60 protein-coding genes, 1 tRNA gene and 2 pseudogenes (1 of these 63 only partly in view) are annotated in these 54,356 nt (G+C 58.2%); 26 read left to right on the top strand and 37 right to left on the bottom strand.

All coding sequences use genetic code 11. The features are described from left to right. Positions 1 to 36: 36 nt before the first annotated feature. Both DM374_RS05715 and DM374_RS05710 read right to left on the bottom strand, forming a co-directional pair. Positions 37 to 1,275 carry a TIGR03862 family flavoprotein gene (locus tag DM374_RS05715; protein ID WP_110968999.1) on the bottom strand — a complete coding sequence of 413 codons (1,239 nt, stop codon included), beginning with the start codon at positions 1,273 to 1,275 and terminating at the stop codon, positions 37 to 39. 151 nt (positions 1,276 to 1,426) lie between these two features. After that, on the bottom strand, positions 1,427 to 2,341 hold the full coding sequence (locus tag DM374_RS05710) for a histone deacetylase family protein (protein ID WP_110969116.1): 915 nt from the start codon (positions 2,339 to 2,341) through the stop codon (positions 1,427 to 1,429). Positions 2,342 to 2,480: 139 nt separating this feature from the next. Between DM374_RS05710 and DM374_RS05705 the strand changes: the two genes are divergently transcribed. From DM374_RS05705 to DM374_RS05695, 3 genes are all read left to right on the top strand, one after another. After that, a complete protein-coding gene (locus tag DM374_RS05705) occupies positions 2,481 to 3,050 on the top strand; it encodes a GNAT family N-acetyltransferase (protein WP_110968998.1) in 570 nt (189 codons plus the stop codon). Positions 3,051 to 3,126: 76 nt separating this feature from the next. Beyond that, a complete protein-coding gene (tesB, locus tag DM374_RS05700; RefSeq protein ID WP_110968997.1) occupies positions 3,127 to 3,996 on the top strand; it encodes an acyl-CoA thioesterase II in 870 nt (289 codons plus the stop codon). Beyond that, entirely contained in the window at positions 3,993 to 4,586 is a 594-nt protein-coding gene (locus DM374_RS05695) for an HAD family hydrolase (RefSeq protein ID WP_110968996.1), read from the top strand. Before tesB ends, DM374_RS05695 begins: the two co-directional genes overlap by 4 nt. A 141-nt stretch (positions 4,587 to 4,727) precedes the next feature. Here DM374_RS05695 and DM374_RS05690 read toward each other — a convergent pair whose 3' ends face one another. The 3 genes from DM374_RS05690 to DM374_RS05680 all read right to left on the bottom strand — a co-directional run bounded on the left by DM374_RS05690 (position 4,728) and on the right by DM374_RS05680 (position 8,834). Next, entirely contained in the window at positions 4,728 to 7,202 is a 2,475-nt protein-coding gene (locus DM374_RS05690; protein ID WP_110968995.1) for a TonB-dependent siderophore receptor, read from the bottom strand. A 182-nt stretch (positions 7,203 to 7,384) separates the two neighbouring features. Further along, on the bottom strand, positions 7,385 to 8,332 hold the full coding sequence (locus DM374_RS05685) for a FecR domain-containing protein (protein ID WP_110968994.1): 948 nt from the start codon (positions 8,330 to 8,332) through the stop codon (positions 7,385 to 7,387). 1 nt (position 8,333) lies between these two features. Then, the gene (locus DM374_RS05680; RefSeq protein ID WP_110968993.1) at positions 8,334 to 8,834 is read right to left on the bottom strand and encodes a sigma-70 family RNA polymerase sigma factor; all 501 of its coding nucleotides are present in this window, start codon (positions 8,832 to 8,834) and stop codon (positions 8,334 to 8,336) included. A 143-nt stretch (positions 8,835 to 8,977) separates the two neighbouring features. Between DM374_RS05680 and DM374_RS05675 the strand changes: the two genes are divergently transcribed. After that, complete coding sequence (locus DM374_RS05675; RefSeq protein WP_110968992.1) at positions 8,978 to 9,985, top strand: zinc-dependent alcohol dehydrogenase family protein; 1,008 nt, start codon at positions 8,978 to 8,980, stop codon at positions 9,983 to 9,985. A gap of 34 nt (positions 9,986 to 10,019) precedes the next feature. Here DM374_RS05675 and DM374_RS05670 read toward each other — a convergent pair whose 3' ends face one another. Next, positions 10,020 to 10,649 carry an HAD family hydrolase gene (locus DM374_RS05670; RefSeq protein ID WP_110968991.1) on the bottom strand — a complete coding sequence of 210 codons (630 nt, stop codon included), beginning with the start codon at positions 10,647 to 10,649 and terminating at the stop codon, positions 10,020 to 10,022. Positions 10,650 to 10,785: 136 nt separating this feature from the next. On the opposite strand from DM374_RS05670, the gene DM374_RS05665 reads away from it, so the two are divergent. Beyond that, on the top strand, positions 10,786 to 10,998 hold the full coding sequence (locus tag DM374_RS05665) for a PLD nuclease N-terminal domain-containing protein (protein WP_110968990.1): 213 nt from the start codon (positions 10,786 to 10,788) through the stop codon (positions 10,996 to 10,998). Positions 10,999 to 11,018: 20 nt separating this feature from the next. Here the strand turns inward: DM374_RS05665 and DM374_RS05660 are convergent, their stop codons facing one another. Continuing rightward, positions 11,019 to 11,633 (bottom strand): LysE family translocator, encoded by a 615-nt coding sequence (locus DM374_RS05660; RefSeq protein ID WP_110968989.1) that lies wholly within the window; start codon positions 11,631 to 11,633, stop codon positions 11,019 to 11,021. A 139-nt stretch (positions 11,634 to 11,772) separates the two neighbouring features. Between DM374_RS05660 and DM374_RS05655 the strand changes: the two genes are divergently transcribed. Next, the gene (locus tag DM374_RS05655) at positions 11,773 to 12,225 is read left to right on the top strand and encodes an Lrp/AsnC family transcriptional regulator (RefSeq protein ID WP_095159969.1); all 453 of its coding nucleotides are present in this window, start codon (positions 11,773 to 11,775) and stop codon (positions 12,223 to 12,225) included. A 423-nt stretch (positions 12,226 to 12,648) separates the two neighbouring features. Here DM374_RS05655 and rtcR read toward each other — a convergent pair whose 3' ends face one another. Both rtcR and DM374_RS34050 read right to left on the bottom strand, forming a co-directional pair. Next, positions 12,649 to 14,262, bottom strand: a complete 1,614-nt coding sequence (gene rtcR / locus DM374_RS05650) for an RNA repair transcriptional activator RtcR (RefSeq protein WP_110968988.1) — start codon at positions 14,260 to 14,262, stop codon at positions 12,649 to 12,651. 128 nt (positions 14,263 to 14,390) lie between these two features. Next, positions 14,391 to 14,519: a hypothetical protein gene (locus DM374_RS34050; protein WP_263854256.1), complete on the bottom strand. Its 129-nt coding sequence runs from the start codon at positions 14,517 to 14,519 to the stop codon at positions 14,391 to 14,393. Between the two features lie 22 nt (positions 14,520 to 14,541). Here DM374_RS34050 and DM374_RS05645 point away from each other — a divergent pair. The 4 genes from DM374_RS05645 (at position 14,542) to DM374_RS05625 (ending at position 18,174) form a co-directional block, all read left to right on the top strand. Next, positions 14,542 to 14,610, top strand: a tRNA-OTHER gene (locus DM374_RS05645). A gap of 351 nt (positions 14,611 to 14,961) precedes the next feature. Continuing rightward, on the top strand, positions 14,962 to 16,107 hold the full coding sequence (locus tag DM374_RS05635; protein WP_110968987.1) for a slipin family protein: 1,146 nt from the start codon (positions 14,962 to 14,964) through the stop codon (positions 16,105 to 16,107). Between the two features lie 32 nt (positions 16,108 to 16,139). After that, a complete protein-coding gene (locus tag DM374_RS05630) occupies positions 16,140 to 17,360 on the top strand; it encodes an RtcB family protein (protein ID WP_095159966.1) in 1,221 nt (406 codons plus the stop codon). A 13-nt stretch (positions 17,361 to 17,373) separates the two neighbouring features. Continuing rightward, positions 17,374 to 18,174: a nucleotidyltransferase domain-containing protein gene (locus tag DM374_RS05625; protein ID WP_110968986.1), complete on the top strand. Its 801-nt coding sequence runs from the start codon at positions 17,374 to 17,376 to the stop codon at positions 18,172 to 18,174. Between the two features lie 54 nt (positions 18,175 to 18,228). On the opposite strand, the gene DM374_RS05620 is transcribed toward DM374_RS05625, so the two are convergent. Together DM374_RS05620 and DM374_RS05615 are read right to left on the bottom strand one after the other, a co-directional pair. Beyond that, the gene (locus DM374_RS05620; protein ID WP_110968985.1) at positions 18,229 to 18,555 is read right to left on the bottom strand and encodes an AzlD domain-containing protein; all 327 of its coding nucleotides are present in this window, start codon (positions 18,553 to 18,555) and stop codon (positions 18,229 to 18,231) included. Beyond that, positions 18,552 to 19,286, bottom strand: a complete 735-nt coding sequence (locus DM374_RS05615) for an AzlC family ABC transporter permease (protein WP_110968984.1) — start codon at positions 19,284 to 19,286, stop codon at positions 18,552 to 18,554. The genes DM374_RS05620 and DM374_RS05615 overlap by 4 nt, the downstream gene beginning before the upstream one ends. 100 nt (positions 19,287 to 19,386) lie before the next feature. On the opposite strand from DM374_RS05615, the gene DM374_RS05610 reads away from it, so the two are divergent. Then, entirely contained in the window at positions 19,387 to 20,340 is a 954-nt protein-coding gene (locus DM374_RS05610; RefSeq protein ID WP_177431513.1) for a LysR family transcriptional regulator, read from the top strand. A 53-nt stretch (positions 20,341 to 20,393) separates the two neighbouring features. Here DM374_RS05610 and DM374_RS05605 read toward each other — a convergent pair whose 3' ends face one another. From DM374_RS05605 to DM374_RS05580, 6 genes are all read right to left on the bottom strand, one after another. Beyond that, entirely contained in the window at positions 20,394 to 21,185 is a 792-nt protein-coding gene (locus DM374_RS05605) for an outer membrane protein OmpK (protein ID WP_110968983.1), read from the bottom strand. A gap of 249 nt (positions 21,186 to 21,434) precedes the next feature. Continuing rightward, on the bottom strand, positions 21,435 to 22,400 hold the full coding sequence (locus DM374_RS05600) for a 2-oxoglutarate and iron-dependent oxygenase domain-containing protein (protein ID WP_110968982.1): 966 nt from the start codon (positions 22,398 to 22,400) through the stop codon (positions 21,435 to 21,437). Positions 22,401 to 22,623: 223 nt separating this feature from the next. Further along, a complete protein-coding gene (locus tag DM374_RS05595; protein WP_110968981.1) occupies positions 22,624 to 23,706 on the bottom strand; it encodes a BMP family ABC transporter substrate-binding protein in 1,083 nt (360 codons plus the stop codon). Positions 23,707 to 23,879: 173 nt separating this feature from the next. Continuing rightward, the gene (locus DM374_RS05590) at positions 23,880 to 24,806 is read right to left on the bottom strand and encodes an ABC transporter permease (RefSeq protein ID WP_110968980.1); all 927 of its coding nucleotides are present in this window, start codon (positions 24,804 to 24,806) and stop codon (positions 23,880 to 23,882) included. Between the two features lie 60 nt (positions 24,807 to 24,866). Next, positions 24,867 to 25,967: an ABC transporter permease gene (locus DM374_RS05585; RefSeq protein ID WP_110968979.1), complete on the bottom strand. Its 1,101-nt coding sequence runs from the start codon at positions 25,965 to 25,967 to the stop codon at positions 24,867 to 24,869. Between the two features lie 12 nt (positions 25,968 to 25,979). Then, positions 25,980 to 27,515 (bottom strand): ABC transporter ATP-binding protein, encoded by a 1,536-nt coding sequence (locus tag DM374_RS05580; RefSeq protein ID WP_110968978.1) that lies wholly within the window; start codon positions 27,513 to 27,515, stop codon positions 25,980 to 25,982. Positions 27,516 to 27,759: 244 nt separating this feature from the next. On the opposite strand from DM374_RS05580, the gene DM374_RS05575 reads away from it, so the two are divergent. Beyond that, entirely contained in the window at positions 27,760 to 28,284 is a 525-nt protein-coding gene (locus DM374_RS05575) for a phospholipase D family nuclease (RefSeq protein ID WP_110968977.1), read from the top strand. Between the two features lie 828 nt (positions 28,285 to 29,112). Here the strand turns inward: DM374_RS05575 and DM374_RS05565 are convergent. The 12 genes and pseudogenes from DM374_RS05565 to DM374_RS05515 all read right to left on the bottom strand — a co-directional run bounded on the left by DM374_RS05565 (position 29,113) and on the right by DM374_RS05515 (position 36,936). After that, the gene (locus tag DM374_RS05565; protein WP_110968976.1) at positions 29,113 to 29,505 is read right to left on the bottom strand and encodes a DUF6957 family protein; all 393 of its coding nucleotides are present in this window, start codon (positions 29,503 to 29,505) and stop codon (positions 29,113 to 29,115) included. 164 nt (positions 29,506 to 29,669) lie between these two features. Continuing rightward, positions 29,670 to 29,834, bottom strand: a pseudogene (locus tag DM374_RS34150) (N-acetyltransferase family protein); the annotation flags it as partial. Between the two features lie 83 nt (positions 29,835 to 29,917). Then, a complete protein-coding gene (locus DM374_RS05555; RefSeq protein ID WP_404821297.1) occupies positions 29,918 to 30,406 on the bottom strand; it encodes a Tll0287-like domain-containing protein in 489 nt (162 codons plus the stop codon). Between the two features lie 230 nt (positions 30,407 to 30,636). Further along, positions 30,637 to 31,500: an MBL fold metallo-hydrolase gene (locus DM374_RS05550; RefSeq protein ID WP_110968974.1), complete on the bottom strand. Its 864-nt coding sequence runs from the start codon at positions 31,498 to 31,500 to the stop codon at positions 30,637 to 30,639. Between the two features lie 136 nt (positions 31,501 to 31,636). Next, on the bottom strand, positions 31,637 to 31,825 hold the full coding sequence (locus DM374_RS05545; protein ID WP_047229595.1) for a YgaP family membrane protein: 189 nt from the start codon (positions 31,823 to 31,825) through the stop codon (positions 31,637 to 31,639). Between the two features lie 13 nt (positions 31,826 to 31,838). Beyond that, a complete protein-coding gene (locus DM374_RS05540) occupies positions 31,839 to 32,258 on the bottom strand; it encodes a DUF6691 family protein (protein WP_110968973.1) in 420 nt (139 codons plus the stop codon). Next, on the bottom strand, positions 32,255 to 32,695 hold the full coding sequence (locus DM374_RS05535; RefSeq protein ID WP_110968972.1) for a YeeE/YedE family protein: 441 nt from the start codon (positions 32,693 to 32,695) through the stop codon (positions 32,255 to 32,257). Before DM374_RS05535 ends, DM374_RS05540 begins: the two co-directional genes overlap by 4 nt. After that, a complete protein-coding gene (locus DM374_RS05530; RefSeq protein WP_095036843.1) occupies positions 32,692 to 33,006 on the bottom strand; it encodes an ArsR/SmtB family transcription factor in 315 nt (104 codons plus the stop codon). Before DM374_RS05530 ends, DM374_RS05535 begins: the two co-directional genes overlap by 4 nt. An 81-nt stretch (positions 33,007 to 33,087) precedes the next feature. Further along, positions 33,088 to 33,255 (bottom strand): hypothetical protein, encoded by a 168-nt coding sequence (locus tag DM374_RS33100; protein ID WP_157969667.1) that lies wholly within the window; start codon positions 33,253 to 33,255, stop codon positions 33,088 to 33,090. Between the two features lie 251 nt (positions 33,256 to 33,506). Further along, a complete protein-coding gene (locus DM374_RS05525) occupies positions 33,507 to 34,307 on the bottom strand; it encodes a sulfite exporter TauE/SafE family protein (RefSeq protein ID WP_095036844.1) in 801 nt (266 codons plus the stop codon). A gap of 28 nt (positions 34,308 to 34,335) precedes the next feature. Then, positions 34,336 to 36,006 carry a bifunctional protein tyrosine phosphatase family protein/NAD(P)/FAD-dependent oxidoreductase gene (locus tag DM374_RS05520; protein ID WP_110968971.1) on the bottom strand — a complete coding sequence of 557 codons (1,671 nt, stop codon included), beginning with the start codon at positions 36,004 to 36,006 and terminating at the stop codon, positions 34,336 to 34,338. Positions 36,007 to 36,057: 51 nt separating this feature from the next. Further along, positions 36,058 to 36,936 carry an MBL fold metallo-hydrolase gene (locus DM374_RS05515; protein ID WP_110968970.1) on the bottom strand — a complete coding sequence of 293 codons (879 nt, stop codon included), beginning with the start codon at positions 36,934 to 36,936 and terminating at the stop codon, positions 36,058 to 36,060. Between the two features lie 236 nt (positions 36,937 to 37,172). Between DM374_RS05515 and DM374_RS05510 the strand changes: the two genes are divergently transcribed. From DM374_RS05510 to DM374_RS05465, 10 genes are all read left to right on the top strand, one after another. Beyond that, positions 37,173 to 38,498 carry a sigma-54 interaction domain-containing protein gene (locus DM374_RS05510; RefSeq protein WP_110968969.1) on the top strand — a complete coding sequence of 442 codons (1,326 nt, stop codon included), beginning with the start codon at positions 37,173 to 37,175 and terminating at the stop codon, positions 38,496 to 38,498. A gap of 173 nt (positions 38,499 to 38,671) precedes the next feature. Then, a complete protein-coding gene (cydP, locus tag DM374_RS33430) occupies positions 38,672 to 38,848 on the top strand; it encodes a cytochrome oxidase putative small subunit CydP (protein ID WP_164747899.1) in 177 nt (58 codons plus the stop codon). After that, a complete protein-coding gene (locus DM374_RS05500; RefSeq protein ID WP_110968967.1) occupies positions 38,845 to 40,416 on the top strand; it encodes a cytochrome ubiquinol oxidase subunit I in 1,572 nt (523 codons plus the stop codon). Before cydP ends, DM374_RS05500 begins: the two co-directional genes overlap by 4 nt. After that, positions 40,409 to 41,545: a cytochrome d ubiquinol oxidase subunit II gene (gene cydB / locus DM374_RS05495; RefSeq protein ID WP_110968966.1), complete on the top strand. Its 1,137-nt coding sequence runs from the start codon at positions 40,409 to 40,411 to the stop codon at positions 41,543 to 41,545. The genes DM374_RS05500 and cydB overlap by 8 nt, the downstream gene beginning before the upstream one ends. 22 nt (positions 41,546 to 41,567) lie before the next feature. Beyond that, positions 41,568 to 41,690 (top strand): cytochrome bd-I oxidase subunit CydX, encoded by a 123-nt coding sequence (gene cydX, locus DM374_RS05490; protein ID WP_047574401.1) that lies wholly within the window; start codon positions 41,568 to 41,570, stop codon positions 41,688 to 41,690. Then, on the top strand, positions 41,687 to 41,974 hold the full coding sequence (locus tag DM374_RS05485) for a cyd operon YbgE family protein (RefSeq protein ID WP_110968965.1): 288 nt from the start codon (positions 41,687 to 41,689) through the stop codon (positions 41,972 to 41,974). Before cydX ends, DM374_RS05485 begins: the two co-directional genes overlap by 4 nt. Before the next feature lie 11 nt (positions 41,975 to 41,985). Further along, positions 41,986 to 42,426: a group II truncated hemoglobin gene (locus DM374_RS05480; RefSeq protein WP_110968964.1), complete on the top strand. Its 441-nt coding sequence runs from the start codon at positions 41,986 to 41,988 to the stop codon at positions 42,424 to 42,426. A gap of 149 nt (positions 42,427 to 42,575) precedes the next feature. Further along, positions 42,576 to 43,220 (top strand): peroxiredoxin, encoded by a 645-nt coding sequence (locus DM374_RS05475; RefSeq protein WP_110968963.1) that lies wholly within the window; start codon positions 42,576 to 42,578, stop codon positions 43,218 to 43,220. Between the two features lie 127 nt (positions 43,221 to 43,347). Continuing rightward, a complete protein-coding gene (locus DM374_RS05470; RefSeq protein ID WP_110969114.1) occupies positions 43,348 to 43,728 on the top strand; it encodes a rhodanese-like domain-containing protein in 381 nt (126 codons plus the stop codon). Positions 43,729 to 44,249: 521 nt separating this feature from the next. Then, the gene (locus DM374_RS05465) at positions 44,250 to 45,674 is read left to right on the top strand and encodes a di-heme oxidoreductase family protein (RefSeq protein WP_110968962.1); all 1,425 of its coding nucleotides are present in this window, start codon (positions 44,250 to 44,252) and stop codon (positions 45,672 to 45,674) included. A 403-nt stretch (positions 45,675 to 46,077) separates the two neighbouring features. Here the strand turns inward: DM374_RS05465 and DM374_RS05460 are convergent, their stop codons facing one another. The 4 genes and pseudogenes from DM374_RS05460 to DM374_RS05445 form a co-directional block, all read right to left on the bottom strand. After that, positions 46,078 to 46,566, bottom strand: coding sequence for a Dps family protein (locus DM374_RS05460; RefSeq protein WP_110968961.1), 489 nt, complete (start codon positions 46,564 to 46,566; stop codon positions 46,078 to 46,080). A 29-nt stretch (positions 46,567 to 46,595) separates the two neighbouring features. After that, a pseudogene (locus DM374_RS05455) lies at positions 46,596 to 46,995 on the bottom strand (ZIP family metal transporter); the annotation flags it as partial. Positions 46,996 to 47,048: 53 nt separating this feature from the next. After that, the gene (locus DM374_RS05450) at positions 47,049 to 47,876 is read right to left on the bottom strand and encodes a c-type cytochrome (RefSeq protein ID WP_404821296.1); all 828 of its coding nucleotides are present in this window, start codon (positions 47,874 to 47,876) and stop codon (positions 47,049 to 47,051) included. Positions 47,877 to 47,976: 100 nt separating this feature from the next. After that, positions 47,977 to 48,612 carry a c-type cytochrome gene (locus tag DM374_RS05445; RefSeq protein WP_110968959.1) on the bottom strand — a complete coding sequence of 212 codons (636 nt, stop codon included), beginning with the start codon at positions 48,610 to 48,612 and terminating at the stop codon, positions 47,977 to 47,979. 684 nt (positions 48,613 to 49,296) lie between these two features. On the opposite strand from DM374_RS05445, the gene DM374_RS33650 reads away from it, so the two are divergent. Then, a complete protein-coding gene (locus tag DM374_RS33650; protein ID WP_110968958.1) occupies positions 49,297 to 49,479 on the top strand; it encodes a carbohydrate porin in 183 nt (60 codons plus the stop codon). Positions 49,480 to 49,778: 299 nt separating this feature from the next. On the opposite strand, the gene DM374_RS05430 is transcribed toward DM374_RS33650, so the two are convergent. Then, complete coding sequence (locus tag DM374_RS05430) at positions 49,779 to 50,627, bottom strand: hypothetical protein (protein ID WP_110968957.1); 849 nt, start codon at positions 50,625 to 50,627, stop codon at positions 49,779 to 49,781. A 148-nt stretch (positions 50,628 to 50,775) separates the two neighbouring features. Here DM374_RS05430 and DM374_RS33095 point away from each other — a divergent pair, with 148 nt between their 5' ends. The 3 genes from DM374_RS33095 to DM374_RS05420 all read left to right on the top strand — a co-directional run bounded on the left by DM374_RS33095 (position 50,776) and on the right by DM374_RS05420 (position 52,268). Next, positions 50,776 to 50,940 carry a hypothetical protein gene (locus tag DM374_RS33095; RefSeq protein ID WP_157969666.1) on the top strand — a complete coding sequence of 55 codons (165 nt, stop codon included), beginning with the start codon at positions 50,776 to 50,778 and terminating at the stop codon, positions 50,938 to 50,940. Between the two features lie 104 nt (positions 50,941 to 51,044). Further along, on the top strand, positions 51,045 to 51,245 hold the full coding sequence (locus DM374_RS05425; RefSeq protein ID WP_008436723.1) for a helix-turn-helix transcriptional regulator: 201 nt from the start codon (positions 51,045 to 51,047) through the stop codon (positions 51,243 to 51,245). Between the two features lie 366 nt (positions 51,246 to 51,611). After that, positions 51,612 to 52,268, top strand: coding sequence for a YagK/YfjJ domain-containing protein (locus DM374_RS05420; RefSeq protein ID WP_047335636.1), 657 nt, complete (start codon positions 51,612 to 51,614; stop codon positions 52,266 to 52,268). A 99-nt stretch (positions 52,269 to 52,367) separates the two neighbouring features. On the opposite strand, the gene radC is transcribed toward DM374_RS05420, so the two are convergent. The 3 genes from radC to DM374_RS05405 all read right to left on the bottom strand — a co-directional run. Beyond that, positions 52,368 to 52,865 (bottom strand): RadC family protein, encoded by a 498-nt coding sequence (gene radC, locus DM374_RS05415; RefSeq protein ID WP_110968956.1) that lies wholly within the window; start codon positions 52,863 to 52,865, stop codon positions 52,368 to 52,370. 46 nt (positions 52,866 to 52,911) lie between these two features. Further along, entirely contained in the window at positions 52,912 to 53,835 is a 924-nt protein-coding gene (locus DM374_RS05410; protein ID WP_110968955.1) for a recombination directionality factor, read from the bottom strand. Positions 53,836 to 53,941: 106 nt separating this feature from the next. After that, positions 53,942 to 54,356, bottom strand: partial view of a YqaJ viral recombinase family nuclease gene (locus tag DM374_RS05405; RefSeq protein ID WP_047335638.1) — the 3' end only. 590 nt of this gene lie beyond the right edge of the window; 415 of the gene's 1,005 nt are visible here — the last part of the coding sequence; its start codon lies off the right edge, out of view — the gene reads right to left on this strand; the stop codon is at positions 53,942 to 53,944.

Here is a 54,356-nt window from a genome sequence, read left to right as displayed (position 1 = left end):
CTTGCCCGTGATGAGGCCGGAACAATCAATCGAAAATCACCGGTTTTCCAGCCACCCCAGCACACCCAACCCCGCCACCCGCCCACTGGCAAAACACGCCGTCAGCAAATACCCCCCCGTCGGCGCCTCCCAGTCCAGCATCTCGCCGGCACAGAACACCCCCGGCACCTGCTTCAGCATCAAGCCCTGATCCAGTGCTTCGAACTTCACCCCGCCAGCACTGCTGATCGCCTCATCCAGCGGTCGCGGCCGCACGACCACTATGGGCAACGCCTTGATCGCCGCCGCCAGTCGTTGCGGGTCAGCGAACACCTCCGGCCCGGTCAACTCCCGCAGCAGCGCCGCTTTCACGCCGTCCAGGCCTAACTGGCCGTGCAGATGTTTGGCCATGGAGCGCGACCCACGTGGCTTGCTCAGCGCGGCGGCAATTTTATCCACAGGCTTGTTTGGCAGCAGGTCCAGTAGCAGGGTGGCGCTGCCGTCGCGGTTGATGGTCTCGCGGACCTGCGCCGACCAGGCATACACCAGGCTGCCTTCGACGCCGCCTTCGGTCAGCACGAATTCACCCAGGCGTGGCGCCTGGCCGGGCAAGCTGAGGGCGATGTTCTTCAACGGTGCGCCGGCGAATTTCTGTTTCAGCAGGTCGCTCCACGCTGCCACTTCGAAACCGCTGTTGGCCGGCTGCAAAGGCGAGATATCCACACCCCGTTCAGCCAGCAGCGGCAGCCAGGCGCCATCCGAGCCCAGCCGGGCCCAACTGCCGCCGCCGAGGGCGAGGATCACCGCGTCGGGTTTTACCGCCAGTTCGCCCTGTGGATAACCGATCCGCAGCGCGCCATCGTCATTCCAGCCCAGCCAGCGATGGCGGGTGTGGATAACTACGCCGGCGTCGCGCAGGCGCTTGAGCCAGGCGCGTAGCAGGGGCGCGGCTTTCATGTCGCTGGGGAAAACCCGGCCTGAGGTGCCGACGAAGGTGTCGATGCCCAAGCCGTGAATCCAGGCGCGCAGCGCGTCGGCGTCGAAGCCTTGCAGCAGCGCCGCGATATCTTCGCGGCGCTCGGCGTAGCGGGAGATAAAGGCGGGGTAGGGCTCGGAATGGGTGATGTTCATGCCGCCGACGCCGGCCAGGAGAAACTTGCGCCCCACCGAGGGCATGGCGTCGTACAGATCGACCCGAACCCCGGCCAGACTGAGGACTTCCGCCGCCATCAGGCCGGCGGGGCCGCCGCCGATAATGGCAACGTGGGCGGAGGGCGTGGCGGGGGTATCGGTCATGGTGGCGGCAGGCTGGGGATAAAAGAGCCGGCCATTCTACCCGAGGTGAGTCACAGGCGGCACTGTACAAAAAACGATCAAGTGCCGCGCGTGCCCGGTTTCAAAGGGCCAAACGGGCTTTCGCTCAGGTTATCCACAAGCGGTTCCACAGTCATTGTGGGTAATCCAGCACCCGTTGCGCGCTGTGGTGGAGGATGCCGTGGCGACGGGCGAGGGCTTCGCGGTCCTTGCTGTAGCCGCCGCCGATCACGCCCACCACCGGGATATCGCGGCCCAGGCAGTGGCGCAGCACGCAGGTATCCCGCGCGGCCAGGCCTTCGTCGGTGAGTTGCAGGTAGCCGAGAGCGTCGTCCTTGTGCACGTCGACGCCGGCGTCGTAGAGCACCAGGTCTGGCTGGTAGAGCGGCAGCAGGTAGTTCAGCGCATCGTCCACCACCTTCAGGTAGTCGGCGTCGCCCATGCCACGGGGCAGCGGAATGTCCCAGTCGCTGCGGGCCTTGCGCGCGGGGAAGTTCTGCTCGCAGTGCAGCGAGACGGTGATGGCGTCTGGCGTGTGTTCGAGAATCCGCGCGGTGCCGTCGCCCTGATGCACGTCGCAGTCGAAGATCAACACCCGGTGAACCCGGCCGGCCTCCAGCAGGTAATGGCTGATCACCGCCAGGTCGTTGAAGATACAGAAGCCGGCCGGATGATCGTAATGGGCATGGTGGGTGCCGCCGGCCAGGTGGCAGGCGATGCCGTGTTGCAGCGCCTGTTCCGCCGCCAGCAGGGAGCCGCCCACTGCGCGCACGGTGCGCCGGGCCAAGGCTTCGCTCCAGGGCAGGCCGAGGCGGCGCTGGTCCTCGCGGGACAGGTCGCCGTTCAGGTAGCGTTCGATGTAGCTGCGGTCATGGGCCAGGGCGAGGATGTCGCTGGGGCAGATTTCCGGCCGCAGCAGCGCCGCGTCGGTGGTCAGCCCGCTGTCGATCAGGTGGTCGTGCAGCAGGCGGAACTTGTCCATGGGAAAGCGGTGTTCGGCAGGGAATTCCGGGCTGTAGTCGTCGTGATAGACAAGAGGCAGGCGCATGGTGGGTCCGCTTGTGGAGATCGGCCGATCTTGCCAGTTGCCCGGCGAGGTGCGCCAGCGCCGGGCGATGATGGCCATGCAGGGCCAGCATTGCCTGCCTACGCTGTAGAATGCGAGGCCGTGGATTCTGGAGGCGCTGATGACCCCCATACTTGAACTGGAAAGTGCGCGCTTGCTGCTGCGTCAGTGGCAGGACGATGACCTGAAGGAGTTCGCTGCCCTGTGCGCCGACCCGCAGGTGATGCGCTATTTCCCCGCGCCCCTGACCCGGCTGGAGAGCGCCGCGCTGATCGGGCGGATCCGCGGGCATTTCGCCGAGTACGGCTTTGGCCTCTGGGCGCTGGAGCGCAAGGATACGGGCGCCTTCATCGGCATGACCGGGCTGACCAACGTCAGTTTCGACGCCGATTTCACCCCGGCGGTGGAAATCGGCTGGCGCCTGGCCCGGCGTCACTGGGGCCTGGGCTTCGCCAGCGAGGCGGCCTGGACCTCTCTGCGTTGCGCCTTTGCCCAGATGGGCCTGGAAGAAGTGGTGTCGTTCACCAGCCGCGACAACCTCGCGTCGCAGAAGGTGATGCAGGCCATCGGCATGCAGGCCGACCCTGCCGGCGACTTCGAACACCCGAAAGTCGAAACCGGCCATCCGCTGCGTCCCCACGTGCTGTACCGCATCGACCGCGACCAGTGGCGGTCCACCTTGCGCGGCTGAATCAGCGAACATACAGGCCAGTAATGACAGATCCTGTATCATTTGCCGCCTTGCGCCCTGCTTTGGAGAATCTCGAATGAGCCACGTGTTGGACGATCTGGTCGATCTGTTGAGTCTGGAAGCGATAGAGGAAAACCTCTTCCGCGGCCGTAGCCAGGACTTGGGCTTTCGTCAGCTCTACGGTGGCCAGGTGCTCGGCCAGTCGCTGTCGGCCGCCAGCCAGACGGTCGAAGAGGCGCGCCACGTGCACTCTCTGCATGGCTATTTCCTGCGTCCGGGCGACGCGACCATGCCGGTGGTCTACTCGGTGGACCGCGTGCGTGACGGCGGCAGCTTCAGCACCCGGCGAGTGACGGCGATCCAGAAGGGCAACCCGATCTTCACCTGCAGCGCCTCGTTCCAGTACGACGAAGAAGGCTTCTCGCACCAGGGCCAGATGCCCGACGTGGTCGGCCCGGAAAATCTGCCATCGGAAGTGGAACTGGCCCGGGCCATGGCCGACCAGCTCCCCGAGCACATTCACGACAAGCTGCTGTGCGCCAAGCCCATCGAAGTGCGCCCGATCACCGAGAAAGACCCCTTCAATCCCAAGCCCGGCGATCCGGTGAAGTACGTCTGGTTCCGCGCCGACGGCACGCTTCCCGACTCCCAGGCCCTGCACAAGTACATGCTGGCCTACGCCTCCGACTTTGGCCTGCTGACCACCTCGCTGATGCCCCACGGCAAATCGGTGTGGCACAAGGACATGCAGATCGCCAGCCTCGACCACGCGCTGTGGTTCCACGGCAACCTGCGTGCGGACGAGTGGTTGCTGTACGCGATGGACAGCCCGTGGGCCGGCAATGCCCGTGGTTTCTCCCGCGGCAGCATCTTCAACCGCGCGGGGCAGTTGGTGGCGTCGTCGTGTCAGGAAGGGCTGATTCGCCACCGCAAGGACTGGACATGAGCCTCGCCGAGATTCGTCACTGGGTGTTCGACATGGACGGCACCCTGACGGTGGCCGTGCATGATTTCGCGGCAATCCGCGAAGCGCTGGGCATTCCCCCCGAAGACGACATCCTCACCCACCTCGCCGCGTTGCCGGCGCAGGAAGCCCAGGTCAAGCATGCGTGGTTGCTGGAGCATGAGCGGGACCTGGCGATTGCGTCGAAACCGGCGGCGGGCGCGGTGGAGCTGGTGCGGGACCTGGCGGCGCGCGGTTATCAACTCGGCATCCTGACCCGCAATGCGCGGGAGCTGGCGCATGTGACGCTGGAAGCGATTGGCCTGGCCGACTGCTTTGCGGCGGACAGCGTGCTGGGCCGCGACGAAGCGCCGCCGAAACCGCATCCGGGCGGTTTGTTGAAACTGGCCGAGGCCTGGGATGTGGCGCCGGCGCGGATGGTGATGGTCGGTGATTACCGCTTCGACCTCGACTGCGGCCGCGCCGCTGGAACCCGCACGGTGCTGGTGAACCTGCCGGATAATCCCTGGCCGGAACTGACGGACTGGCATGCGGCGGATTGCCGGGCGTTGCAGCGTTTGTTGGCGGGCTGACGGCGGGATCTGTCCACTTCATTCTGTAGTTATTGATGGCCTCATCGCTGGCAAGCCAGCTCCCACAAGGATCTGAGGTGCGCCCCGGACCCTGTGGGAGCTGGCTTGCCAGCGATGGGCCGCAAAGCGGCCCCCGGGGCCTCAGAACTCCCAGCGCGTCGTCACCATCACATTGCGCGGCTCACCGTAATAGGTGGTATCGAAGTTCCCCAGCCCGCTCAGGTAGCGCTTGTCCAGCACGTTGTTGGCATTGAGCGTGAAGCTCAGGTGCTCGTCGTACTGGTAGCGGCTCATCAGGTCCACCAAGGTGTAGCCACCCTGTTTGATGCGGCTGTAGTCGTTGAGCACCGGATTCCAGATATTGCCGTAGAACGCGCTCTGCCAGCTCGCCCCGCCACCCACGGTGACCTTCTCCAATGCGCCCGGCAGGCGGTAGGTGGTGAACAGGCGGACCAGGTGCTCAGGCATGGTGGTGGTCATCGGGAAGCCGAAGATGCGTTGCTCATCAGCGTCGCGGGTGCGGGCATAGGTGTAGCCCGCGCTGATGTTCCAGCCCTCCAGCGGCTCGCCGGCCACTTCCAGCTCCAGCCCTTTGGTGGTGGCGCCGTCGGTGGATTTGTAGATGCCTTCGTTGGTCACAGGGTTAGTGCCGATCGACTCGGCGACGTTGTCTTGCTCGATGCGGAACAGCGCCAGGCTGGCGTTCAGTTTGCCGCCAAGGAACGCGGCCTTGAGCCCGGTCTCGTAGCTGTCGCCTTCCACCGGATCGAGGGTCGCGCCGTTGATGTCCTTGTTGGTCTGCGGCTGGTAGATCGAGGTGTAGCTGGCGTACACCGACCAGGTGTCATCGAGGTCGTAGACCACACCGGCATAAGGCGTGACCACGCCATGCTGTTCATAACTGGCCTGGCTGTCCTGGAACACCGGGTTGAGGCCGTCGTAGTTGTAGTCATCGTCGTACTTGAAGTTGCTGACCCGCGTGCCGAGGATCACCGACAGGTCGTCCGCCGGCTTCAGGCGGGTGGCGATGTAGGCGCCGTTCTGCCGTTTGTTCTGCTCGTACTTGCCGTTCTTCGGGAATACCGGACGGTCGATATCGCCCTGCCAGTCGTAGATGCTCCCGGGGACCATGGCGAACAGGCTGGTGTCGTAGGTGGCGCCGGTCTGGCGTGAGGTCGAGTTGTTGAAGCCGACCACCAGATCATGCTCGCGGCCGAACAGGCTGAACGGTCCGGACAGGCTCAGGTCAGCGCTGTTCTGCACGCGATGGCCTTCCCAGCGACCCCAGTAGAAGAACATGCCGTCGCCCGTGGCGCGGTCCGGGTTGCCGCCGCTGGCCGAGGCCAGGCGGGTGTCGTGGTCGGACTGCATCTGGTTGAGGCTGAGCTTGAGCGTCCAGTCGTTGGCCAGTGCCTGTTCCACGCTGGCGAAGTAGGTGCGGCTCTGGAAGTCGCGGCGGCTCCAATCGGCGCCGGGGTTGAACGAGCGTGAGAAATCGGTACGCCCGCCGTCGGCGAAGAACACCGGGTTGCCGGTCCAGGAGGTACCGCGAGGTGTGGTGGTCTGCTGGTCGATGCCGACGGTCAGCAAGGTGTCGGGGCTGAGGTCGGCTTCGAGAATGCCGTACCAGACTTCTTTTTCCTGCTGGTAGTGATCCTGGTAGCCCTTGCGGTCCTGTTTGGCGCCGACGAAGCGGCCGCGCAGGCTGCCCGAGTCGTTGAGCGGGCCGGAGATGTCGCCTTCGCCGCGATAGTTGTCCCACGAGCCGGCGCTACCGGTCAGCGAGGCCTGGAATTGCGCGGTGGGCTTCTTGCGGATCAGGTTGACGGTCGCCGACGGATCACCCGAGCCGGTCATCAGGCCGGTGGCGCCCTTGAGCACTTCGACGCGGTCGTAGGTGGCCATGTCGACCTGGGTCACGCCCTCGTTGTAGACACCGTCGTAAACGGTGTTCACCCCGTCGTACTGGTAGTTGGTGATGACCATGCCACGGCTGGAGAACTCGGTGCGGTCGCTGTCCCAGACCTGGCCGGCGACGCCGGGGGTGTTGCGCAGTACATCGGCGATGCTCTTGGCGCCCTGGTCGTCCATCTGCTGGCGGGTGACCACGGTCACCGATTGCGGTGTTTCGCGGATCGACAGCGGCAGTTTGGTGGCGGTGCGGGTCACGCCGGTGGTGTAGCTGCCGGAGCGCTCGGTGGTTTCGCCAAGCCACTGGCCATCGATGCTGGTGGCGCCCAACTCCACGGCGCTGCCGTTACCGGCGGGGACCAGCACATAGCCGCCGTTGCTCTGGCGCTGGGCGCGCAGGCCGCTGCCGGCCAGCAAGCGGGCCAGGCCGTCTTCGACGCTGAAGTTGCCTTGCAGCGCGGCGGACTGGCGGCCTTGGGTCTGGCGGGCATCGAACGTCAGGGTGATCCCGGCGCGGGTGGCGAACAAACTCAGGCTGGTGCCCAGCGGACCCGCGGCGACCTGGAACTGCTGGCTGGCGCTTTGTGCCATGGCCTGGCCGGGCAGGGCGCTGAGCAGCGGCAGGGAAACCATGGGCAGGCCAAACAGCGCCAGGCGGACAGCACGAACCAGGGGGATGGACGCTCGCGGGAAGAACGGGGGCATGCGGTATACCTTTTGGGGTGGCGGGGCGGAGGGCGGTTGTTTGGGCAATAAGCCCATCGCGAGCACAAAGTCCTGTAGGAGCGAGCTTGCTCGCGATGGGGCCGGCATCGCCTCTGAAGGCCGCGTTATTCCGTAGCCGTGCTACCGACGAAAAATGGCCACCCCCGCAGCCAATTTATTTTTCAGGCGGCTTCGATGCTGACCCAGTAGCGGGTCAGGTAACGCACCTTGACCGGCAGCGCCGCACCGAGGTTTTCCAGCAGGGTGTCGGTGTCATCGACGGGGAAGGCGCCGGACAGGCGCAGGTCCGCCACCGCCTCGGCGCAGCGCACCACGCCGGGCCGGTAGCGGCGTAGTTCGGCGACGAAGTCGGCCAGGCGCCATTCGATCACCGTGAGCATGCCCAGGGTCCAGGCGTCGGCCCCCGGCGCGGCGGCGTTGACCAGGGCCATGTACTGATGGTCGAAGCGCACGCTCTGCCCGGCGTCCAGGCGCAAGGCTTGTTGCGGTTGACCATGGGTGCGGATTTCCACCGCGTGTTGCTGCACGCTGACCCGGCTGACGCCATCATCGCTGCGCACGCAGAATCGGGTACCAAGGGCGCGGACGCGGCCTTCGGCGGTCTGCACGATGAACGGTCGGCCGCGTGGATCGCTGGCGGTCTGCACGCTGATTTCGCCGCGGTGCAGGCGCAGCAGGCGCTGTTGGTCGTCGTAGTCGATGTCCAGCGCGCTGTCGGTGTTGACCTGCAACTGGCTGCCGTCGGCCAGTTCGATCCGCCGCCGTTCACCCTTGCCGGTGCGCACGCCGGCAAACAGGGCCTGGGCGGGAGCGCTGTCCTGCACGATCCAGCCGCTGGCACCGGCGGCCAATAGCAACGCCAGGGTCTTGAGCACCGCACGGCGGCGGGCGCGCACGCCGGCGAGGGTTGGCAAGGCGACTTCTACCGGCAATCGACCCATCTGCGCCTGGACCTTTTCCACCCGCGCCCAGGCGCGTGCGTTGGCCGGGTTCTGTCCCAGCCAGTCCTGCCAGGAACTGAGCAAGGCATCGTTGGGCGTCCCTGCGTTGAGCCGCACGTACCAGTTGGCGGCGGCTTCGAGGGTGTGCAGTTCCAGTGGCGGGGCCATGTCAGTCTTCCGTGAGCAGCAGGCAGTGGGTCATGGCGCGGGCCAGGTGTTTCTTCACGGTGTTCAGCGACACCCCGACGCGCTCGGCGGCGGCGCTGTAGCTCAGACCTTCGAGCTGCACCGCGAGGAAAATCCGTCGGGTGCGCTCGCCGAGGCCGTCCAGCAGGGTGTCCACCGCCACCAGGGTTTCCAGGATCAGAACGCGGGTTTCCGGCGATTCGACCACCCGTTCCGGGCGCGCCGCCAGCTCGGCGAGGTACGCCTGTTCAACGGCGCGTCGGCGAAATTTGTCGATCATCAGGGCGTGGGCGATGGAGCCGAGGTAACTGCGCGGCTCGCGGATAGTCTGGGCGTTGCGTGCGTTGAGCACGCGGATGAAGGTGTCCTGCGCCAGGTCGGCGGCATCGCTGGCATTGCCCAGGCGGGCGCGGAGCCAGTTTTTCAACCAGCCATTGTGTTCGCTGTAGAGGGCATGCAGGGCGGCGTGTTCGGAAGTGGACATGGCGAAGGCGAGAGGTAATTGATAATTAGTCGCAATATTGTGGTCTGTTGGTCGATTCTGCAAGCGGGCGCGCTTGACCCCGGTCGGACTCGGGCCAAGACTGCTTGACTGTCCCTTCGCATCGGCTGGATTCAGGAGAACTCATGAGCAAGGCCATTTACGTTCAACCCGGCGGCGGTTACGACAAGGTCGGCGTCGGCAACAGCGACGCCGCCGCCCCGGCAGCGGGCGAGATCACCGTGCGCCTGCACGCCAACTCCCTCAACTACCACGACTTCGCAGTGGTCAGCGGCCTGTGGGGCCCGACCGCGCCGCGCATTCCCATGGCCGACGGCGCCGGCGAGGTGATCGCGGTGGGCGCGGGTGTCAGCGAGTTTGCCGTGGGCGATTCGGTGGTCAGTACCTTCTTCCCCGACTGGCTGGATGGCGAACCGCTGGTGGAAGGTTTCGCCACGGTGCCGGGCGATGGCATCGACGGCTATGCGCGGGAAGTGGTGACGGCACGGGCGACCTCGTTCACCCGCGCGCCCAAAGGCTTCAGCCACGCCGAGGCCTCGACCCTGACCACTGCCGGCCTGACCGCCTGGCGCGCGCTGATGGCCGATGATTCCCTCAAACCGGGCGACACGGTGCTGGTGCAAGGCACGGGCGGGGTGTCGATCTTCGCCCTGCAGTTCGCCAAGCTGGCCGGAGCCACGGTGATCGCCACCTCGTCCAGCGACGAAAAGCTGGAGCGGCTCAAGGCCCTTGGTGCCGACGAGGTCATCAACTACCGCAGCACCCCGAACTGGGGTGAGACGGTGCGGGCGCTGACTGACAACCGCGGCGTCGACCACGTGATCGAAGTGGGCGGCCCGGCGACTCTGGAACAATCGATGACCGCCGTACGCATCGGCGGGCATATCTCGCTGATCGGCATCCTCACCGGGGTGGCGGGACAGTTGCCGCTGGTCCAGGCGCTGGTGCGGCAGATCCGCCTGCAGGGTGTGCTGGTGGGCAGTCGTGCGCAGCAGCAGGCGATGATCCGCGCCATCGACGCCAACGGATTGCGCCCGGTGATCGACAAGGCGTTCGAGCTGGAGCAGATTGTCGAGGCGTTCCGCTATCAGGAGAGCAACCAGCACTTCGGCAAGATTTGCCTGAACTTCTGAAGGCAGCCGGCCCGGGCGCAGGCCGACGTGCCTGTTACCGGGCGTCCTGCTCGAGGGCGTGCAATACGTCTCGGGCGAAATGGGTCAGCTCGCGGTAGTCACTCTTGCCGTGGTGGCGGTCCAGGAAGAACCCGCGTAGCCCGAAGGCCCGCGGGCCGTCCCGGTCGCAACGCTGAGAGTCGCCCACCATCCAGGTGATTTCACTGGACGATGCCAGCCGCTCGCAGGTGGCCTGGTAGATCGCCTCGTCCGGTTTCATCACGCCCAATTCGCAACTGAATGCGTAGGCATCCAGCGTCGGATACAGGCGCTGGACCGCATCGCAGTAAGGGCTGGCGAGGTTCGAGCAGACCGCCACGCGAATGCCTTGATCCTGCAGCAGCGCGACAGCCTGCAATCCATCGGTGTAGGCCTCGATGCTGGCCAGCTCATCGCTGAGCAACTGCTGCAGTGCGCTCAGTTGTTCACGGCTGACGTCGATCCCGAGGACGTTGGCGGCTTCTTCCAGGGATAACGGAGTCTGCATCAGCCAGCGCGTGTCATCCGCCTGGGGCTTGCGACCTTGCGCCTGGCCCAGCTTCAACAGACGGCGATACGGATGCCGGGGGCGGCGGATATGCAGCAGGGTGCCAAAGGCATCGAAGATCACGGCAGGGTGTGGCATCGGCAGGTTCCGTGCGACAGGGAAGAAGGCATTTGAACACCTTGTCGCGCCGCTGTGCAGTCGCGCCGGCAACAATCCGAATGAACCCCGACGCGTCTGGTACGCCTAACGTGAACAGCCAAACGGGAGATGTCTTATGGAACACGGCTACTTGTGGATCACCCTGGCGGTGCTACTGGCGCTGCTGGAAATCTGGGCCATCAAGCGCATCATCGGCAGCACCGTGCGGGCCGAAAGCAAGATGATGTGGATCCTCTTCGTGGTATTCGTACCGTTCATCGGGCTGTTGGTCTGGGGCGTCAGCGGCCCCAAATCCCGACCTGACGTGCCGCTGTCCAAGGAAGGCTGAGTGCCCTCCACATAACCGCGTCAGCCCATCAGCCGCTCCGACAACAGCACCACGGCGATGGCGATCATCGCCGCGCCGGACAGCCGGCTGACGTTTCGCGCTGCTGAAGGGCGGGTTTGCAGAACACTGCGCGCGCCGAAACCCACCATCAAGTAAATGATTGCGCAACTCACAGCGTGCAGCAGGCCGAGGGCGATGATCTGCACGGGCAGCGGCCAGTTGGACAGGGGATCGGTGAACTGCGGCAGCAACGCCAGGAACAGCAGGAACACCTTGGGATTCAGCCCGCTGACGCAAAAGCCCTTGATCGCCCAGCTCGACCAGGAGTCCGCCTTCTGCTCGCCGGCTTGCGGTGTCGATGGTTTCCACAGCATGTTGATGCCCATCCACAGCAGATACAGCGCGCCGGCGATGGTCATCACCGACAGCGCCAGCGGATTGCTCGCCAGCAAGGCGCCGGCCCCCGCCGCGACGATCACTGTCGCCAGCAAATGCCCGGAGAGCAGGCCCGCCACCGCCGGCACCACCCAGCGCCCGCGAATTCCCGCGGAGATGGCGTAAGCCCAGTCCACGCCGGGGGTGATCACGAACAACAACGACACCGCCCAGAACGTGGCCAGCACACTGACAGTCATTTGAGGCTCCAGCTTTTTTCCTGTGATATGAAGGGCGAGCCGTGAACTTCGCCGGGTTACCAGAAGAATAAGGAAGCACGGCCAGGATTATCTTTCGTATATCCTGACAGTTCGCCTGTTGAGTGGAAGAACCTTCCAGATGGACCGCATTGACCGAAATATTCTTGCCGAGCTGCAACGTGATGGTCGGCAATCGCTTACCGAGCTGGCCGATCGCGTCGGCTTGAGCTTGTCGCCATGCCACCGCCGGGTGCGGGCACTGGAAGAGTCCGGGGTTATCCAGGGCTACCGCGCCTACCTGTCGCCCACCGAGCTGGGCTTGAGTTTTGCCGCAATCGTCTTCGTCACCTTGCGCGAAGGCCACCAGCAGGCGGTCCAGGATTTCGAAGCCGCCCTGCCGGAGATTCCGCAAATCCTCGAAGCACAGCGCCTGTTCGGCGACCCGGATTACCTGCTGCGCATCGTCACCCGCGACCTGCCGGCCTTCCAGCAGCTCTACGACGAGCACCTGGCGCGGCTGCCCAATGTGCAGCGGCTGAGTTCGACGCTGGTGATGAAGCAGGTGATTCGGGATCGGCCGTTGCCGGTGTGAAAGGGAGGCGTACAGGTTAATGCCAGTCAGTTAGCGTTTTGGCGCCTATGTTGGGGCTGCTTTGCAGCCCTTCGCGAGCAAGCTCGCTCCCACAGGATCCTGGCCAAGGTGCAGGTTATGTGGGAGCGAGCTTGCTCGCGAAGGGCCGCAAAGCGGCCCCAATTGGTTTAACTGACTGGCATTAGGCGTACAGGTGGTGTTGCGTTCAAGGCCGGCCTTTTCGAACGCAGCGTGTTGTCACCGGCAAAAGTGACACCACTGGTGACACTAACCCATCCCGGCGTAATGGACGTTTTCCGCGATGCCTATGTGGTCGAGTTCCTCGGCCTTCGCGGTGGGCATGTCGAGAGTGACCTGCATCGGGGATTGCTGCTGCGGCGCATTGAGCATCGCGCCAATCGATAGCCTTTAGCGGCAACCCCCTTATGGCTGCTCCAGCCTCACCCCCTGATCCCACACCAACCCGAACCGCCCCAGATACTTGCGCAACCGGTCCGCATCATTGGGCGTCTGTTTTGCCTGTCGTGAGACGGCGAACAACTGCCGTCCGGCCTCGGAAAGGCTGCGGGCGTGCTGGCACACTTCGATCACCGCCTGCAGCTGCACGCGATCGAACAGGTCGAGGTTGTCCAGGTCATCCCCCAGCAAGTCCCGCAACGGCTCGCGGGCGGGAGCGGAGCCCCAGGCGTGGCGCAAACGGTCGATTTCTTCTTCGACCAACGCTTGGTCGATCCGGCCGCTGTCAGCCAGGGTCGCCATGCGCGTGATGGACGCGGACAGTTCGCGGAAGTTGCCGGCCCAGCGGGCTTCCGGCGAATGGGCGAACGCCAGGTAGTGACGCCGCGCTTCAAGGTTGAAGCGCACCAGTCGGCCCTGTTCCTGGGCATGCCGTTGCAGCTCGAAGTCGATGTTCGGTTCGATGTCTTCGCGCCGGCCCGCGAGCCCCGGCAGTTCGAACGTCCACAGGTTGATGCGGGCATACAGGTCTTCGCGGAACAGGCCTTCGGCAACCCGCTCGCGCAGGTCGCGGTGGGTGCCGGCGATCAACTGGAAGTCGCTGCTGACTTCGCGGTCGGAACCCAGCGGGAAGAAGCGTTTTTCCTCGATGGCCTTGAGCAGCATGGCTTGTTCGTCCGCGCCCAGTTCACCGATCTCGTCGAGGAACAGCATGCCGCCGTCCGCCGCGCGCAGCAGCCCTTCGCGGGCGTTTTGCGCGCCGGTGAAGGCGCCTTTGATATGGCCGAACAGCGCCGACATCGCGCCATCGCCGCGCAGGGTGGCGCAGTTGATCTCGACAAAGCGGCCCTGGAACTGATGCCGCGCCCGTTTGAGTTCGTAGATGCGCCGGGCCAGGAATGATTTGCCCGCGCCGGTCGGGCCGATCAGCAGCATGGGCGCGCGGGAGCGTCCGGCGACCCGCTCGATCTGCTCGATGGAGCGGTTGAACGCGGCGTTGCGCGTGGCGATGCCGGACTTGAGAAACAGCAGGCTTTCTTCGTGCTCGCGCCGAAAGCGCGAGGCGATGCGGTCGTAGCGCGACAGGTCTAGGTCGATGATCGCCACCCGGCCTTCAGGCTTCTGTTCTTCTTCCCGGCGCCGCGCGGGTGAGGTCTGCACCAGGCGGCCCGGCAGGTAACGCGCTTCGGTCAGCAGGAACCAGCAGATCTGCGCCACGTGGGTGCCGGTGGTGATGTGCACGACGTAGTCTTCGTGCTCGGTGTCCACGGGGTAGGCACTGACGAAATCATGCAGCGCGCCATACACCTCTTCGAAATCCCACGGGTCGCGCAGCCGCATCGGTTGCAGGCGGACTTCGGTCTGCGGCGACACTTCCCGCACATCGGCGGCAATGCGTTCGGCCAGGCCGGTGTCGCGGGCGTCCATGCCGTGGATCAGCTCCAGGCGGTCGACCTGCAGTTCCGCTTGCTGGCACAGCCCCACGGTCGGCCGCCATTTCCACCAGCGCGCGGCGCCCTTGCCGACACGGTCGAGGGTGGAGCCGAGGAATCCGATGGCGACTGTTTTCTTCGCTTTCATGAGTTATCCATAAAGATAAATAGCGATAGCAAAATATAAGAAAACATTACTGCTTACTACGCTGGTTTCGGCCTTTCTGTGTGACGTATTTATTTAAATGATATTTAAATCAATAACTTAATAATTTTTTAGGGCGCGAAAAATAAAGCTGGCACGCCGCTCGCAATATCCTTCTCGACCATCGCTGATGCAGCCCACGGGTCGAGGTTCACAACCTCGCCGGTGCCCGAGCCCACCCTGGTGTCGGTGTCGGGCATGCCGCTGTATCGAAGTGGGGTCAATGCGATAGCTCAGTTGGTAGAGCAGTCACCTTCGGGTGATCGGCCGCAGGTTCGACTCCTGCTCGCAGTTCGATAGCTCAGTCGGTTAGAGCGGCCATCCCGGATGGCTTGTCGCGGGTTCGATTCCCGCTCGAACACTGCCCTGTTAAGGCAGCTACTCATCACTGCAATACCCGCCGGTGTGGCGGTGGGAAAAGCGTCGTCAGCCCACGTGGCCAGCAACGTCAGACCCAATGCCAGCGCCGACCCGCCCGGTCCGCTGATCGGGCCCGCGACAAGACAGGCTTCGGCTGGAGGATCCGGCCACAGGGACAGGATGTCCGTATGCCGCGTCTCTTGCGGGCTTCATCGGCGATACCCGGCGGGCCGGCGAACACCGGCACCCTGGATGATCGAAATTAGAGAAGGAAAACAGATTATGAAAATGCTCAAGCGCTTTACCGTGAAGAAGAACGAACGTGGCCTGCTGTACTCGGAAGGCGACTTTCTCGCCATCCTGGAGCCGGGCACCCACCGCCATTTCGACTTTCACAACCGCCTGAGCGTGGAGACGTTCAGCCTCAATGCGCCGCTGTTCGAGCACCGTCTGGCCGGTTACCTGCGCCAGTCCGAGCCGGCGCTGGTGGAGCAGTACTTCACCCGCATGGATGTCGGCAGCGACGAGGTCGGCCTGCGTTACGAAGAGGACTGGCTGGTGGAAATCCTCCCGCCCGGCAGTCGCCAGTTGTATTGGAAAGGCCAGGCCGGACAGCGTCTGGAACGGCAGGATTTCAGCCAGGATTACCGGCTGGATGCCGCGCTGGTGGCGCGGCTGAGTCAGTCGAACCTGCGGGGCCGGACCCTGGCGGGGCTGGACGCGGTGTTGATGGTACAGGTGCCGGCGTATCAGGTCGGCGTGCTGAAAATCGACGGCGTGGTGCTGGAACTGCTGCCTGCGGGGCAGTACGGTTTCTGGCGTTACAACCGTCAGGTTAGTGTGGAACTGATCGACACCCGGATTCAGGCGCTGGAAGTCAGTGGCCAGGAAATCCTCACCCGCGACAAGGTGAGCCTGCGCCTCAACCTGATTGCCAACTGGCGTTACGGCGATGTACTGACGGCTTTCTCGCAACTGAGCAAGCCGCAGGAACACCTGTATCGCGAGTTGCAATTCGGCCTGCGGGCGGCGGTGGGAACCCGTAGCCTCGACGAGTTGCTGGAGAACAAGCAACTGATCGACGAGGCGGTGAGCGCCCACCTCGCGGCGCGGTTGGCGGACAGCGGGATCGAGGTCACCGGGTTGGGCGTGCGTGACATCATCTTGCCTGGCGAGATGAAGACCCTGCTGGCCCAGGTGGTGGAAGCGGAAAAGTCGGCCCAGGCCAACGTGATCCGCCGCCGCGAAGAAACCTCGGCAACCCGCTCGCTGTTGAACACGGCGAAGGTGATGGAAGACAACCCTGTCGCGCTGCGCCTCAAGGAGCTGGAAACCCTGGAGCGGGTGGCCGAGCGGATCGACCGGATTTCGGTGTTCGGCGGCCTGGATCAGGTATTGAATGGATTGGTAACGCTGAAGCAGGCCTGAGCCAGGCCTGCCGGCAATGACGGAACACGATGATGAAAGACGCAACCTATCAACTGCTGGAAGTCGCCAACGGCAAGCCGGTGAAAGCCTGGATCGAAGGCGTGCCGCTGGAGCCCGATGCGCGCCAGCAACTGCTGAACACGGCGCGCATGCCGTTTATCTTCAAACACATGGCGGTGATGCCGGATGTGCACCTGGGCAAGGGCTCGACCATTGGCAGCGTGATCCCCACCCAGGGCGCGATCATTCCCGCGGCGGTGGGCGTGGATATCGGCTGCGGCATGATCGCCGCGCGCACCTCGCTGGTGGCAGCGGACCTGCCGGATAACCTGTTCGGCCTGCGCAGCGCCATCGAGAAGGCCGTGCCCCACGGCAAGACCTTCGGGCGCCGCGACCAGGGCGCCTGGGAGCATGTGCCGAACGCGGCCGACCAGGCCTGGTCGGCGATGGCCGGGCGCTTCAAGGCGATCACCGACAAGTACCCGAAGCTGGAGAAGACCAACAACCGTGCGCACCTGGGCACACTCGGCGGAGGCAACCACTTCATCGAGGTCTGCCTGGATGAAGTGAATCGGGTCTGGTTCATGCTGCACAGCGGTTCGCGCGGGGTCGGCAATGCCATCGGCAACCTGTTCATCGAGCTGGCGCAGGCGGATATGCGTCAGCACATCGCCAACTTGCCGGATCGCAGCCTGGCCTATTTCGAGGAAGGCAGCCGGCATTACGACGACTATGTCGAGGCGGTGGGCTGGGCCCAGGACTTCGCCCGACAGAACCGCGAACTGATGATGCAGGCGGTGATTGCTACGGCGCGACAGGTGATCCGCAAGCCGTTCGAGGCCAACCTCGAAGCGGTGAACTGTCACCACAACTATGTGCAGAAAGAGCAGCACTTTGGTGAAGAAATACTGGTGACCCGCAAGGGCGCGGTGTCGGCGCAGAAGGGCCAGCTCGGGATCATTCCGGGCTCGATGGGTGCGAAGAGTTTCATCGTCCGCGGGTTGGGCAACGAAGAGGCGTTCTGCTCCTGCAGCCACGGCGCCGGCCGCACCATGAGCCGGACCCAGGCGAAGAAGCAGTTCACTGTCGAGGACCAGAAACGCGCCACCGCCCACGTCGAATGCCGCAAGGACAAGGACGTGATCGACGAGATCCCGATGGCCTACAAGGACATCGACGCGGTGATGCATGCCCAGCGTGAGCTGGTGGAAGTGGTGCACACGCTGCGGCAGGTGGTGTGTGTGAAGGGGTAGGGAGAACACCGAAATGAACAGAGAAGAGCGACATCCATTGTCCGCCGCGATGCGCGAGCGGGTGCTGGAAGAACTGCAGCGTGTCGAGCGCGAGCAGCAGGTGCGTGTGTTGTATGCCTGCGAGTCCGGCAGCCGCGCCTGGGGCTTCGCGTCGCCGGACAGCGATTACGATGTGCGCTTCGTCTATGTGCATCAGCCGGACTGGTATTTGCGCGTGGAAGAGCCGCGCGATGTGCTGGAGCGTCCGCTGACCGACGAACTCGACCTCAGTGGCTGGGAACTGCGCAAGGCCCTGCGCTTGTTGCGCAAGTCCAACCCGACCTTGCTGGAGTGGCTGGACTCGCCACTGGTCTATCGCCAGGACGATGTGGCGAGCAGGCGACTGCGCGAGCTGGCGCTGGAGTTCCATTCGCCGGCGGCGGTACGGGCGCACTACCTGGCAATGGCGCGGAACAACTACCGCGCGTTTCTGCGCGGCGATGAAGTGCGCTACAAGAAGTACTTCTACGTCCTGCGACCGCTGTTGGCGGTGCGCTGGATAGACCAGGGACTCGGCGTGCCGCCGATGGTGTTTGAGGAACTGCTGGCGGCAACCCTCGATGACCCGGTCCAGTGCGCGGAGATCAATGAACTGCTGCGCCTCAAGCGGCAGGTCGGTGAGGCCGCGTGTGGCCCGGTTCGCCCGGTGTTGCAGCATCTGGTGGAAACCGAGCTGCACCGAGCCGAGAGCATGAGCGCTCCACGCACGCACACCGGTGACGTGTCGAAGCTGGATGCGTTTCTGCGGGAGTGCGTGAGCGCTACGGCTGTTTGATCGGAAAGGCACTGGTTCGCACCGGTGCCTTTTTTGCCTGTCACGGGCTGCGGCTTATCCGAGCATCCACTTGAAACTCCATAAGGCCCCCATGCCCACCGCCAGCGTCAGCAGGGTATTGCGCGTTTTCCAGGCCACGGCGGCGGCGATGATGGCGGCGGGAATTTGCGCGTTGGCGAGTACGAAATCGCCGTGTCCATCGGGGTACATCACTGCGGGCAGGACCAGGGCAGCCAGGACGCTCGCCGGCACATAGGCCAGCGCCCGGCTCACCAGCGGCGGTATGCGCAGTTGTCCATACAGCTCGATGAACGACAGGCGCATGGCGAACGTGCCAACGCCCACCGCCACGAACAATCCCCACAACGCCAGGTCGCTCATGGATGTTCCCCTTTCGCCTGGAGCGTCATGTCGGGTGATTTGCGGCGCAGCCGTTCGATCAGCAGGCCGGCACTGATACCGCCGAGGGAGGCGGTGACCAGTCCGAGGTTGTAGGGCAGGTCCACCGCCAGCACCGCGAGCACGCCGCCGGTGATCGCCGCGCCAAGGCTCGGCAGGCTGCGTATGCCGGGCACCAGCAGCGCAAGGAACGACAGCGGAATGGCAAAGCCCAGCGACCAGCTTTCCGGAATGCTCGCGCCCAGGTAGACCCCCGCGATGACCGACAGATTCCACGCCAGCCACATGGCCACGGCGGTGCCGGCGTAGTAGTGGTGAGCGAACCTGCCGAGTTCGCCGCTGCTCAGCTTGAGGGTGCAGAGTGCGTAGGACTGGTCGGAGAGCATGTAGGACAGCGGCCACTTCCAGCGGCGTGGCAGCGTGTGTTGATGCGGAGCGAGCGAGGCGCTGTACATGATGAAGCGCAGGTTGATGATCAATGCCGTCACGACAATGGCCAGCGGCAGCACGCCATTGTGGATAAGTTGCAGGGCGACCATCTGGGCGGAGCCGGAATAGAACAGCAGGGTCATGCCGATGGCCATGCCGGGCGACATGCCCATCTTGATCGCCATGACGCCGGTGACCAGGCCAAAGGGAATGACGCCGGGGATCAGCGGGATCAGTGCGCGGGTACCTTGCAGGAAGGCTTCCCGACCTGTGCGCAGCGGCATGTCAGGTCCTCGTTGTTATTGTCATATGGCGATACAGTGTAGGGCCCCGGCCCGCCGCGCTGAACCGACTTATTGTTCGAGAAACCAGGCACTTTTTGTTATGACCAAGCGCTCGCAGCCTGACCAGTCCCTGATTGCCATGCCGTCGTTCAAGGCCATGCGTTCCTTCGTGGCCGCGGCCAAGTACCGCAATTTCACCCGTGCCGCCGAAGCGCTGTGTGTCACCCAGGCTGCGATCAGTCGGCAGATTCGCGAACTGGAAACCCATCTCGGGACGGAGTTGTTCGTCCGTTCGGGCCGCGAAGTGATGCTCACCCCATCGGGTGCGGCGTTGTTCGATGCGGCGCAACTGTCGTTGCTCAATATCTTTCAGGCCACCGAGCGTATTCGGCGGCAGAAGAGTGACAAGCGCACCTTGACGCTGTGCTGCTCGCCGGCGATGTCGACGCTCTGGTTGTCACGCCGGATGCACAGCTTCTTCAGTGCGAATCCCGATCTGGATGTGAACATCATCACCACTCAGCATTTCCTGGCGCTAGAGCCGGGAATCGATCCGGATATTTTCGTCACCAAGATTTTCGATCTGCGCCCTGGCTACCTGCGTACGCCGCTGTTTCACGAGGTGGTCTATCCGGTGTGTTCGCCCGGTTACCTGAATGCCCATCCCGAGCTGAAAACGCTGGAGGGTATTCGTAACAGCGTGCTGCTGGACCTCAACCCCTATGGCCGCGCCCAATTGACCGAGCATGTCGACTGGGATGCCTGGTTCGCCTTGCAGGCGCGGGACTGGCCGCTCGCCGCCTCAGACCATTCGCATTACTTCACTAGCAATGACTACGGCCTGGTGGTGCAGATGGCGCTCGATGGGCAAGGCGTGGCGCTGGGCTGGGATCACCTTGTGCGGGATATGGTGCGCGAAGGGCGTCTGGTACGGCCGGTAGCCGAGGAACTGACCCTCAGTGAGGCGTTGCAGTATTTGATCGTCAAGGAAGAAAAGGCTGACGACCCGGCGTGCTTGCGGTTGAAGGCCTGGCTGATCGCGCAGTTCGCCTGACGGGCGAATCGGCGAGAAAACCGCCCGGCCAGGCACGGGCGGTTTTCCGGGGCTCAGAAGTGCGCCTTGACCAACAAGCTGATAGCGCTCTGGTTGGTGCCGCCGAGGATTTCCTCGCCCAGGTAGCTGTTGTCGCTGATCCCGTACTTGTCGCTCCAGTAGTCGTACTCCACGCCCACGTAGAACTTCTCGCCCCAGCCCATGGCCTTGGCCAGGTCGTATTTGATCTGCGGGTTGAAGTGGAAGTTGGCGTGATAGCTCTTGTCGTTGTCGACGACCCAGTCGATGAAGCCGTCGATCACCACATTGGAGTTGCCGACCGGAACGGTGTAGCTCCACACCGGGGTGATCTGCCAGACGTTCTTGCCGTCGCGCTTGCCATCTGGGGTGCGCAGGTAGGTGTTGAGCTGGAAGTAATCGAAGCCGGGAATGTTCAGGTCGACGGCCGGGCCGATCAGGTAGGCGTCGACATCGTCTTCGCCGAACTCGTAGGTCGCGGCGATCAGCACGTCCTTGATCGGGCCGAACGACAGGTTGGCGCCGCTGATCTTGCCGAGGGAAAGGCGCGGGCTGATCTCGCCGTAGAAGCTGTGGCCGTCGCCGGCACCGTTGGTGGCGTCGGTGTTATATTTGATGCCGTCGACGAAGACGAACAGGTCACCGAAGCTCCAGCCGCTGGCGTGTTCGAAGGTCACGGTCTGCTGCTTGGGCGGGTCGATCTTGAAGTCGACGCCATTGAGGTAGGTGAGGCTGTTGTCCTGCCACAGCAGAAGGTCGCCGGCCATGGCCTGACCGGTTGCCAGCAGACCGCTCGCCAGCAGCAGGGAAGTGGTGGTGCGAGTCATCGAAAGCTCCTGATTTTTGTGTTGTTCAAGCGTTGAACCTGTCGTGTTGGTCAGGCTTTGAGTGAGAGAGCAAGAACGGCGCCAATTCCTGTCTTGCCGGACAGAATTACGGTTTTTCCCGGTGTTTTTTCGTTATTGGCGGTAAGCGGGGCGTTGGCGCTGCCGCAACAGCGCGCAACGGCCTGGTTGCGCGCTATTGCTCGGGACGGGGTTGCTTCAGGATGGCGCGTTGCTGCGCCATCGCGGGGCTCAGGCCTTGGCTTCCTCGCGGCGGTAGGCGTAGGTGTCGGCGAAGCGCGAGAGCATGTAGGCGCTGCAGGATACCGGCGGGTACTTGGGCGAGTTATCGCTGCCCGAACAGTTGGGCAGGCAACTGATTTCGGTGTCCGGGTGCGGCTCGGCGAAGAACGGCATCGAGTAGCGATCGACGCCCAGCGGGCTGATCACCCGGTGCGGAGTGGAGGTGTAACGGTCGTTGCTCCAGCGCGCCATCATGTCGCCAATGTTGACCACGTAGGTGCCCTCGATCGGCGGGGCGTCGATCCATTCGCCAGCCAGGTTCTGCACCTGTAAACCACCGGCATTGTCCTGATAGAGCAGGGTCACGCAGCCATAGTCCGTATGCGCGCCGGCGCCTTGCTGATCGGCGCTGCTGGCGGTCTGGCGCGGCGGGTAGTGGATCATGCGGAACACGCTGATCGGGTCGGCGAAGCGTTGGTCGAAGAAGTCCTGGTCGATGCCCAGCGCCTCGGCCATGGCGCGCAGCAGGGTCAGCGACAGTTCGTGCATGTCCTGGTAGTGCTGTTGCAACAGCGTTTCCCAGCCAGGAATGTCCGGGTGACGGTTGGGGCCGCGCAGCGGTTTTTCCGCGAGCACGTCGGGATGCTCGGCGCTCATGTGGAAACCCATGTCGAAGGTTTCCTTGAGATCACTCGGCCGGCTCGGGTCGAGTTGTTCGGTGGCGATGGCGCCGTAGCCGCGGTGGTGGGCGCTGCGGGTGATGTCGATACGCAGTTTTTCTTCCGCCGGGCGGGCGAAGAAATCTACCGCGGCGGCGTTCAGTTCGGCGATGCGCGTGGCCGGGATCGGGTGCCCCTTGATGTAGTAGAAACCCCATTGGCGGCAGGCGGCGTCGATCTGCCGGGCCACGGCCTGGCGGGCGGCGGGGTCGTCCTGGTACAGCGGGGCGATATCGATGATCGGCAGGGTGTTCATGGTTGGCTCCAAGAAGTGCGGACCCCGGTGTCGGTGGGCGGGTCCGTGGTGCTGCGAGTCTTCTCGTACCCATGCAGCGAAGAGATCGGCGGGGCCGATCTTGTGCGCGGTTCTCCGGTGGGAGGGACGGCGGCACAGCCTTGAGGCGACGCGCGATAGGCGCGGCGCGGTTGTGAAACGGACGGGAGCGCCTGGCGCTCCCGTCCGGCGTTTGCAGCGGCGCTTACTTCGGCAGTTGCGCGGCGATGCCTTTGACGTAGTAGTTCATGCCCGCCAGTTCGGCGTTGCTGGCCACGGCGCCCTCGGCGATCTTGACCGCGCCGCTCTGGTCCAGGATCGGGCCGGTGAACGGGTGGAACGAGCCGTCCTTGATGCTGGCGATGATCTGCTCGGCTTCGCTTTTCACGTCGGCCGGGACCAGGTCGCTGATCGGCAGTTCGACCGTGCCTTCAGCCAGGCCGCCCCAGTAATCCTGGGATTTCCAGGTACCGTCGATGACCGCCTGAGTGCTCTTGATGTAGTGCGGGCCCCAGTTGTTGACGATGGAGGTCAGCACGGCTTTCGGCCCGAAGTGCGCCATGTCCGAGGCGTAGCCCACGGCATAGACACCGCGGCGTTCGGCGGTCTGGATCGGTGCCGGGCTGTCGGTGTGCTGGAAGACCACATCGACGCCCTGGTCGATCAGCGCGTTGGCGGCGTCGGCTTCCTTGCCCGGATCGAACCAGGAGTTGACCCACACCACCTTGATTTCGGTGCCGGGGTTGTACTTGTCCAGGGCCAGCTGGATGGCGTTGATATCGCGCAGCACTTCCGGGATCGGGAAGGAGGCGACGTAGCCGATCTTCTTGCTCTTGGTCATCTTCGCGGCGAGGAAACCGCCGACGTAGCGACCCTCGTAGGACGTCGCCAGGTAGGTGCCGAGGTTCTTGTCCTGCTTGTAGCCGGTGGCGTGTTCGAAGGTCACTTTCGGGAACTGCTTGGCGACCTTGGCGGTGGGGTTCATGTAGCCGAACGAGGTGGCGAACACCAGGTCGTAGCCGCCCTTGGCCATGTTGCGGATCACCCGCTCGGCGTCGGCGCCTTCCGGCACATTCTCGACGAAGCTGGTGTCGATCTTGTCGCCGAACTGCTTGATCAGCGCCTGGCGGCCCTGCTCGTGCTGATAGGTCCAGCCGTGGTCGCCGATCGGGCCGATGTAGACGAAGCCGACCTTCAGTGGATCAGCGGCGTAGGCGGACAGCGCGGTGCTCAGGCCGATGGCGGCAGCGAGGGTGCGTAGCAGGTTTTTGCTTTTCTTCTGATGCATCTGGGGTTGGCTCCTGTAGGTCTTTTATAGTGGCCGTGTCGGGCTTTTCCCTTACTGCAAAAAGCTGACCAAGCGGGCAAAAACCGGGTTTTTGCGGGGTGTAGCGATTGGGGTGTAGCGGATCGGTTCTGGGGTGGTGCGTGATGCTTTTAAGGTCGCCCTTTGCTGGTGCATCAGTGCCCCGCCTTCCACGGCTGCCCCAGGGAAACCGGCGCATACAGCCGGGTCTTGATCGCATCCCGCGACAGCACCACCAGCACCAGGATGGTCGCCACATACGGCAGCATCGCCAGCAGGTTGGCCGGGAAGCTGACACCGATACCCTGGGCCACCAGATGAAGGATGCTGGCCAGGCCGAACAGGTACGCGCCGAGCAGGACGCGGAACACGCGCCAACTGGCGAACACCACCAGTGCCAGGGCAATCCAGCCGCGTCCGGCGGTCATGTTTTCTGCCCACATCGGCGTGTAGGCCAGCGACAGGTAACCACCGGCCAGACCGGCCATGGCCCCACCGAACAGCACCGCCAGGGTCCGCACCCGCAGCACCGGCAAGCCCATGGCGCTGGCGGCGTCGGGGTTTTCGCCGACAGCCTGGAGGATCAGGCCGATGCGGCTTTTCAGCAGGACCCAGGCGATCACTCCGAACAGCACGAAGGACAGGTAAACCAGCACATCCTGGTTGAACAGCATGTGGCCGATGATCGGCAGGTCGGCCAGCAGCGGGATGGCTACCGGCTCGAAGCCGGTCAGCGGCTTGCCGACCCACGCCGCGCCGACGAAGGACGACAGGCCGACACCGAAGATGGTCAGCGCCAGGCCCGTGGCGACCTGATTGGCCTGACAGCCGAGCGCCACCAGGGCGAACAGCGACGACAACAGCATGCCGGCCACGCAGGCCATGAGCACGCCAAGCCACAGGTTGCCGGTGGCGAAGGCGGCGATGAAACCGATCACCGCGCCGAACAGCATCATGCCTTCCTGGCCGAGGTTGAGTACGCCGCTCTTCTCGCACACCAGTTCGCCGAGGGCGACCAGCAGCAGCGGGGTGCCGCAGCGCACCATGGCGTAGAGGATGTTGCCAAACAGATCGAGATCCATAGTCGAAGCCTCAGGCTGCGCGCAGGCGGCGGCAGCCAAGCGAAAGAGTGAGAGGGGGCGTCAGGCGCTGGCCGTTTCAGCGAGCGCGGCGCGGCGACGTCGGTTCAGCTTCAGCCGGGGCGTGTAGAGGATCAGCACATCGCAGGCGAGCAGGTAGAACAGCATCATTCCCTGGAACAGCCCGGTCAGTGATTGCGGCAGGTTGAGGGTCATCTGCGCGTTCTCGCCGCCGAGGTAGAGCAGCGCCATGAGCAGGCCCGCAGCGAGGATGCCGAACGGATTCAAGCGACCGAGAAACGCCACGGTGATCGCCGCGTAGCCGTAGCCGGGCGACACCTGCGGCACCAGTTGGCCAATCGGCCCGGTGACTTCGCTGACCCCGGCCAAACCCGCCAGGCCGCCGCTGATCAGCAGGGCCAGCCACACCAGGCGCTTCTCGCGGAAACCGACGAAACCGGCAGCGCGCTGGTCCAGGCCGAGCACCTTGATCTGGAACCCGAGAAAGCTCTTGTGCAGCAGCACCCACACCGCGACCAGCGCCAACAGCACGAAGTACAGGCCGATGTGCACGCGGCCGTCCTCGAACAGTGCCGGCAGGCGGCTGGCGTCACCGAACATCGCCGACTGCGGGAAGCTGAAACCGTCGGGGTCCTTGAGTGGGCCGTGGACGAAGAACAGCAGCAGGTTCAGGGCGATGTAGTTGAGCATGATGGTGGTGAGGATTTCGTTGGCGTTGAACCGCGTGCGCAGCCAGGCTGCCAGCGCGCCCCACAAGGCGCCGGCGAGGCTGCCGGCGGCGAGCACCCAGAGCAGCGCCCAGCGGCTTTGCCAATCGATGAGGTGGATGGCCAGCGCACTGCCGGCCAGCGCGCCCATCAGCAACTGGCCTTCGGCGCCGATGTTCCAGATACGCGCCTGATATGCCACGGACAAGCCGAAGGCGCAGAGCAGAATCGGCAGTGCCTTGAGCAGCAACTCGGAGATGCCGTAGAAGTCGCTGATTGGCTCGATCAGCAGGGTGTGGAACGTCTGCAGCGGATCATGACCCAGCGCGGCGAACAGGATCGCTCCGCTGATCAGGGTCAGCAGCCCGGCGAGCAACGGCGAAAGCAGAAGCATGGCGCGCGACTGCTGGGTACGGGGTTCGAGGGATAACAGCATGGTGGGCTCTCGTCAGGCGGCGTCTTGCGGGGCATCGAACTGGCCGGCCATCCAGCCGCCGACCTCCACGGGATGGGTGTCGGCGGTGGCCTTGAGCGGCGACAGACGCCCGCTGCACAGGGCGCCGATCCGGTCGCTGATCTGGAATAGCTCGTCGAGGTCTTCCGAGATCACCAGGATCGCCGCCCCGGCATCGCGCAGGGCGATCAGCGCGCGGTGAATCGCAGCGGCGGCCCCCACGTCGACGCCCCAGGTCGGGTGCGCGGCGACCAGCAACTTGGGGTTCTGCAGGATCTCGCGACCGAGGATGAACTTCTGCAGGTTGCCACCGGACAGACTGCGTGCCGCGGTGTGGGCGTCCGGGGTTTTCACCGCGAAGCGCTGGATGATCTCTTCGGCCAGTGCCAGCACCTTGCCCGAGCGGATCAGGCCGCGGCTGACCAGCCCTTGTTGAAAGGCGGTGAGCAGAGCGTTGTCGGCCAGGCTCATGTCCGGCACGGCGCCGTGACCGAGACGTTCCGCGGGGACGAACGCCAGGCCCAGGGCGCGGCGGGCGTCCGGGTACAGGTTGGCCATCGGCTGGTTGTCGAGGGTGACGCGCTCGCGTTCGTTGGCGGGCAGGCGCGTCTCGCCGCTGAGCAGTGCGAGCAGTTCGTCCTGGCCATTGCCGGCGACCCCGGCGATACCGACGATCTCGCCGCTGCGCACTTCCAGGCGCAGGTGCTCGAAGGACGTGCCGAATGGATCCTTGTTGCGCCAGCTCAGATCGTCCACCCGTAGACGCGGCAGGCCGCCGGCGGTCTTCGGGTAACTGGCCTCCAGCCCCTCCGCGTCGCCGACCATCAGCCGTGCCAGTTCCAGGTCGCTGCAGCGGGCGGGCACGCAGTCGCCCGACACTCGGCCGCCGCGCAGCACCGTGGCGCTGTGGCACAAGGCGCGGACTTCGCCGAGCTTATGGCTGATGAACAGAATGCTGCAGCCCTCGGCGGCGAGGGCGCGCAGGGTGATGAACAGCTCATCGACCTCTTGCGGGGTGAGCACCGAGGTGGGCTCGTCGAGGATCAGCAGCTTGATGTCCTGCATCAGGCAGCGAACGATCTCCACCCGCTGGCGCTCGCCAATCGACAGGCTGTGCACCAGTCGTTCAGGCTCCAGGCCCATGCCGTAGCGTTGCGACACCTCACGGATGCGCGGCGCCAGTTGCTTCGGCGTACCGGCTTCGCGACCCAGCGCCAGGGCGATGTTCTCCGCCACGGTCAGCGTCTCGAACAGCGAAAAATGCTGGAACACCATGCCGATGCCGAGACCACGGGCTTGTGCCGGATCACGGACCTGAACCGGCCGGCCCTCCCAGAACACCTCGCCGGAGTCTGGCGCGGTGACGCCGTAGATGATCTTCATCAGCGTGCTCTTGCCGGCGCCGTTCTCGCCGAGCAAGGCATGGATTTCACCGGCGTCGATACGCAGATCAATGCGGTCGTTGGCCAGCGTGCCAGGGTAGCGCTTGGTGATGGCACGCAACTCCAGGCGCAGGGGGGATTCGGACATGGGACTGCTCGGTGGTGATTGTTTTGAACAGCTTCAAAGCAAAAACATGGCCAAGTGGTCAGATTATTTGCGCAGGCCCGTGTCAGAGGGCTTCGCGGAGGGGTGTCAGAAGATTCTTGTGCGAGGAGGCGGGACGGGTGTCTGGTTTTGGGGCGGGAGTGCGCTTCATGCTGGTGCGAAGCTGATACCGTCTGGACATAGCCAATGCCTTGCACAGCAGCAGACAACTCGGGGGGCTTTAACCATGACCACCATTCGCAACATCGCACTGGCGATACTGCTCGGCATGCCGGTTTTTTCCCATGCCGAGCCGAGCGTCGAGGTCGGGTTTTCTCCGGAAGGCTCGGCGCGAAAACTGGTACTGGAAACCATCGGCAGCGCGAAGCACAGCATCCAGATGCTGGCCTACGCCTTTCAAGCCACCGACATAACGCAGGCGCTGGTGGATGCAAAGAACCGCGGCGTGGTGGTGCGCATCGTGGTCGACAAGAAACGAAATCTCGGCAAAACCAGCAAGGCCGCCATGGACTTCGTGACTTCAAATGGGATCGAACTGCGCACCAACGACCAGTTTCACCTCCATCACGACAAGACAATCATCGTTGATGGTCATACCGTCGAGACGGGGTCGTTCAACTATGCGGCGTCTGCCGAGGTTTCCAATTCGGAGAATGTGGTGGTGATTCGGGGGATGCCGGAGGTAGCGCGTAAATACGGTGCTCACTGGCGGTCGCGGTGGGATCTGGGGGAGCGGTATTTGGAGCGTTGAGTGGTCAGTACCCAGCAAAATCAGGGTTTTCAGGCACAAAAAAGGCACTTGCGAGATTCGCGAAGTGCCTGATCTGTTTTGCGTTTGGTGGGCCGGGGTAATCTGAATTGATTCTATAACATGTTGATTATTATAGATTATTTTTGGTTAAATTTTTTATTGGAATACCTTTTGGAATACCATTCGCGAATCTTCTTAAATTCCTACCTTTACGTCGATCAATGCTCAATTCCACAGCTGTTCGTCGGATCTCACTTTTGAGCGGAGCCAACGGCTTCTGATGGCCATTGCTGGCGATTGTGCATTCCTTCACTCGCTCTGGCGAGTCAGCACATGCCTTATTGCCTTCGAGTACAGCAAATGGGCGGTCTCTACTACTTCCTGCTCCAACGCCCGGCGAATACCGCGTCGGCGGCTACTACAGTACCACCAAGGCTGACGATTTCTATCTTGCTGCGGACGTGGCACAGGAGCCGCTGAGCGATACAGGCTCAAATCCCACAACAACAAACACGGCGCCTAGTGGGTGGTGCAGCATCAGGTCTACAAGGATGCGACCAACCCGGCCCGGGCGCTGACCTTGTTCAGCGACGCCACTGTGCATAACAAGGCCACCAACAAGATCGATCGCTGGGTATCAACAACATAGTTTGACACAGCCCGTCGTGTAAATCGGGGTTTATATGATGATTAGGGGTAAAGGCAACAGAAACATAGATTGACCCAAATGGGTTGCGATTGAAATACAGGCCCCGATTGCTCACAACATAGTTTGACACGAACAGCCAGATAAGTAGTCATGAAAGGGGAGCGCATAAACTGCGGTCTTCAGCACAAGCTCAGTGCGATGTCTAAATCTGTGCGCAACCTACGGCCGGCTCCCATAAGCACATAAACCGTATTTTTCGTCTCAAATAAGCAGTTGTGGGTGAAGGAAACCTCCAACGTTGATCTGACCCAATCACCAGGTGCAAAACGGCCTTTACTATCTTGGATAACGGTCAATGCGTAAATCAGGACAGGGACAAGCCCTCTATCGGTGATGGCTGTTCGTTGACGTGTTGTAACTTGAAGGTCCAAGATTACCCAATCAGCAACAAGGCAATATACACGGGAAGGAAAATGCAGATTTGCGAGTGCAACTGCATCTAAGTCAGCGAGTGAGCACCCGTTTATTTTCTCGCCTGCGGAAAGCAGCGAGGTAAACGCCGCCAAATTCATTCATCCCTCCAGGCGGTTGGTAAATCGACTCGATCGTGAATTATCCCTAAGCATAGCTCCCAGGAAACAGCTTGGTGTTGATGGCGACGAATAGCAGCTAGGTCATCTCACACCTTGTTTCTCAACTTTCCCTTTATCTTACTGAACGGGATGATTTCTATTGGCTACGTGACATCAAAAAGCGGTTTACGCCAATAGCCCTTTATGCCATTGGTCGTGCTTAACCCAACCTCGGGGTAGGTGCCGATGTGGGAGAAACCGAGCGCTTCATGGCTACCTATGCTTCCCGCGTTGGGTAAGGCGATGCCGCTATAGGCTGCATGCCCCCCCTATTTCTCCAGGATTGGATATTGGTTTAACAGAAATACCGCTCACACAGAATCGGTGTATTTGCGTTTTTTATGATCCTGCGTTAATCATTTTCTGGCACTATGACTCGGCGCAGCGTAAACGCACCACGTAGCTCTCCTAGAGCAAAGCCGCGGGCTTTATCCTGCGGGTAGCGTCTATCTATTACAGCAGCCAGTTCCGGTTTTATCTCCTTGCCATGGCATCCTAAGCACGCTTCACCTGTAGGGATAGCCTTCATCATACGGAATTCACCCTTTACGATTTCCGAATGCGCTAAACCAGATAATGCTTCACCCGCCGCAGCGCGCTTAACAAATTGCTCAAGAACCTGCTTTTCCCAAGCATCTGGTACGTTACCCGGATTTCGAACCTTTAATGCTGTGCGGCCCACAACCCACGGTGTTTGACTGTGCTGATCAGCAATTTGCGGTGCGAGCAACTGGCAAGCCTCAACGGCTTTGACTGGTCCACCTGTCTGCATAGCTGATTTCACGGTGTCCATAAGATGCTGCTGGAAGGGGGGAATAAGAATTGCCCCTTCAGCAGTCATCTTTTCGAGATCGTCAGCATAGGCTCCAACACTCAATGCTCCGCTCAGAAAAAACGTTACCATCCGCATATCAATCTCCTCGTACTTTAATCGATCGAACTGTTGGCGTTAACAAAAATGGCCTTGGCGGCGGTGTTAGAGCACGATCTGAAACGTGCATCTGCTCTTGTCAGGTGGCGACGGCATTGGTGCATGCCAATTATTTAAGTGAATCAATGAACGACAGCAACTCAGAGAACGTTAAGTGGAATTTTCAGGTAGCAAGTGCCATTGCCTTCAGCTGGAGGCAAATTACCTGCTCGCATGTTCACTTGCACGGATGGCAGGATAAGTGTCGGCATGCCCAACGTAGCGTCCCGTGCTTGGCGCATAGCAACGAAATCTGCTTCGCCAGTGCCCTCATGCGCATGAACGTTATGGGCTCTTTGCTCGGCAATGGTGGTTTCATTGCGGTAGTCATCTCGACCCGGTGCCTTGTAGTCGTGGCACATAAACAAACGGGTATCGTCGGGCAACTCGAACAACTTTTGAATGGACTGGAAGAGTTTTCGCGCATCGCCGCCGGGAAAATCGCATCGGGCAGTGCCGTAATCAGGCATGAACAGCGTATCGCCGACAAAACCAGCATCACCGATTAGATAGGTCATGCAGGCCGGTGTATGTCCTGGTGTGTGGATGGCGTGCGCTTCGATCCCTCCGACCAAAAAGCGCTCACCGTCTTTCAGCAGCCGGTCGAATTGACGACCATCAGTGGCAAACTCGCTGCCAACGTTGAACAACTTACCAAAAGTATTCTGAACCACGGTGATCTGCTCGCCGATGGCCAGTTGGCCGCCCAACTCGCGCTTTAGATACTGCGCTGCGGAAAGATGATCGGCATGTACATGGGTTTCCAGTAACCACTCCACCGTAAGGGCTTGCTCCCGCACGTAGGCAATTAGACGTTCCGCGCTTTTGCAAGACGTGCGACCCGATGCGAGATCGTAATCCAGCACTGAGTCGATAACGGCGCAGTGACCTGTATTCGGATCACTGACAACATAGCTGTAGGTATAGGTAGCGGGGTCAAAAAAAGCTTCTACATGGGGTTTCATGATGGAATTCTCTTTTCGATATACGAAGTAGAGTGCTGATCTACCAACGGGATTTGGCAAGGAACTGTGATCAGCAATGCTTATCTAAACCACCACGGGCACCTTCAGGCGCCCGCCAGTGTGCAACGGTGGTCGCTCAGCAACGGTTACAGGTTTTGATGCCAAGCAATGTATAGACAGGGCAGAATCGGAAAATGCCGGTGGCCAGCGGCACTAAACCTATCCAGCCCCAAACGCCGATCACACCGGACAAACTGAGGCCAATAAGAAGCAGACCGGCGACAATGCGCAGGCTACGATCGATGGTTCCAATGTTCGCTTTCATGGTGATCTCCCGATCAATGGTTGCGCCGGGTCTCCAGCGCAGTAAACAACAACATGCCGGCCAGCATGGCCAACATGAATACGATGATCTGCCAGCGCCCTGTCAGCAGAATGGCCACTGCGGGGCCAGGACAGATGCCCGCTATTCCCCAGCCGATGCCAAACAACAGGCTCCCGCCGATCAGGCGCGGGTCCAACTCACGTTTGATCGGTAGTTGCATTGCCTTTCCCAGCAGCGAACTGGATTGTTGGCGTGCCCAGGTCAGCGGGCCAATGGCTATGCCGATTGCGCCGACCATGACCAACGCCAAGGAAGGGTCCCAGGTACCGGTCAGATCCAGGAAAGCGAGTACTTTGCTCGGGTTGGCCATGCCTGCCAGAAGCAGACCCAAGCCGAACAGCACACCTGCAACGAATGCGCTCAGTTTGGTCATGTCCCCCCCCTCAGAAGATGACGCAATACAAACACTGTGGCAAAACCACTGGACATAAAGCACACAGTGGCAGCCATTGATCGCGGCGAAAGGCGCGATATGCCGCACACCCCGTGGCCACTGGTGCAACCAGAACCGTATCGTGTGCCGATGCCCACCAATAAACCGGCGACGATCAATCCGAACCAGCCACTTTGGAACTCAATCTGCGGCAGCGTGGCGAACAAGCTCCATAGAAGCGGCGCGATTAGTAGGCCCAGGAGAAAAAGTGCTTTCTCACTCCCCCCCTCGCTATCACGTTGTAAAAGACTGCCGATAAGGCCGCTGATGCCTGCGATACGCCCGTTGGCGACGACGAATAGACTAACCGCCAAGCCAATCAATGCGCCGCCTGCAAGGGATGACCAGGGAGAGAAGTTGAGCCAGTCGACATTCATTCAGCCTCTCCCGCGCAAAACTGTTGATACAGCGTTTGTATGACTGCCAATGCTACGGGGCTACCGATGCGATAGAATACTTGCTTGCCGTCACGTCTGGTTTCCACTAACCCCTCGCGGCGAAGGACTGCTAGTTGTTGAGAAAGCGTTGGCTGCCTTATCCCCAACAATAACTCCAGATCGCTAACATTACGCTCGCCTTGGGACAACTGACATAGCAGCAGCAAACGATCCGAATTGGCCAAGGCTTTCAGAAATTGGCTTGCAGCATCAGCATTTTCTCGTAGGTGGGCAATATTTATCTCAAGCATAAAATGTTGATGCACCTCTTCTATTACATTTGTTTTTTCGACGCATTCTCTATCAGATATTTTTATATCGGAACTTAGTAATTAAGAGCCTTGATAATTAATTGATTGATCCTTTGAAAAATAATGTTTATTAGGATCAATTGCGTCATAGGCAGCAGGATCTGCCTCCCCTTTTAACTGGGCACGCTCCAAAAAAGTGCAACCCGAGAGAATAGATATTGAAACTAGCAAAGCAAGAAGGACTTTCATGTTGTCATCTCTAGTCAGTTAGTAACTTGCTACGGCCCAGATGCTAAGATTTACCTTATCATAATATGTATTTCTTGCAACTGTTTTTTTAGGTTTCTAACAAGCGCCTGTAACGCCGCCCTCAGCGGCATCGCTACCATTTACAGTTGGATAGGGCATCTTTACTAGCATCGAAGTCTCTTGGAGGCATCAGCGTTCGATTTTGTGCTAAAGAGGTAGTGAAACCGTATGCTTTTGTAAGCTCTTGTTTTTTAAATACTTTTTACAAGCAAAGCCAGTGCAACAATCACCGAAACAGCGGCAAATCCTTTTTGTAAATGTGGACCCGCTAACCGGGCAGCAACCAAGCGCCCACAAATCATTCCAACCAATGCTCCAAGCGAGAACGGTAGGGCAATCGCCCACTGCAGGTGCCCTGTTGCAGAGCTTGCAGCAACACCGGAGATTGAAACTAACGCAATAACGGCAAGAGACGTTGCAAGCACTGACTGCGCTGTCAAATTGGTATATCGCTGGAGCGCCGGTACCATTACAAAACCACCACCCACCCCTAGCAAGCCAGAAAGCGCTCCTGCGACTATGCCGGAAAGTGTTAGTGCCCACGCGCAAGGGCCAGTCCAGTTAAGCTTTCCTCGGTTGACGTCCAATAGACAAGGTGGTGGTTTAGATGTGACGTTGCCCTTTAACTCCGTGGAGGGGGCGAGCGATCGTTGATAGACCCGAAACGCAACGTACATCAGCACGAAGGCAAACATGATCGTCAACGGGCGATTAGGTGTGCGCTGCGCCAGCCAAAGGCCAAGGGGAGAACAGACGATCCCAGCACCTGCAATTAACAGCGCGGCTTTATAGCGAACGGTGCCGTTTTTGAGTCCCATCGCGGCACCCAAGGTCGCGGCTAAACCGACAGCCAGTAAACCAATCGGCCCTGCCTCGGCCATGCTCAATCCAACCCCAAATACCAGTAATGGAACAGCCAGTATTCCTCCTCCGGCGCCGGTCAGAGCCAGAATGACTCCAACGGTAAGTCCAAGCAGTAAGACAACAATCATCTGATCCTCCTTGCTTTTAGTTCTAATTTCATATGTCAGCCAACTCAGGTTTCGCCATCCATTCATGCCCCTTGAGCATTCCTTTCCAATATAGAGGTGGAAGAATCCGCTCCTTGAGCAGCCATGCCAACCTCGATGGACGGGTACCGTCAATCAGCCAGGATGGAAAGCTGGGGGCGACTTTGCCGCCATAAGTGAACTCAGCCAGTACGATCTTGCCGCGCTCAACCGTCAGCGGGCAGGAGCCATAACCGTTGTAATGGGCGCTGCCTTTTGCTTTACCCATTGAGGCCAAAACATTATGAGCAACGACTGGCGCCTGCATGCGTGCTGCTGCCGCGGTTTTTGCGTTGCTGGAGTTGGCAGCGTCTCCCAGTGCGTGAATATTTACCCAGGTTTTATGGCGCAAAGTGGCAGGGTCGACATCAATCCAGCCAGCCGAGTCAGCGAGAGGGCTGACCCGAATGAAATCCGGCGCGATCTGCGGAGGCACCACATGAAGCATATCGAAGTCGCGCGTCACAAGATGGGCGCTGCCATCCGGGTTGACGCAGTTGAACGTTGCAGTTCGAGCGGGCCCATTCACGCTAGTGAGTGTGTTGCCGAAATTCAGGTCAATACCATAGGCCTTGATGTATTCCATCAGTGCCGGCACATAGTCGGCAACTCCGAACAGCACCGCGCCGGCGCTGCAAAACTCGATCTCGACCTTGTCCAATACACCGGTACGTTTCCAATGATCGGCAGATAGATACATTGCTTTTTGCGGCGCCCCGGCACATTTGATCGGCATGGGCGGTTGCGTGAAAATCGCCCGGCCACCACGCAATTGCTGCACCATTTCCCACGTATAAGGGGCAAGGTGGTACAGGTAGTTTGAAGTCACGCCGTTGCGGCCCAAGGTGTCAGACAAACCCTCGATGGCATGCCAATTGAGCTTGAGGCCAGGGCACACGATCAGTTGTTCGTATTTGACGACTCTGCATCCATCAAGAATGACAGCATTTCTCTCAGGTTCAAAAGCGGCGACCGCCGACTTGATCCAGTGCACTCCTCGGGGGATGGTCGTGCCCATCGTATGGGCAGTTTGGGGTGCATCGAAGACACCGCAGCCGACCAGTGTCCAGCCTGGCTGATAGTAATGCACATCTGCCGGGTCGATTATGGCAATGTCGAGTCCAGGTTCGCGCGCGAGCAAGCTCGAAGCAGTCGCGATCCCCGCCGCACCGCCACCGATGATGACTACGGTATGCTGCGCCTCCGCCACTTCAACCGGCGTGCGTCCCTGATTCGCAATCCGGCGAATGACGCCTTTCATATCGAAGCCGGCTTTTTTTGACGTCTCGACGATCTGTGGCAGGGATTGCTGGCCCGCTTGTGACAGTGCCCACATCGTTGTCGAACGCATGCCTGAACGGCAATACGCCAACACCGGCTTTGGAAGCGTTTCAAGTAGTTTGCCGAATGCAATGACTTGTTCGTCAGTCACTTTGCCTGATTCAGCAGGGAGGTAGTGCGCTTCAATACCGACCGCTTGGGCCTCACGTTTGATTTCGGCAAACAAGGGTTGATCGCCGCCTTCGCCATCGGGACGGTTACACACAATGGCGCGAAAACCGGCGTCTTTTATTTCTGCCAATTGGTTGGAAAAAATCTGATCTGATACCGACAGTCCAGGTGCAAGGCGGCGAATCTCCATAAGGGTCTCCATTATGGGTATTTTTCTAATGAGTTTTTGGGGAGGGCAGCATCAGGCTACGTCGAGCGGGATTTTCAGATAGCGCGTCCCGTTCGATTCGGGCTCAGGCAAGTGCCCGGCACGCATGTTGACCTGAACAGATGGAAGGATCAGTGTCGGCATGCCCATCGACGCGTCACGCTTAATTCGCATCGCAACGAACTCCTCCTCACTGATGCCATTGCGCACATGAACGTTGCGCGCGCGTTGGTCTGCAACCGTACTGACGAACTGCACTTCGCGGCCACCAGGCTGGTAGTCGTGACACATATAAAGCAAGGTGTTGACAGGTAAACTCAGCACCTTGTTGATTGACTTGAACAAGGTATGCGCATCGCCGCCGGGAAAGTCACAGCGCGCAGTGCCGTAGTCCGGCATAAACAAGGTATCGCCAACGAATGCACTCGTTTCGGTCCCATCCGTTATCACATAAGTCATACAGGCAGGTGTATGACCTGGTGTATGAAGCGCTTGGCATTGCAGTGTGCCAATGGCAAACGGCTCGTCATGAACGAACAGGTGATCGAACTGGCTTCCATCGCGTGCCATATCGCCACCTGTATTGAAAAGCGTGCCAAATACCTCTTGCACCGTTGAAATCTGGCTGCCTATCCCTATTTTTCCACCGAGTTTTTCCTTCAGGTATGGCGCTGCCGTCAGGTGGTCTGCATGTACGTGGGTCTCTAGAATCCAGTCGACCCTCGCTTTGAGTTCGTTCACCCTCGCAATCAACTTGTCCGCAGAAGTTGTGGCGGTGTGACCAGACTTCGGGTCGTAATCAAGAACGCTGTCAATCAAAGCGCAGTGGTTGGTCGCTTGATCCAGCACGAGATAGCTGACGGTATTGGTAGCAGAATCGAAGAATCCTTCGACGTGAAGTTTTACGCTCATGACCTGTCTCCTTAGGGGGCTGTACCGAGCCGCTCACACTAGCGACTGAACAAGCAATAAACCTGCCAAGTAGAAAAGAAGTGAGAAAACTTACTTAACTAATTGTTTTTATTAGATTTAATTTTTTACTGGCTGCAGTGATTTTCATGCGCAGACCTAAGAGAACTGCCATTGGCAGTGAAAGTTGACAGGAGTGGCAGTGTCATAACAGGATTGATAGATCCTCAGGAGCTATCATGAAGACCATCATCCCCCCCGCTAACAACTCTCTCCCGCACCCGGATCAGGTCCGGTCACTTGTTTCGTTCCTTGAGCACGAACCACAGCCGATGATCGTGCTTGATCCGGACTACAACATCCTGGCTGCCAACACCGCCTATCAGCGGCAGTTTGGTAGCGTTGACAAACCCTTTATCGGTCATAAGTGTTATCAAATCTCACACCATTACGATGTCCCTTGTGATCAGGCAGGAGAGAGTTGTCCGATGAAAAAAGCGCAGGAAATGCGCGGGCCCGATCGTGTTTTACACATTCACCACACACCTCGGGGGCCAGAGCATGTCGATGTTGAATTGCGCCCGATTTTAGATGAGCGCGGTGTTATTACCGCCTATGTGGAGCGTCTCACACAGGTCCGCAGCGCGTCAGCGCGACCCAGCAACGAAGGGCTGGTGGGTTGTTCGCCCGCTTTTAACCTCGCCCTGTCTGAGTTGCAGCGGGTCGCACCATCAATGCTGCCAGTACTGCTATTAGGCGAGTCCGGTACGGGCAAAGAGTTGTTCGCTCGCGCGGTACATGAAACCAGCGAGCGGGCCACTGGACCATTTGTAGTCGTGGATTGCTCAGGATTGACCGAAACGTTGTTTGAGAGCGAACTGTTCGGTCATGAAAAAGGAGCATTCACCGGCGCCTCTGCGCGCAAGCCTGGTTTGGTCGAGACGGCCCAAGGCGGCACGTTGTTTCTTGATGAGATTGGAGATGTTCCGCTGGCCATGCAGGTGAAACTGTTGCGCCTGATCGAATCGGGCACCTATCGCCGTGTTGGGAGTGTAGAGACCCTTCACGCTAACTTCAGGTTAATTGCTGCGACCCATAAACCATTGGAAAAAATGATGGAGAAAGGTGAGTTCAGGCAGGACCTGTACTACCGCATCAGCACCTTCCCAATTCAGTTACCTCCCTTGCGCAACCGGGTTGAGGACATTGGTTTGCTTGTTAATTCATTTCTGCAACGTGCCGGTCCAGGCAAGCGCCGACTTACGATAGATGCGGATGCTCTGACACAATTGCAGGGGTTTTCCTGGCCCGGCAATATTCGTGAATTACGCAATGTTCTGGAGAGAGCCAGTCTGTTCGCTGACGATGGTGTGATCCGTTCCATAAATTTGCCCCGGGCATCCGTGGTGGCATCTGCCCAAGCCTCTACTTCAACTCCGCTCGACGGCAGCTCGTTGGTGCAGGCACTGGCTACGTTCAAAGGTACCCGCAGTGAGCTGGCCAAGCACATGGGGATTAGTGAACGTACTTTGTACAGGCGCTTGAAAGAGCAGGGGCTGGTCTAGTAGCCAGCACCCACGCCGAAATTCTGCCAATGACTGCCAGAGTGGCAGTAATTGGCAGCACACTGACCTACCTGCCCCCTCCGCGCACCGCTGGATTATTATCCAAGTACTTGTTTTAAATGGATAAAAATGAGTTTCTAGCCTTTGGCATGCAATGTGCTAACTGCATAGACATGACCATTTCCGACAAACGACTGCGACGCCATCTGCTCACGGCAGTAGTGATCAAGCTACTTGTGCTGACAGTGCTGTGGTGGCTGTTCATCCGGGATTCGCACGTCAGCGTCGACTCGAACACCATCGGCGCAAGGTTCGGTGTACCCACCTCGACTCAAGGGGCAAGCAAGTGATTTCAGAACAACTGGTGGATTTGTCTCGGCTGCAGTTTGCAGCCACTGCGCTTTACCACTTTCTTTTTGTACCGCTCACGGTTGGCATGGTGTGGCTGCTCGTCATCATGGAAAGCGTCTATGTCATGACCGGCAATGTCATCTGGAAAGACATGACGCGCTTCTGGGGCAAGCTGTTCGGCATCAACTTCGCCCTCGGGGTGACGACGGGTATCACCCTGGAATTTCAGTTCGGTACCAACTGGGCTTATTACTCGCACTACGTCGGCGACATCTTCGGAGCTCCACTGGCCATCGAAGGCTTGATGGCGTTTTTTCTTGAATCGACCATGATCGGCCTGTTTTTCTTTGGTTGGGATCGTCTGAAGAAAGAGCACCACTTGCTGGTCACGCTGCTGATGGCGATTGGGACAAATCTTTCAGCGTTGTGGATCTTGATCGCCAATGGATGGATGCAGAATCCGGTGGGTTCAGAGTTCAGCTACATCACCATGCGCATGGAGATGGTTGATTTCTGGGCGGTGGTTTTCAACCCGGTGGCGCAGGCCAAGTTCGTGCACACCGTCTCCGCCGGTTACGTCACCGGCTCGATGTTTGTGCTGTCGATTTCCAGTTGGTATTTGCTCAAGAATCGTGATGTTGAGTTTGCCAAACGCAGCTTCCGGGTGGCGGCCGCCTTCGGTCTGGCCTCAGTGCTGAGCGTGATCGTGTTGGGTGATGAGTCGGGTTACACGGTGGGTGAAGCGCAGCAAACCAAGCTGGCAGCCATGGAGGCGATGTGGGAAACAAAGCCTGCGCCAGCGGGCCTGACATTGGTAGCTAGCATCAACGAAGCCGATTCCAAAAATAACTGGGAAGTTGAAGTGCCCTGGGTGATGGGCTTGATTGGCACCCGGTCAGTCAGCAAGCAAATTCCAGGCATCCATGACATTAAAGAAAAAAACCGTGCTCGCATTCTCCGCGGCATTACCGCCGTCAATGCGCTTGAGGCCCTCAGGGCCAATCGCAGCGATTCGGTGGCTTTCCAGACGTTCGAAGAATACAAATCCGATCTGGGCTTTGGCCTGCTGCTTAAAAAGTATGTCGAAGATGTTAACCAGGCTACGCCGGCCATTATCGAAAAGGCCGTAAACGATACAGTACCGCGCGTGACACCGATGTTCTGGGCGTTCCGTATCATGGTAGGCCTGGGTTTTGCCATGCTTATGCTCTTCGGGCTTGCCTTCTGGAGCACCTTAAAGTCGACCTGCACGCGAAGCCGCTGGTTACTGCGCTGGGCACTTTGCATGCTGCCTGCGCCATGGATTGCCTGCGAACTGGGCTGGTTCGTCGCTGAATACGGCCGTCAGCCATGGACCATCTACGGTGTCCTGCCGACCCACATGAGCGTATCCACGCTTAGCGTCAACAACCTCTATGGCTCGCTGGCGGGATTCATCGTTTTCTACACCGTGCTGCTGGTGGTTGAAATGTTCCTGATGGTCAAGTTTGCCCGTCAAGGTCCTGGCAGCCTCGGTACAGGCCGTTATGTCCACGACGCCCATTTGAAGGAACTCCACCATGCTTGATTACTTCACACTGAAAATTATCTGGTGGGCTCTGGTCGGCGTGCTGCTGATCGGCTTCGCCATCATGGATGGTCACGATATGGGGGTTGGCACGCTGCTGCCCTTTGTTGGCCGCAATGACCTGGAGCGGCGCGTCGTTATCAACACCGTTGGTCCGCACTGGGATGGGAATCAGGTTTGGTTCATCACTGCAGGCGGCGCATTGTTCGCGGCGTGGCCTGTGGTATATGCCACCGCATTCAGCGGATTCTATTGGGCGATGATTCTGGTCCTTTGGGCGCTGTTCTTCCGTCCGGTGGGTTTTGACTATCGCAGCAAGATTCACAATTCCACTTGGCGCAGCACTTGGGATTGGGGACTTTTTGTGGGTGGGACCGTACCCCCCATTGTATTCGGGATCGCGTTCGGTAACCTGTTGCAAGGTGTACCGTTCCACTTCAACGACCTTCTGGTATCGACGTACACCGGCAGTTTCTGGCAACTGCTGAATCCCTTTGCGCTTCTGACCGGTGTGGTGAGTAGTGCAATGATCACCTTGCAAGGCGGTACCTATCTGGCACATCGCACTGAAGGTGTTATCCAGGCGAGGGCAATCAAAGGCGCAGTTGGTGCGGCGATTGTGTTGGTGTGCTCATTCATCGTTGCCGGTATCTGGTTGCAATCCATAGACGGTTATCGCATCACGTCAGTCGTTGATACCGCCGGACTGCCCGATATTCTCAACAAGTCTGTGGTGCGCGAAGCGGGCGCCTGGATGGCCAACTATGGTCATTATCCTTTGTTGTGGCTGTTGCCCGTACTGGGGTTGGTTGGCGCAGCAGGTGCCGCCATGTTGCTGATGATGCGTCGCACACTTTCGGCGTTTGTTGCCTCATCGTTTGCGGTGATCGCCGTCATCAGCACGGCAGGTGTGTCGATGTTTCCATTCATCATGCCGTCATCAACAGTGCCTGCCGCAAGCCTTACTGTGTGGGACAGCGTCTCCAGTCATTTAAGCCTGGCCATCATGTTCTGGGCCACGCTGATCTTCATGCCACTGATCGTGATTTACACCTCGTGGGCATATCGCGTTATGCGGGGCAAAGTCACCGTCGCACAGATCAAAGCCAACGAACATTCAGCCTACTAGTGCCGGCAAAGGAGTAATAAACATGTGGTATTTCGCCTGGATGCTGGGAGTCGGTTTTGCATTACTACTGGCTATATTGAATGCGATGTGGGGCGAGAATGAAGCTGGCCGAGCCTTGAGTGACAATGACGAGGCACAGTCATGATGCCAAATATCGCTAGCACCCAATCTTCCTCACGAATTCATCCGCTGAGTTTGGTTATCGCCGTAACGATCATGCTTGCCTGCACGCTTTATCCTCCCATGATGGCAGCCGCCGATGGGAAAGTTGACCATGTGCTGGCTGCGGCATTGTTTGCTGCTATGAGCGTAGGCTTTGTGAAGGGTGTGGGTTTTGTCCCGCGGACGCTCGCTTGGCGGTGGCTTTTCTCAGGCTGGACCTGCTTTGCAGCACTTGCGCTTGCTGGGTGGGTAAAGTGTCTAAATTGAGGGGTGAAGAGATGACTGAACTCTTGAGTTCGCAGCATAGGGACAGCGTCAGTACCTATCTCCAGCTAGGTGGTGAGGCAGGCATTCGTAAACTCGTTGACCGCTTTTACGAGCTGATGGAGACGCTATCTGAAGCGCGAGTAGTACGCCGGATGCACCCACCGGCTCTTGCTGAAAGCGCTGACAGTCTATTCAAGTTCCTCAGCGGCTGGTTCGGCGGCCCGCCGTTATTCCAATTGGAGCGCGGCCACCCGCGTCTGCGCATGCGACATGCGCCCTATGCAGTCAGTATCGTTGAACGCGACGAATGGATGTTGTGCATGCGTCAGGCGATTGATGAGCAGGTGAATGACACAGCGTTGAACAGCAAGCTGCAACTTATGTTCTCAGAAATGGCCGATCATATGATTAATACTGATGGGAGCAGCCCAGGCATTGGGAGTCCAACCTGAACGCTTTACAGGCTTTAAGCTTCAGAAGTATTTGACATGCATTTAACTGGTTTACCCGTTCCCATATGGGGACAAACCAACTGATGATTTTTAGTGTCTTATTCTGAATATCATCATTATTGCAATACTAAGCCTAAGAGGTTTTCGCAATGGATATCGTTCAGCAGTCGAGCTTTCCGCGCATCAATGAACCAGCGCCCGCCTTCAACGTCCGAACCACTCATGGAGATCGTACATTAGACCACTATAAGGGCAAGTGGCTGATCTTGTTCTCCCATCCTGCGGACTTTACGCCGGTCTGCACTACAGAGTTTATTGGCTTTGCAAAGGCAGCCCCACAATTTGCCAAAATGGATTGTGAGTTACTTGGCCTTTCGATCGATAGCCTATTTTCGCATCTGGCTTGGGTGCGCAATATTGAAGAAAAATTTGGCGTCAGCATCCCGTTCCCGATTATTGAAGATATCAAAATGGACGTTGCTAAAGCCTACGGTATGATCCATCCTGGCGCAGCTGACACTCAAGCCGTGCGTGCTACCTTCTTCATCGATCCAAATGGCATTTTGCGTGCGATGGTCTACTACCCAATGAGCAATGGTCGCAGCATTGAAGAGTTCGTACGCCTATTAACCGCCATGCAAACATCGGATGCGAACGGCATTGCAACGCCCGAAAACTGGTGCCCTGGCTTACCGGTCATTGTGCCTCCACCGAAGACCGCCGAAGCCGCAGCAAATCGTGCCGCCGAAGGGTACGATACGGTTGATTGGTACTACTCGACCAAGTCACTATAACCTTTCGGAGTTTATTGCTATAGATTATTTAATCATCTGGTGCGTATTTACGCCCAGATGATTTTCCAATAAAACTAAATCAAATAGAAATAATCAACCAAACTAACTGGAGTAGTCAAGAATCATGATAAAAACTGCGCATGACTTAGTAAGTGAGGCGAAAGCACTGATCGATGAGGTCGCCATCGAAGACGCAGATCGTGCGATTCAGGAAGCAGATATGCTTATCGATGTGCGTGAAGCGGATGAATATGCTGCTGGACATATTTCAGGTGCGATACACGTGTCGCGCGGTATGCTGGAATTTAAACTTACTAACGATAGTACGCTCAACTCCAGAGAGCTTAAAGTAGTAATCTATTGCAAGACAAGTGGCCGTGCCGCACTTGCGGCCGCGTCGATGAAAAAAATGGGCTACCTGAATGTTAAATCGATCACCGGAGGATTTGATGCCTGGGTTAGTGCGAAAAAACCAATTTCAGCTCCGCATCTTCCAACCTTCGATTAACATCTGATGTTTAATTAGGTTCAGTGCTAATTTCGATATTCGAGTCGAAGTGGCGTCATGCGCTCACTCTTAAATATTTAATCACCAGTTTTGGTTTCTGTGCAGAAAACTGTTGTTCTTTCGCCACGCTGCCAAAAAAAGCTCCTCAGATTGACTTGATAGTAGGAGATGCCAAACGGGATGAAAAATAATACTCCAGATAAGTCAAGCGCCCTGCGTATATATGGCGAGCGTAAGTTATTATTATAAAATTAAAGTGGCTGAATTTGTGTCAGAGCAGATAAGTGATGCTGATGCTTCATAAGAAATATTTCCAAAAATTCTGACGTGGTTCGTTTGTGGCTATTTTGGGCGCCAATCGTTACTGCGACAAACTTCTAGTTCAACACAGACTACTGTTGAGGAGAACATCAAAAGAAAACCCTAATGTTTACCATCGTAAATAAACGCGTAAGCGCCTTTGCGGATAATTTTCACCGTCATGATGTTGCATATTTTGTAGGGAAACAGGAGCTTTACTCATGCTCGTTCTACCAGCTCGGCTGTACGCTTCGCTTGCTATGTGTCTGGTCCTAAGCGCTTGTGACCAAGAGCAGACCCAGAGCTTCACCGCCGTCGAGCCGGGTGAACAGCTATCCGCCGGTATCGGCACCGTCACCAAGTCCGACCATAACGCCTTCTCCCTGCCTTCCGCCAATCTCTCGCCAAGCCGAAGGTTGGACTTTGGCGTTGGTAACAGCTTCTTCCGTAACCCCTGGTTGATCGCCCCCTCTACTATCAGTGCCCGAGACGGCCTTGGCCCGCTGTTTAACACCAACACCTGCCAGAGCTGTCATATCAAAGATGGCCGCGGCCACCCGCCAACGTCGGACAGCGACAATGCAGTGTCGATGTTCGTGCGCCTGTCGATCCCCGCTAAGCCAGGCCAAGAAGCCCTGCTCGAACGCCATGGCGTTATCCCCGAGCCGGTCTATGGCAGCCAGTTGCAGGACGTCGCGATCCCCGGGGCCGTACCTGAAGGCAGGATACGAGTGAACTACACGAGCGAGTTAGTTACCCTCAAGGATGGCACTCGTATTGAGCTGCAGAAGCCAGAATTAGAGATCCTCCAGCTGGGCTACGGCTCCCTACATCCGGACACTCTATTCTCCGCTCGTGTGGCGCCGCCGATGATCGGCCTCGGTCTTCTCGAAGCGGTTCCTGAAGCAGCGATTCTGGTAAATGCCGACCCCGACGATCTTGATAGAGACGGTATTTCTGGCCGCCCCAACCGAGTGTGGGACCATGCCAGCCGGAGCTCCCGCCTTGGTCGTTTTGGTTGGAAGGCTGGGCAACCATCGATCAATCAGCAGAACGCTGACGCCTTTTTCAACGACCTCGGACTTTCGACCAGCCTGATCGCTGGAAGCAACTGCGGGGAAGCCCAACTGGGCTGCCTGCAACTGCCAAGCGGCGGTCAGCCGGAGGTCAGCGACCATATCCTTGCCCAAGTGCTGTTCTATACTCGCAACCTAGGCGTGCCAGTACGGCGCAAGTTCGATGATCCTCAGGTGCTGCAGGGCAAGGGACTGTTCCATGAAGCCGGCTGCCAGCGCTGCCACATTCCGAGTTTTACCACCGCGGCTAATGCCGCCGAGCCTGAGCTGGTCAGCCAGGTTATCCGCCCATATACCGACCTTCTTCTGCATGACATGGGCAAGGGGCTGGCGGACGATCGTCCCGAGTTCCTGGCGAATGGCCGTGAATGGCGGACTCCACCGTTGTGGGGGCTCGGCCTGACCGAAACGGTCAGCGGCCATACCCGCTTCCTCCATGATGGTCGTGCGCGTAGCAGCTTGGAGGCCATTCTCTGGCACGGTGGCGAGGCTGAAGGTGCACGGAAGGCAGTTATGGACTTCGACGCCGAACAGCGAGCCGCCTTACAGTCCTTTATCAATTCCTTGTAGGGCGGAAACTGTCCGGGGGTTGTTGCCGCAGGTATTCACTCAATTTCTCTTTCTTCGAGTCAGGGTGAACGCGATCTGCCGGTGAAGTGCAATCGCTGCATGCCATTTTGCCCGAAACTATGGGTAACGCTACAGAGTTCAATGGCTCGTCCTGTACGGGGTAACCTTCGCGGAACAGCGCAGCGCTTTCTCGCAGCGTTGTGTGACGCGGATGGTGGGATTTGCAAAAGCTCTGCAGTCTATAGTTGAGGTGCAACCCACTCGACGGACTGGAGACACGCTAGTCCAAACCTGGCCTGCAGTGCGGATGCAGGTCAGGTCAGGTCAGGTCAATGTATGCCGCTGGGGCACGGTTACCGCCGCGCGTATTGGTCGCTAGCTCAATGCACAGCCGATCACTGCCTTACTCTTCTAGTAGGCTGCGTAGCATCCACGCGGTCTTTTCATGAACCTCTAGACGCTGAGTAAGCAGGTCGGCGGTCGGTTGATCATCGGCAGCAGTTATTAGGGGGAAAAGCTTGCGAGCGGTGCGCGCCGTTGCTTCCTGGGCAGCAACCAGATGGCGAATCATGTCATTTGCCTTGGGCACTCCTTCTACCTCCTTGATGGAAGCCAGCTTGATGAACTCCTTATATGTTCCTGGCGCAGGGTGACCGAGGGCGCGAATACGTTCGGCGATCATGTCCAAGGCGTTCCACTGTTCTGTGTATTGCGTCATGAACATTTGATGCAGACTATTGAACTGCGGACCCGTGACATTCCAGTGAAAGTTGTGGGTCATCAAGTAGAGCGTGTAGCTATCAGCCAGCAGGCCGGACAGGCCCTTGACGATTTTTCCGCGGTCGGCAGTTTTGATGCCGATGTCCATGGTTTTTGCCTTCTTGGTAGCCATCGTTTGTGTCCTTATCAGTAGAGTCAGAATTACCCGAGAGTAGTGCCCAATACCATCATCAGTGCCAAACCGGCCATCAAGCCGATAGTTGCGGAGGTTTGATGCCCATTACGGTGAGTTTCAGGAATAACTTCATGGTACACCGCGAAGAGCATGGAACTAGCGGCTAGGCCCAGCGCTATCGGATAGGCAACCGCTAAGCCGCTGGACAAACCGACGCCTAGCAATGCACCGAGCGGTTCGAGCAAACCACCAGAAGCTGCCATCAGAAAGGCAAGACCAGGAGCAAAGCCAGCGCTGCGTAGGGTACGTGCTACGGCTAGACCTTCCGGATTGTCATGTAAAGACGATGGCTATGGTTAGAGGAAAGTCTACGCTCATACCATCTTGAGCGAAGCTGACGCCTATGGCCGTACATTCTGGTAGGTTAACCCTCGACTGCTGCGCTGTGTACATAGATTCGTCCATTAAGCTGACTGAACTCACTCAGTACCTTGGCCGACTAACACTCCGTTCACCTTTTGCCCATAAAGATTGACCCCATCATTCGCGTGAAATTTTAATCTGGTCTGCTCGACAGAGCCGGCAATCATCCTTGGGTCTTTTGGTCGTTCATGGCTGTTCATATAGGCCGCAACGTGCCACGCCTCATCTGTGGAAAGCGTTCCCCCTTTACCCAAGGGCATGTTCGACTTTATGAAGCCGGCGGCGGTATTGATTCGATGCATCCCCGCCCCCCAGTTGAATGAATCTTTACCCCATAGCGGTGGAAACACATAGTCGCCCCCGGCTTTCTGGCCTTCACCTTCATCTCCGTGGCATACAGAACACTGCCTAGCATAGATTGCCTTTCCCTTAGCGAGATCGAAACCTCCGGTAGGTTCAGGAATCTCGGGGTAAGAACGTCCAGGCAGCTCTTGCCCTGTAGGTGCGCCCGTTGCGAGCCAATATGAATATGCGGTAAGAGCAGAGATGACTTGACTGTCAGCTGGAGGCGGTTTTCCGTTCATGCTGAACTGAAAGCACCCTTGTAAGCGCTCAGCGTAGGTATTGACCTTGTCGTTCTTTTTTCGATAGGCCGGGTACACTGTGTAAGCCCCCCAAAGAGGAGCAGAGTCAGCTTTTCTTCCCCGTTCCAAATGGCAGTTGGTGCAATTTAAACCGTTTCCTACGAACTCGGATGCATTGGCTTTCGTATCTACAAAGATCGCGTGGCCTTGCTGGACTAATCGACCAAAAGCATTGTCAGGTAGCGTCACCTCCGCGGGAGGGAGAAATGTGGAGGCTTGACTCTGAGTTGGATTCGGCATTTTGGGTGGTACGGTTGATTCTATAATCTCAGTCGCACAAGCCATTGATATAATATTGAGAGTAATAAGTGCAGCGATGATGGATTTCATGGCTAGGCCTCTATTTACTGAGCTCAGCAAAATATTGGGAAACCGCCTCGACCTCGGCATCGGTGAGCGAGCGCGCAATGTGGCCCATGAGATCGTCTTGATCATTTTTTCGAGTTTTCTGCCGCCAGGCAGTAAGTTGTGATGTTAGGTATTGAGCAGATTGGCCTGAGAGCGGCGGAAAGGTGGCGCCGACTCCGATACCACTTGGACCATGGCACGCGACGCACTCGGGAATATTTCGTTCCCATGCGCCTCTCAAGGCCAGGTTTTCCCCTGGTCCTATCGCTACGTGCGCACGATTCACTAGCTTCACCGATGGACTTGGCATCTTCGCGAGCATAACTGAGAGGGCTTTTGACTCGTCTTCGCTCAATGCCTGAGCGATTGGAAGCATTATGGAATTGCTCCTCGAACCTGAGCGGAAATCAGAGATTTGCTTCGTTAAGTAATCCTCTGGTAGGCCTGCAATCCGTGGAAAACCCGCAGAGGGTAACCCCAAGCCATCCGCACCATGACAGGTTGAGCAGGCGATGGCCCCTGGATTAGACCCACCCTGGGAGAATATCTTTTGTGCGTCTGCTGCAAAAGCGGGTGTAGTAAATGAACCAGATAAAATACAAACTATTGCCCAACGCGAGATTTCCATCGACTAGCCTCATTGTTATTTTTGCATAACAGGAGTTTCGATAAATTAGGTTAGTCCTAACGTAGGTTCTCGTAGAAAAATGTCATGAATTATTTTTGGCCTCCACGAACCGATTCATGATTTTTCGCTATCAGCCAATTCTGTCGCAAAAGCAGCTCACTCTATTTTCAGCAACATTATCATTGGAGGTCGTGGCGGTTTTTTCTGCTGATAGATTACCCATCAGTAACCGTCTGGCCAACTCACCTCTCAGCACTCAGACCAGCTTAGACAATAACGAGTGGAAAACAAAGTCTTGCCCGCAGGTATACCCATTGAATAAGCCTGTATCTGACGTAGCTCATGCGGAGCTTGGCAGCGGGTCGCAATAGACGATGGCTTCATTGTATACTTCTGCTCCGCATACCCCTTGAGCTACAGGAACATCAGCATGACTGTACTCCAAACGATCTACTGGCAGCCTACGCCTCCTATGTTGATGCGGACCACTTCACCTCTCGCCGAGAAAGAGTCGTAGAAGAGCATGACCACCATAGCGACCATATTTAGAGCATTTCTAGACTACACCCGCTGAAAACTGAAGCGATGAATCCAGACCAAAGGGAAAGCCTGGAAAGAGAAAACCCCCGTTGATACGGGGGTTTAAGATTTGTGTCAATCTATGTTTTCGCGTGACAAACTTTATTGTTTAGTGTCGATCTATATTGTTCAAAACCAATCGCTACATCCAGCCCGGGAGGTTCTACATCCAAAGTGGAGCTTTACTACGGCTTCCTGGTCAGCAAGTGGCTGACTGCGCGGCCAAATATTCAATACGTGGTGAGTCCTGGCGTCAACGATGTCGACAATGCCTGGATTGCCGGTTAGAAGTTTGAAACTACGTTGTAGTGCAAGATGTGCCAGGTTTGGCGCTGGGCCTAGTTTCTTTGCCTGCGTGAGTTATGAGAGCCAATACTAGTTCAGTCGGGAGGACGGACCCAGGCCGTACAATATGCTCTGCTTAACAGCTGCGTCACAGCATGGATTGGCACGATGCAGAGCAGGTAAATAGAGAGCAGCCATTGTATCGCTCTCTTGAGATAGATCCTGCTGGGCCGTAAAATAATCCGAGAGTGAGGTCGGGTCTTGACCGGAGATCTATCAGGTATCTATTTCTGCAAAGTCCACTAATCTTGATTGAGTAGTTTGGAGTTTTTCAGTTTTTCAGCAATGTACGTAGCGTTTATCTCTTCTTGCGCTATGAGGATTTCTATTGCTCGAGCACGACTGATTTCATGTTGTTCGCATATTTTGTCTAAACTTCGAATGGCCTTGTCGGAAAGTATAAAGTTGTACTGAGACTTTCCTAATAGGTTGCTTCTGTATTTTTGCTGGCTCCATCGTGCTTTAATTTTAGTAAGGTAGAGCTCCCTTTGTTCGTTGATGATAAAGTTTTCATCAAAATATATTAAAAGGTCTTCATAGTCTTCAAACGGGGGGCGTGAGAGATTGAGTTGAGTGTTCTTTGTAAGCCATTCCCACGCGAGCAAGATTTTTTGGTTGTCGTCTTTAAACCATCTGAAAGGTTTGTCAGTGTTTTTTTGTGATCTCCACAGTTCCTCTATGTTTTTTAGTTCAATACGCTTGTAGGTGATGTCGGCTTCCCAGCAGTCTGCGATGTAATACAGCCTGTCTATTCCATGTAGGTTTTTTGGGATCATGAATGGAATAAGTCCTGAAGCGCTAAGTAATCGATTACTTACCCATGAGATTTGGCGTTTGCCCTCATGTATCCACTTGAAGTGATCCTGATGAAGTAGTTTTGCCGCTTCCTGTTGTTTCAAAGTCTCAGCGATGTGTGGGTTTAAGCTCAAGCACTCTGCGATTATGTTGCGCATCTCTCGCGGCGCTCTGTCGAGGGGGCCAATATTGAGTCCGTATTCTTGGAGGCGTTTCCATAGCCAAATATCCCTGCGGTCATTGACTAAATTGTCTCCCCAGAGCTGAGAAAGATTATCATTGATTCTGACGGCCATTTTATAAGTCTTCTAGAAAAAATTCAGTAGATTTATAGCACAAACATAGAGATTTTGCATGAGTTTTATAGTGTTTAGCTAGAGTATTTATAGTAGATGTTTTTTGATGATGGGGCCGAAATTATGCGGTGTTTAAGGCATCAGCACCATGGACTTCGCCCAACTGAGCACCCGTGAACAAGCCGCTGAAGTGCTGCTGGGCCTGAACCGCCTTGAGGTCAACAAGGGGCGGCTGCCGAAAGGTCTTCAAAAATCCGTCAACGCCGCCGCCCATTGCAAGGAAGGGTCGCTTCTTACCATGCCCGTTCTCTAGCCTCTGAGTGGTTCATTGACTCGCCAGTAGACAGGAGTTTCGTGGCCCTCAGTAAAGTTCTACTGACCTTGCCAATCCTCTGGACGAATACAGGAGATGCGTTCATGAGGATAATTCGATTGAAAGAGGTCATGGATCTAACTGGCCTTGCTAGATCTACGATTTACAAGTTTATTTCGGGAGATTCATTTCCCAAACCTATTTCCTTGGGGGACCGTTGTGTAGGTTGGCTGGAAAGTGAAGTTCACGATTGGATACTAAGTAAAGTTAAAGAGCGGGATCAGTTGGTGAAGAATGATGCTTGAGGAACTGCTGCGTTTGCCTTTGTGAATTTCACTGGCTCGGTTCTAGTTAACACCATGAAGGAACTTATTCTTCATGGTGTTTTTCCAGAGTTGTTGTTTCTCTGTAATGTATCTTTTTTAACAGGGTTTGTGGGTGTTTTATCTAGTGTCGTGCCGTCAGAAAGTTTCGGTATTGGTATTATGCTTATACAGTATCTCTATTGTGAGTTTGGCTTGTCTGTACTGGTTAGGTGTAGGGGTGTAGGGGTGTGTCGGAGGGAAGGTAGGCACTCTAAGCAGAGCAGTACTGTGCTCTAAATTCTTAGGTGTAAGTAAAAATGTACTAGCGGGCCTGACTATATGAAACTAAATACTCGGAGCTCAATCATGGCTAGATATCCAGGCAACACGAACTTAACCCTTCATTACGAAGGTTCTTATCAAGGCCTGACCGTGCAAGTGGATAAGGGACCCTTCATCCAAGAGTACCTAAACCGTCTTCATCAGACGGTATCTCGAGCGCTTAATCAGTACCCTCGTGTGTTCGCATTCAGGTTTGACCTGCGGCTACCAGCTAACAATCAATTGCCCGATTACGCTTTCACGAACGAAGTTATTGACCGCTTCATCGAATCCTTTAAAGCCAAAATCAAGCACAATCGCCAAATGGCGAAACTTGTGAATAAGTACGCTCACGACACCAAGGTGCGTTACGTCTGGGCTAGGGAACAAGGGCAGCATGCGCGACCACATCATCACTTTGCGATCTTGCTGAACTACGATGCATTCAATGCGCTGGGTAAGCTCGAATCAGGCAGAGACAACATGTTTAATCGCTTGGAAGGAGCGTGGGCAAGCGCTTTAGGGTTATCAGTAGAGGCTGTCAGGGGATTGGTCGAGATTCCACAAAATCCTTACTATCACTTGTATCGCGACGAGATAGCCGGACAGGCAGCCTTCTTCCATCGTGCGAGCTACCTGTGTAAGTCGAGCACGAAGGTTTTTGGGGATGGTTCCCATGGTTTCGGGTGCAGCAGAACCTGAGCGCAACGCTGAATCACGACAAAAAAATAGAAGGACACCGTGCCGACGACCACCCTGGCAATGCCAAAGGCGGTCCATCGGACGGTGTGTACATTGGAGTTAAAGGTAACCTCGTTCAGCCAGCGATACGCAGCCTTCATGACCTACAACGATGTGATCCAACGTCTGGGTGCCAATCATGCTGAGGGCGTTCTTGAGCGCCTGGGTTAGCGTGCGATCAGCTTGGCTGGGTTCAGGGTCGCCGGATGGATGGTTATGTACCAAAATCACCGCTGCCGCATTGTGCTCCAACGCAATCTTGACCACTTCTTGCGGGTAGACTCTGGCGCCATCCAGTGTGCCTCTGAATAGCTCTCTGAAGGCAATCACTCGATGTTTGCTGTCGAGCAGTAGTAGCGCAAAGACCTCGTGCTCGTGGTACTGCAGCAGTGTTTGCAGGTGGCTAAAAACCTGCTTTGGCTCCGTTAATGCCCGGCCTTTAGACAGACGGCTCATTGCCAATTGTTGTGCCATCTGCAGGATGTCAGCCTCGGTAACCGGGGATTCCATGACATAGGTACCGATTGTTTCACCGGCTATCAGCTTGTGATATTTCATTCGGGTATTCCTGAGCGAATAGGGAAGAACGCAGAAGAGTTGATGGCTACTGAACCGAAGACCTGCTTTTGTGCTGCGAGGCTCGCGATTCCAGCTTCTGGGCAAGTGAGGGTTTGGCAGGCGCTGCCGGTGGAGGGGGGTTGAGTTCTATACGGCTGGGCTGATCTTCAATGACAGGGAAGAACTCCTCGACGATGGCACCTGTGTCCTCCACGGTGTCCTCAAAGGCCCCATTGTTAAAACCCTGCCGTGCCGCTTGATCCAAGGCGCTCTGGTCAAAGCCTGCGGCTTGACGGGTCTCCTCCAATTGCTTGGCTGCAAGTAAGGCATCTTCCATGCCCAGACCGCTGCGTACCGTGATGTCTACGTAGAAAATCGGTACACCGTGGCTTTGGCGAGTGGACTTACCGCGAAGACGCAACTCCAGCGGCAGGCAGGCCAGTCGATCGCCGGAGATGGCTTGCAGATAGTGCAGTCGCGCTGCCAGGGTGCGGATGCTGTTGTAGCCTGTGGTGCGAAAGACAAAGCTGCCAAGTGGATCGTCATCGCCAATCACAACGTTGAGCCGGCCGTAAGGTTTGCAGGCATTGCCTTGAGCCAGTGAACAGCCATCCGGTGAAAGGCAGGGCAACGACTGAATACCATCCTTGGTCAGACGCTTGCAGGTCTCACCATTGCCGACGCACAGCGGCCGGCCAGTATTACGGTCGAACAGGCTGTAGTCAGCCCGAAAGTTGAGGTCCGGCTCGTTGAACAGCAGCCGGATCGGAATGCTGCGCAGCTTGCCGTCCTTGCCATTGCGCAGTTCTTCGTTAAGGGGATGCAGCAACCAGCCGTCACGGTTATGTAATTGGGAGGTGAGGGTAAATTGATCGTCCTTTTCTGGCAGATGCTTACCGTTCTTTTCGACGACTTTGCCGATGGAAATTCGGCCTAAAACCGGCGGTGTGATGGCTAAACCTTTGAGCATGGGAGTTCTCCTGTCACTGAAATAAAAACGCCACCGAGACCGCGTGAGCGACCAGGGTGGCATTGAAGGGAAAGGGCACGGGGATAAGGGAGGAGCGAACGATCGTTTAAGCCAGCAGAAAACGTCGACTACCGGCTTTGGTGGTCGAGTAGCGAACTTGCAGATGAGGCTTTTCTTTTAGCAGGCGGGGGATATCCAGAGCCAAGCTGTCTTTGGCTTTCTTCCACGTGATGCTGCCGGTTGCGAAGGTCGCCCGACTGGCATCGCCTATGGCCTGTTGCAGTGTTTGCTTAAGTTGAGCTTCCTGCGCCTCCTGCAGAGCAATCGACTTGCGGACGTTCTGCAGCTCGGTAAAGGCCGTGCAGAGCAGTGTGTCCTGGCTAAAGTCTAGGGTTTGTCCATTGTCGTGCGGATACAGACAGCGCAAAGCTTGCTCCGCTGAGGCCGAACCGTCTGCCGGCGGTGGGGTGTCACTGACGACGTAATCCCAGAAGAGCCGTTCCAGGTCGATCAGCCGAGCT

It is taken from the genome of Pseudomonas huaxiensis (genome assembly GCF_003231275.1).
Classification (GTDB): Bacteria; Pseudomonadota; Gammaproteobacteria; order Pseudomonadales; family Pseudomonadaceae; genus Aquipseudomonas; species Aquipseudomonas huaxiensis.
This window is presented reverse-complemented; position numbering and strand designations above follow the sequence as displayed.

Coding starts and splice junctions, on each gene's coding strand:
- DM374_RS05625 (WP_110968986.1), top strand. CDS start 17,374: ATGAACAGAGAAGAGCGACATCCATTGTCCGCCGCGATGCGCGAGCGG.
- radC (WP_110968956.1), bottom strand. CDS start 52,865: ATGAAATATCACAAGCTGATAGCCGGTGAAACAATCGGTACCTATGTC.
- DM374_RS05530 (WP_095036843.1), bottom strand. CDS start 33,006: ATGCTTGAGATAAATATTGCCCACCTACGAGAAAATGCTGATGCTGCA.
- DM374_RS05475 (WP_110968963.1), top strand. CDS start 42,576: ATGGATATCGTTCAGCAGTCGAGCTTTCCGCGCATCAATGAACCAGCG.
- DM374_RS05635 (WP_110968987.1), top strand. CDS start 14,962: ATGAAAATGCTCAAGCGCTTTACCGTGAAGAAGAACGAACGTGGCCTG.
- DM374_RS05515 (WP_110968970.1), bottom strand. CDS start 36,936: ATGAGCGTAAAACTTCACGTCGAAGGATTCTTCGATTCTGCTACCAAT.
- DM374_RS05600 (WP_110968982.1), bottom strand. CDS start 22,400: ATGAACACCCTGCCGATCATCGATATCGCCCCGCTGTACCAGGACGAC.
- DM374_RS05660 (WP_110968989.1), bottom strand. CDS start 11,633: ATGACTGTCAGTGTGCTGGCCACGTTCTGGGCGGTGTCGTTGTTGTTC.
- DM374_RS05665 (WP_110968990.1), top strand. CDS start 10,786: ATGGAACACGGCTACTTGTGGATCACCCTGGCGGTGCTACTGGCGCTG.
- DM374_RS05450 (WP_404821296.1), bottom strand. CDS start 47,876: ATGCCGAATCCAACTCAGAGTCAAGCCTCCACATTTCTCCCTCCCGCG.
- DM374_RS05595 (WP_110968981.1), bottom strand. CDS start 23,706: ATGCATCAGAAGAAAAGCAAAAACCTGCTACGCACCCTCGCTGCCGCC.
- DM374_RS05445 (WP_110968959.1), bottom strand. CDS start 48,612: ATGGAAATCTCGCGTTGGGCAATAGTTTGTATTTTATCTGGTTCATTT.
- DM374_RS05610 (WP_177431513.1), top strand. CDS start 19,387: ATGACCAAGCGCTCGCAGCCTGACCAGTCCCTGATTGCCATGCCGTCG.
- DM374_RS05580 (WP_110968978.1), bottom strand. CDS start 27,515: ATGTCCGAATCCCCCCTGCGCCTGGAGTTGCGTGCCATCACCAAGCGC.
- DM374_RS05585 (WP_110968979.1), bottom strand. CDS start 25,967: ATGCTGTTATCCCTCGAACCCCGTACCCAGCAGTCGCGCGCCATGCTT.
- DM374_RS05550 (WP_110968974.1), bottom strand. CDS start 31,500: ATGAAACCCCATGTAGAAGCTTTTTTTGACCCCGCTACCTATACCTAC.
- DM374_RS05590 (WP_110968980.1), bottom strand. CDS start 24,806: ATGGATCTCGATCTGTTTGGCAACATCCTCTACGCCATGGTGCGCTGC.
- cydB (WP_110968966.1), top strand. CDS start 40,409: ATGCTTGATTACTTCACACTGAAAATTATCTGGTGGGCTCTGGTCGGC.
- rtcR (WP_110968988.1), bottom strand. CDS start 14,262: ATGAAAGCGAAGAAAACAGTCGCCATCGGATTCCTCGGCTCCACCCTC.
- DM374_RS05620 (WP_110968985.1), bottom strand. CDS start 18,555: ATGAGCGACCTGGCGTTGTGGGGATTGTTCGTGGCGGTGGGCGTTGGC.
- DM374_RS05460 (WP_110968961.1), bottom strand. CDS start 46,566: ATGGCTACCAAGAAGGCAAAAACCATGGACATCGGCATCAAAACTGCC.
- DM374_RS05465 (WP_110968962.1), top strand. CDS start 44,250: ATGCTCGTTCTACCAGCTCGGCTGTACGCTTCGCTTGCTATGTGTCTG.
- DM374_RS05710 (WP_110969116.1), bottom strand. CDS start 2,341: ATGCGCCTGCCTCTTGTCTATCACGACGACTACAGCCCGGAATTCCCT.
- DM374_RS05535 (WP_110968972.1), bottom strand. CDS start 32,695: ATGAATGTCGACTGGCTCAACTTCTCTCCCTGGTCATCCCTTGCAGGC.
- DM374_RS05615 (WP_110968984.1), bottom strand. CDS start 19,286: ATGCCGCTGCGCACAGGTCGGGAAGCCTTCCTGCAAGGTACCCGCGCA.
- DM374_RS05545 (WP_047229595.1), bottom strand. CDS start 31,825: ATGAAAGCGAACATTGGAACCATCGATCGTAGCCTGCGCATTGTCGCC.
- DM374_RS05480 (WP_110968964.1), top strand. CDS start 41,986: ATGACTGAACTCTTGAGTTCGCAGCATAGGGACAGCGTCAGTACCTAT.
- DM374_RS34050 (WP_263854256.1), bottom strand. CDS start 14,519: ATGCCCGACACCGACACCAGGGTGGGCTCGGGCACCGGCGAGGTTGTG.
- cydX (WP_047574401.1), top strand. CDS start 41,568: ATGTGGTATTTCGCCTGGATGCTGGGAGTCGGTTTTGCATTACTACTG.
- DM374_RS05690 (WP_110968995.1), bottom strand. CDS start 7,202: ATGCCCCCGTTCTTCCCGCGAGCGTCCATCCCCCTGGTTCGTGCTGTC.
- tesB (WP_110968997.1), top strand. CDS start 3,127: ATGAGCCACGTGTTGGACGATCTGGTCGATCTGTTGAGTCTGGAAGCG.
- DM374_RS05510 (WP_110968969.1), top strand. CDS start 37,173: ATGAAGACCATCATCCCCCCCGCTAACAACTCTCTCCCGCACCCGGAT.
- DM374_RS05685 (WP_110968994.1), bottom strand. CDS start 8,332: ATGGCCCCGCCACTGGAACTGCACACCCTCGAAGCCGCCGCCAACTGG.
- DM374_RS05540 (WP_110968973.1), bottom strand. CDS start 32,258: ATGACCAAACTGAGCGCATTCGTTGCAGGTGTGCTGTTCGGCTTGGGT.
- DM374_RS05630 (WP_095159966.1), top strand. CDS start 16,140: ATGAAAGACGCAACCTATCAACTGCTGGAAGTCGCCAACGGCAAGCCG.
- DM374_RS05430 (WP_110968957.1), bottom strand. CDS start 50,627: ATGGCCGTCAGAATCAATGATAATCTTTCTCAGCTCTGGGGAGACAAT.
- DM374_RS05575 (WP_110968977.1), top strand. CDS start 27,760: ATGACCACCATTCGCAACATCGCACTGGCGATACTGCTCGGCATGCCG.
- DM374_RS05555 (WP_404821297.1), bottom strand. CDS start 30,406: ATGACTGCTGAAGGGGCAATTCTTATTCCCCCCTTCCAGCAGCATCTT.
- DM374_RS05605 (WP_110968983.1), bottom strand. CDS start 21,185: ATGACTCGCACCACCACTTCCCTGCTGCTGGCGAGCGGTCTGCTGGCA.
- DM374_RS05425 (WP_008436723.1), top strand. CDS start 51,045: ATGAGGATAATTCGATTGAAAGAGGTCATGGATCTAACTGGCCTTGCT.
- DM374_RS05520 (WP_110968971.1), bottom strand. CDS start 36,006: ATGGAGATTCGCCGCCTTGCACCTGGACTGTCGGTATCAGATCAGATT.
- DM374_RS05410 (WP_110968955.1), bottom strand. CDS start 53,835: ATGCTCAAAGGTTTAGCCATCACACCGCCGGTTTTAGGCCGAATTTCC.
- DM374_RS05680 (WP_110968993.1), bottom strand. CDS start 8,834: ATGTCCACTTCCGAACACGCCGCCCTGCATGCCCTCTACAGCGAACAC.
- DM374_RS05695 (WP_110968996.1), top strand. CDS start 3,993: ATGAGCCTCGCCGAGATTCGTCACTGGGTGTTCGACATGGACGGCACC.
- DM374_RS05655 (WP_095159969.1), top strand. CDS start 11,773: ATGGACCGCATTGACCGAAATATTCTTGCCGAGCTGCAACGTGATGGT.
- DM374_RS33100 (WP_157969667.1), bottom strand. CDS start 33,255: ATGAAAGTCCTTCTTGCTTTGCTAGTTTCAATATCTATTCTCTCGGGT.
- DM374_RS05525 (WP_095036844.1), bottom strand. CDS start 34,307: ATGATTGTTGTCTTACTGCTTGGACTTACCGTTGGAGTCATTCTGGCT.
- DM374_RS05565 (WP_110968976.1), bottom strand. CDS start 29,505: ATGAATTTGGCGGCGTTTACCTCGCTGCTTTCCGCAGGCGAGAAAATA.
- cydP (WP_164747899.1), top strand. CDS start 38,672: ATGACCATTTCCGACAAACGACTGCGACGCCATCTGCTCACGGCAGTA.
- DM374_RS05670 (WP_110968991.1), bottom strand. CDS start 10,649: ATGCCACACCCTGCCGTGATCTTCGATGCCTTTGGCACCCTGCTGCAT.
- DM374_RS05485 (WP_110968965.1), top strand. CDS start 41,687: ATGATGCCAAATATCGCTAGCACCCAATCTTCCTCACGAATTCATCCG.
- DM374_RS33095 (WP_157969666.1), top strand. CDS start 50,776: ATGGACTTCGCCCAACTGAGCACCCGTGAACAAGCCGCTGAAGTGCTG.
- DM374_RS05675 (WP_110968992.1), top strand. CDS start 8,978: ATGAGCAAGGCCATTTACGTTCAACCCGGCGGCGGTTACGACAAGGTC.
- DM374_RS05715 (WP_110968999.1), bottom strand. CDS start 1,275: ATGACCGATACCCCCGCCACGCCCTCCGCCCACGTTGCCATTATCGGC.
- DM374_RS05420 (WP_047335636.1), top strand. CDS start 51,612: ATGGCTAGATATCCAGGCAACACGAACTTAACCCTTCATTACGAAGGT.
- DM374_RS05705 (WP_110968998.1), top strand. CDS start 2,481: ATGACCCCCATACTTGAACTGGAAAGTGCGCGCTTGCTGCTGCGTCAG.